Here is a 57671-nt window from a genome sequence, read left to right as displayed (position 1 = left end):
GTCGCACTCGTGGCGCATGAAGCGCAGCATCACCTGTTCGAGCTGCTCCGAGGGCATCTGCCCGTGGCCGACCTCGATGCGGGCCTCGGGCACCAGCTCCTGAATGCGCTCGGCGGCGCGGTCGAGGCCGCGGATCCGGTTGTGCACGTAGTAGGTCTGCCCCTCGCGGGCCAGCTCGCGGCGGATCGCCTGCTGCAGGCGCTTCGACGAATAGGGCATGACCTCGGTCACGATGGCGCGGCGGTCCGCCGGCGGCGTGGTCAGGCTGGAGATGTCGCGCAGGCCCAGCAGCGACATGTGCAGGGTCCGCGGAATCGGCGTGGCGCTGAGGGTGAGCACATCGGCGGTGGCCCGGAAGGAAAGCAGTTTTTGCTTGTGCTCCACGCCGAAGCGCTGCTCCTCGTCGACCACCACCAGGCCCAGATTGGCGAAGCGGATGTCCTTGGAAAGCAGCCGGTGCGTTCCAATGATCAGGTCGAGCCGCCCCGCCTCGAGCTCCTTCAGGATGGCGCTCTGCTCGGCGTCCGTCTTGAAGCGGCTCAGGCTCTCAATGCGAAAGGGATAGGAGCGGAAGCGGTCACGGAAGGTCTTCTCGTGCTGCTCCGCCAGCAGCGTGGTCGGCACCAGCACCGCCACCTGCCGGCCGCTCTCGACGCACTTGAAGGCGGCGCGGATCGCCACCTCGGTCTTGCCGAAACCCACATCGCCGCAGATCAGCCGGTCCATCGGCTTGGAGGATTGCATGTCGCGCTTGGTCGCGGCGATCGCGTTGATCTGGTCCGGGGTCTCCTCCCACTGGAAGGCCCCTTCGAACTCTCCCTGCCAGGGCGTGTCCGCGGGAAAGGCGATGCCGTGTGTGGCGGAGCGGACCGCCTGCACCCGCAGCATCTCGGCGGCGAGGTCGCGCACCGCCTCAGAGACGCGCTCCTTCTGCGCCTTCCATCGCTTGCCGCCCACCTGGCTCAGCGCCGGCCGCGACGCCCCCGCTCCCACGTACTTCTGCACCAGATCGACGCGCAGCGCCGGCACGTGGAGCCGGGTCCCCCCCTCGAACTGCAACGTGAGATACTCCATCTCGGGATGGACCGAAGCCTCGGTGCCGCCGCCGCGATTTGAATCATCGCCGCCGCGCTCCAGCGAGGCACGGGTCACCAACCCCTGGTATTGCGCGACACCGTGATCGCGGTGCGTGACGTAGTCCCCCTTCTCGAAGTGCAGGAAGAGGTCGCGGGCGCGCGGGCCCGCCGCGACCGCGCCCGCGCGGCGGCGCACGCCGAAGCGCCCCAGCAATTCGTGCTCGGGCACGAGCATCAGCGGCTTGTTCCCGGGTCGCTCCCAGCGGAATCCCCGATGCAGATGCTGGCGGACCACCTGCACGCCGGCGCCGGCGGCGTGGCGCTGCACCAGCTCCCGGGTGCGCAGCAGGTCACCATCCGTGGAGCAGAAGACGATCACCTCCGAATCGCGGGCGAATTCCGCCAACGACTGAAAGGCCTTCGCCATGTCGCTCTCGCTCAGGCTCAAGGAAGTCACCGGCACCTCCAGCGAGGCTGGCTCGTTGGTCTGCGAGAATTGGTTGAAGGCCAGCGTGACAGCGGCCCGCTCCATCAGCCCTTTCACGGTTTCGTTGGGCGCGATCACACCGGTCGAGTCGTCCAGGCGCTCCCAGTAGCCGCGCGACTGCTCCATGACCTCGCCCAGCTCGGCGAAGATGAAGATCGCGTCGCGCGGCAGCAGATCCGCGAACGAGGCATCCTCGTCGTTGGGGGCGAGCTGCTTCTCCTCGGCGCTGAGAATGTCGACCGACTCGATGCGCCGGTCGTTGGCCTGGGTCGCCGCGTCCATCTCATGCATCTGCTCGATGTCATCGCCAAAGAAATCCAGGCGCACCGGCCCGCCCGCCGCGGCGGGATAAAGGTCGAAGACTCCGCCGCGCTGGGAAAACTCGCCGGGATTCTCCACCGCCTCCATGCGCTGGTAGCCGCGCGAGGCAAGCCAAGCCGCGAGCTCCGCGGGCGGCAGGCGCTGGCCGGCGCGCAGCGTGCGGTAGAGCCCGGGCCGCTTGTCAGCGCGGGGAACGCGCTGCATCAGGGCGGCAATCGGCGCGACGACCAGGGCCACGGCGCCGCGCTCAATCGCGTCGGCCACCTTGAGTCGCTCGAGGAAGGCCTCGGCCGCCAACAGGCTCTCTCCCGCCGAGGCCTCCAGTGCCGGAAATCGCATCGCGTTGCAGCCCAGATCCTGCCACTCGGAAAGGGCCTCGTCGGCCTCGTCCAGATGTGCCGTCGCCAACAGCGTGACGCGACCGGTGCGGGCCGCCAGCGCCTGGGTGATGATGGAAGTGCTCGATCCTGTGGCGCCGCGGACGCTTGCGTGTCCCCCGGCGCGTACCTTCTCCTCGAGCGCCGAGAGCGCTGGGGAGGCGGAGATGTCGTCGCGCCACTGCATAGCCGGAACCGGCGCGAACTCGCCCGGTTCGCCGAATACAGTAGCTCAGCGCGGCGGTTGAAGCACGAAGGGCCGGATCTGCTCGAGGATCGAGGGCCCGACTCCGCGGACCCGGTCCAGTCCCTCGAGTGTCCGGAAGGGACCGCGGGCCTCGCGATCGGCGACGATGGTTCCTGCGAGCGAAGGCCCGATGCCGGGCAGAGCCGCAAGTTCATCCGGTCCGGCCCGGTCGAGATCGACGCGCCACTGAGGCAGCGTCGTATGGAGCGGCCCCTCCATCGGCGTCTTCATCTGCGTCTCACGCAGCCGGAAACCCGCCACCGCCATCGCCGCGCAGAGCGACAGCAGCGCCAATCCCTGGGCCGGCGATCGATCCAATGTCATTCGACCGCGGTCTCCCCGGAGCGCGTCTCATCGGCGGTCTCGTCGGTCGAGGGCTGCTTGGCCAGAGGCTTGCGCAACCGCTTGCGGATGGCGAGCAGCTTGGCAAAGACGCTCTTGGGTTTGCCATTTTCCGAGAGCAGCCCGGTCGCGTCGTTCTTGTGGTCGATCAGTCGCTCCCACACCACGGTCTCGATGAAGGGCTTTGACAGCGCGATGGTGACGAAGCGGCTGGCCCACACCGACTGCACCTGCTCGCTCCAGGGATTGCGCCACCACCCCGCCTTGGGATCGGTGGGACGGCTCGGCACGCCGAAGGCGCTGACCATGACCTTGCAGTCGAAGGTGAGGAAGCGATCGAGCGTGGCGGAGACCTGCATCAAGTCTCGGATCGGCGCCCCATCGGCGGCGCCGCCGAAGCACATCTGGATGCCCACCGCGTCGAAGTGGATCCCCTCCTGCGAAAGGCGCTCGAGGTACTGCCATGGAGTGATCGCCCCGGGCCGGCGCGAGACGTGGTCGCAGAAGGGCTCGGTCAGCTCGATGAGCGTGCGCGAACCGTGGCGACTGTGCCGCACCACCACGCTGGCCCGCCGCGTCAGGTCCATCATCTGCTCGTCGTTGAAGTTGAAATGCTGGTTGGCGTGCAGGCCGCTGCCCAAGTTCCACATGGTGACGATGCCCTGGTAGCGGTGCACCACCTGCTCCATGAACACATAGGCGCGGTCGACGCACGCGGAGAAATCCTTCCGGTAGGCCTCCATCCAGGAGGGCAGATTCCGCTCGTCGAAGGAGAGCAGCGGTCCCGCCACGATGGGGCGCTTGGTCTGCGAAGCGAAAGCCATCCAGCGGTCCATCTCCTCGAAGTGGAACTTTCCCTGCGCCGGCTCGATCAATTTCCATGGAGTGGGCACCAGCAGCACATCGAGCACCTTGGCCGAGCTCCCGCAGACCTCGACGTCGCTGCGCGGATCCACGCGCACGCCGATCACGGTGCTGGTCGAGGCGCGCTGTCCGAAGCGCCGTTTCACCAGCAGCTCCGCGTGCAGCAGCGCCAGTCTTTCGTTGGCGTCCAGAGCCACGATCAGCGAGTCCTTGGCGAAGGTCTCCGCGGCGGCGGGGTCCGCCTCGTTCATGGCCTGCACGAAGAGCGAGCGTGCCTTCTCCCAGCGCTTCAGGCTTTCCCCCGCGACCTCCGGGTCGAAGAGCTGCCACTCCTCGCTCTTGGAGATGTAGAGCTTGATGCGGTGACGGGCCAGTTCCAGCAGGAGCAGATAGGGCTCGTCGCGCTGCTTGAGCAGGCAGGTCTGCAGCATGAGTCGGCCCATCGCGCCTGCGTCCACTTCCAGACAGAGCGCCGTGGCGACGGGCTCGGCGGGATCGCACAGGACGCCCCCGCCCTTCCACTTCACATCGCCGGCCACCGGCAGGTCGTCGCGCCCGAGTAGGTGCGCGCCGACCAGGCGCCGCTCGTCGGACGAGTTCAATTCATGATGGACGTCGAAGCGCAGCATCGCCTCGAAAGTGTAACCAGAAATCGGCGGCGCTCGGCGTTTCGGGAGCTTTTGGCAAGGCGTTAGCATGAGGCGATGGAAGCGAAATCGTCCGCGCCGCGCCGCGAGCACGCCGCGCCGCCGCCCGGGAACCCCGACGCGCCGGTGACACAGACCCAACTTCCGCTGCGCGGCCGCCGCGCCGGAAAAGTGCGTGACCTCTACGAGCTTCCCGCCGCCGCGGGCGAACTCCCCCGCATCCTGGTGGTGGCCACCGATCGCATCAGCGCCTTTGACGTGGTGCTGCCGACGGCGATCCCCGGCAAAGGGAAGCTGCTCACCGAGATCAGCATGGAGTGGTTCCGCCGCATCCGCGCCTGGGGCATCGTCCCCGATCACGTGATCACCACGGATCCCGCCTCCATTACGGGGATTTCTGAAGTCGACCGGAACATGCTGCGCGGCCGCTGCATGATCTGCCGAAAGGTCCGCATCGTTCCGGTGGAATGCGTGGTCCGCGGCTGGCTCGCGGGCAGCGGCTTCGCGGAGTACCTCAGGAATGGCCGGGTCTGCGGCGTCCCGTTGCCGGCGGGGCTGGCCCAGTGGAGCCGCCTTCCCGAGCCGATCTTCACGCCGGCGAGCAAGGCCCAGAGCGGCCACGACGAGAACATCACCTTCGAGCAGGCCGCGGCGACGGTCGGCGGCGCGGTCATGGAACGGCTCCGCTCGGCGAGCCTGGCCATCTACCGCGCGGCCGCCGAACGCTGCGCCGAGCGCGGTCTCATTCTGGCGGACACGAAGTTCGAATTCGGTTTTGCGCTGGACGCCAAGGGCGAGGCCACCGACGAGCTCGTGCTCGCCGACGAAGTGCTCACGCCCGACTCGAGCCGCTACTGGATCGCTTCAAGCTTGGGCACCACCAAGGAGCCGGAGAGCCTGGACAAGCAGTTCGTTCGCAACTGGCTGCTCGCCGAGGAGGCCGCTGGCCGCTGGAACCGCACGCCGCCCGGGCCCGAGCTGCCGCACGATGTGGTCGAGAAGACCATCGCCCGCTATCAGCAGGCCGCGAAGATGCTTGGCGCCTGAAGGAATTCAGCGGTCGAGGCAGGCGTCCGCAACATTGCGGAGCAGCATGGCCACCGTCATGGGGCCGACGCCGCCGGGAACGGGGGTGAGGAAACCCGCGACCTGCGCGACACTTTCGTGGTCGACATCGCCCAGCGTGATCGTCCGACCATCCGGCCCCTTCACGCGGTGAATGCCCACGTCGATGACCACAGCGCCGGGCTTGATCCAGTCGCCCTTGACCAGACCGGCCACTCCCGCCGCGGCGACCACCACATCAGCGCCGCGGGTGAGGTTGTGCAGTTGGCTCGTAAATTTGTTCGAGCTCACCACGGTCGCATTGGCCCGCATCAGCAGCACGGCGACCGGCTTGCCCACGATGTTGCTGGCGCCGACCACCACGCAAAGTGCCCCTTGCAGGTTGATCTTCGAGCTCTCGATCAATTCCAGCACCGCCAGCGCCGTGCAAGGCACCAGGCTGCGCCGGCCATAGACCACGTTGCCGATGTTGGCGGGATTCACTCCCTCCACGTCCTTCTCCGGCGCAATCAGGGATTGGACGCGCTCCACGTCGATGCCGGGCGGCAGCGGCAGATGCAGCATGATCGCCTGCACCTGCTCCTCGGTGTTGAGCAGCAGCACGCGCCCGGCGATGTCGTCGTAGGTGCTCTCCGCAGGCAGTCGGTGCAGCACATAGTGGATGCCCGCCTCCTCGCAGGTGCGTGCCTGGCTCTGGGCGTAAAGCTCCGCGGCCTGATCGCAGCCGGCCAGCACGGCGTCCAGCCGCGCGGGCCGTCCCGCAGCGAGGACGCGGGAGCGCACATCCTCACGGACTTTCAGGCCGAGCGACTTTCCATCCAGCATGCGGCAGCTCATGCCGCAAGCATAATGCCGGGAGTGGCGGAGGTTTTCCGTGGTACCATTCCCTCCTCAAGGAGATCGCCATGTTCACCACCCTCGTCGCCCTCGTCCTCGCCGCTCCCGCAACGCTGACCATTGGATCCAAGGCTCCGCCGCTCGCGGTCGACGCCTGGGTCAAGGGCGAGCCCGTTAAGGAGCTCCAGACCGGAACTCCCTACGTCGTCGAATTCTGGGCGACCTGGTGCGGGCCCTGCATCGCGAGCATTCCCCATCTCACCCAGATGCAGAAGGACAATCCATCGGTCCAGTTCATCGCAGTCGCCGCAAGCGAGCGCAAGAGCGGCGCGACCGACGCCCGCCTGGAGAAGCTGAAGTCCTTCGTGGCCAACAAGGGCGATGCGATGGGCTACCGCATTGCCTTCGATGGTGACCGCGACATGGGCAAGTCCTGGCTGGACGCCGCCGGCGCCGAGGGCATCCCCACCGCCTTCATCGTGGGCAAGGATGGAACGATCGAATGGATCGGCCACCCGATGGAGATGGACAAGCCACTGACCGCTGTGGTCGCCGGCACCTGGGACCGGACCAAGGCCAAGCAGGCCGCCGAGGCGCAGGCCAAGAGCGAAGAGGATGGCCGCGAGCTCACCAAGATGTTGGGCGCTGCCAACAAGAGCGGTGACTACGCACCGGCGCTGGCGAAACTCGACGAGATGATCAAGCAAAATCCGAACTCCACCCGGTGGTCGATGGTGAAGTTCCAGATTCTCAGCGGCCCCGCCAATCAGCCCGGCGAGGCGATCGCCGTCGGCAAGCAGCTCCTGGGCAAGGACCTTGAAGCCGAGGAATTCAACCAGCTGGCCTGGGTCACCGCCACCGAAATGCCCGCGAAGAACCGCGACCTTGATTTCGCGCTGGCCGCGGCTGAGAAGGCCGTCTCCAAGTCCAAGTCATCGGATCCGGCGATTCTCGACACCCTCGCCCGCGTCTACTGGGAGCGCGGCGACAAGGCCAAGGCGCTCACCACGCAGCAGCAGGCCGTGGCCCTGGGAACCAAGAACGGCATCGAAGGCGACATGCTTGAAGAGATGAAGGAATCCCTGGACAAGTACCAGGGCAGCGGCGACACCAAGCACTAATTGGGACCCGCCGCTCTCGGGCGGCGTGACTCACACTTCCACTTCGCGCCCCAGCTCGGCCGAGCGATAGACCGCGTCGATGACGGCCTGCACGCAGCGGCCCTCCTCGGCAGTGGCGATGGGCTTCGTGCCACTCTCCAGGAGCGACCGGAACGCGGACGCCTGCAAATCCCACGCCTGCTTGAGCGGATCCTCGGCGAGAAAGTGCGGCTCAAGATCCGCGGGCATCGAGTGAGTCTCAGTCGCGAGGGTGAGCCTCTTGGCGTGAAGCCCGATGTGACAGCCCGCCTTCTGGCCGAAGAGGATGACGCCATCCGGAAGCGCTCCGTCGGGAATGTTCATGGCCCAGGTCGTGTTCAACTCGATGGTCAATCCTCCGGCGCAGCGCAGCAGCGCCGTGGCGTGGTCCTCGACATCACAGACGCCGTCGAACCTGGGCGGGCCCGCCCACATGGACACGTGCGCGTAGTTCTTCATCTGGCGGCCGAAATTTGAATAAATCGCCCCGCTCACCCGCTCCACCTTGGGATAACCCGCCAGCCACAGCGACGCGTCGATGATGTGCACGCCCAGATCAATCAACGGCCCTCCGCCCGAACGCTTCTTGTCGGTGAACCAGCCTCCAAGCCCGGGCACGCCGCGGCGTCGGTAGGTGCTCGCCTTGATGTGATAGAGGGAGCCGAACGTTCCCGACTCGACCAGTTTCTTGGCGGTTGACACCGTCGGAAGCTGGCGGCAGACAAACCCCATCTGCAGCTGTTTCCCGGTTTCCCGGCACGCCTTCAATATGGCGTCGCATTCGGCGGCGGAAAGGGCCATGGGCTTTTCAAGCAGGACATGCTTGCCCGCCTTCAGGCTTTGCACCGCAAGCGGCATGTGCATGTTGTTGGGCACCGCGACCACGACGCCGGCGATGTCCGCCCTTGCCAGCAGCGCCTCGACATTCGGCATCGTCTCCGCCGAAGGGGCATCGCCGGAGAGCAACTTGGCGGCTTCGGGTTTCACATCCCAGATGGCGGCAACTTCAAGTCCCGCACGAGCGGCATGCCGTGCATGCACCGTGCCGATCGCTCCGCATCCGATGATTCCGATTTTTGTTCCCGTGGATTTCATGCCGTGAAGGTATCGCAAAGCCACGCCGCGCCGCGGACGCCGCTGGCGTCGCCGAAGCGGGCCGGCAGGATCGGCGTGCTCCAGGCATCGGCGAAGATGTGCGGGCGGATGGCCGCGGGAAGCCGCCCGGGAAGCCCCGCGACCAGGCTGGCCCCACCGCCCAGGACGATGGCGTCCGGGTCCAGCACATTGATGATTCCCGCGAAGGCCCGGCCCATCCGGTGGATCCAGCGGTCGATGGTTGCGGTCGCGCCGGGATCGCCCTCTTCGGCGAGCGCGGCGATGCGGGTCAGCGGGATGCGCTTCGATTTGGCGCCAAGCGCGTGATCCATTTCTACCGCGCTGCCGGAAAGAAACTGCTCGAGGCATCCGGTGCGACCGCACCAGCAGGCGGGCCGAGAGCGCTCTTCGTCATCGGGGTTGGGGAGCGCCGTGTGCCCCCACTCGCCGGCGATTCCGTTGGCGCCGCCGAGCACCTTTCCATGGACCACGATGCCGCCGCCGCACCCCGTGCCCAGGATGACGCCGAAGACCACTGAAGCTCCTTTGGCCGCGCCGTCGATCGCCTCGGAGAGTGCGAAGCAGTTGGCGTCGTTGGCGGTGCGCACCCGCAGCCCGAGCCGCCGCTCCAGATCCGCGCGCAGCGGCTTGCCGTTGAGGCAGGTGCTGTTGGCGTTGCGGTGCAGGCCGGTGGTTGGATTTTCCGAGCCCGGAGTTCCGATGCCGACCCCCGCGACCGCACCGGCGACGGGTCGCGCCCGCGAGACCAGCTCCACAATCGCCTTGAGCGTCGCCTCGTAGTCACCCGAAGGAGTGGCCACGCGCTCATTCCAGATCACGGAGCCGCTGGAGTCGACCACCGCTGCTTCAATCTTTGTTCCGCCGAGATCGACGCCGATGCGGTTCAATGTCATGCCTCAGGAGCGCCGCGCGATCGAGATCTTGGCGACATCCGCCATCATCAGGGCCGCAAGACGGCCGACCCCCTGCGCGTCGGATTCCCCGGGAATTCCCTCGCAGACATGGAAGGTGCCGACCCTTCGGCGCCGGGCGATGTGGCGCAGCATCTCCCGCGCCTCCTCGACGGCCAGGCCCGCCGGAGTCGCAGCGCTGGCGGGAACACCGGTGATCGCATCCAAGTCCATCTCCAGCGCCAGCGGGCGCTTCTTGACGAACTTCACCGCCTCCTCGCTCGCTCCCAGATGGGGCGCGACCACGAAATTCTTGCGGAAGTGCCCGCGCGTGCGAATCGTCTCCAGGGTGACAGCGCGCAGCGCGGGCTCCTCCTGGAGGCGCTCCCACATCTCGTTGTTGATGAAGGGCTCCTGCAGGCCGAGCACGAAGTAGCGCTCGAGGAACTTGTCCCGCAGCGCCGCCGAGAAGGAGTTGCCGCTGTGCCGCCCTTCGTCGCTGCGCAAGTCGGCGTGGGCGTCGATGTTGATGCACCCCGCCGGCTCCCCCGCGGCCTGCGACAATCCCTTGATCAGTCCGTAGGCATTCTCATGCCCGCCGCCGACGGCGATGAGCAGTTTGCCGGACTTGAGAATGTCCGTGGACGCCTCGGCGACGCGCTCGTCGACCTTCGCCACGTGGGCCCGCAACGCATGAAGGTCGGCTTCCGCGCCGGGATCCAACTTGGCCGCCTCGCGCATCAGGTCGTCGACGATCAATTCGCCCAGGAGAAGAATCGAGTCGCCGCGCAGCGTGGCGTTGTCCTGCATGGCCAGGAATTGCCGCCGGGCGGCGCTCCACAGCGAGGCGGATCCGATCTTTCCGAAGTTGGCGCGGACGCCGATATCCGAGGGAATCCCCAGCACGGCCACCGGCGCCGACGAGCGGGCCAGTGCTTCGCGCCAGGGCTCCGCATCGCCGCAAAGATCCACGGTTTCGGCCAGTTTCTTCTCGCCCGCACGCCGTCGAACCAGCTCAACGGCGTCACTGCGAGTGAGTTTGCGGATCAGCTCCGGCATGGCGGGATGCTACCTGCGGGAAGGCGGGGCAGCGCCTATCCTCCGCATCGCATGAAAGAGCCCGACTTCAACGATCCCGCGACCAAAAAGGCCATGGAGCAGATCCGCTCCATTCTGGGGTTCATCGGGGACGATCCCAACCGCGAGGGGCTGATCGACACGCCTCGCCGCGTCATCAGCGCGATGCACGAACATTTCTGCGGGTATGCGATGGATCCCTCCGAGCCGCTTTCACGCACCTTCACCGAGATCGAGGGCTACGACCAGATGGTCCTGCTCAGCGGCCTGGAGATCCAAAGCCATTGCGAGCATCACATGGTTCCCTTCGTGGGCAAGGCGCACGTCGCCTACATTCCCGACGGGCGCGTGGTGGGTCTGAGCAAGCTGGCCAAGGTGGTCGAGATCTTCTCCAAGCGCCTGCAGGTGCAGGAGAAGCTCACCGCGCAGATCGCGGGCGCCATCCAGGAGCACCTCAAGCCGCGCGGCGTCGCCGTGGTCGTGCAGGCACGGCATTACTGCATGTGTTATCGGGGCGTGCACCAGCCGCACGCATGGACTACAACGAGCAAGCTGACCGGGGTTTTCCTGAACAATTTGGCAACCCGCGAGGAGTTCCTGAGATTGATTTCCATCACGCAGACTCCGACGATCTAACGCTCGCCAGGAATTACGCTTAGGCGCAATAATGGTGAATTGATGTATTGGAAATTCAGTGAGCTCATTTCCGCAATGAAGGTCGATAGCGGCCGTTCCGGGGCACGCCTGAATTTCACTTTTTGAGCGGCTCGACTTTCCCCGCATGCCCAAACATAAATCGACCAACCTTTTCATTGTCGGCTGCGCGAGCGTGATCAGCCGGGTCAGTGGCCTGCTCACGACGATTGTCACGGCGTGGTACCTCTCGCCCGCGGAATACGGCCTGTACGCAATCGTGCTCGGCATCACGACATTCACCACGATCTTCCGCGGCGGCGGTACCTCCACCCTATTTCCCACCATGAAGCCGGAGGAGTGGAGAACCGTCGGTGGAGGACTTTTCTTATACTCGATGATCTTCGGCCTGCTCGGAGCTGTGCTGACCCTTGGAGCCGCATTGCCCACGGAGTTTCTGTATCCGCCCGAGGCGATCCGCGGACTGGGATGGCTCCTGGCCATTACGTCGATCCAGTTCATCGTCTTCACGGCCTCGAATTTCCCGCGCATGATGATGGCCTCGAAGCTGATGTTCTCGCAGGTTGCGGCCATGGACATCACGGCATCGCTGGTGAAATTCGGCGTCGCCTTCTACTGCGCGTCGCACGGCTTCGGAGCGATGAGCTTCGTGATCTCGGTGTTGGCGAACAGCCTCACGGTCCTGATCTGGGCCACGCTCAAGAGCGGAATCACCTGGCAAAACCTGACCGTGGCGCCGGACTGGATCCCCCGGACCCTGTCCTTGATCAAGATCCCCTTCTTGATCGCCATCGTCAACTCGCTGGGCAGCCAGCCGGACTTCTTGATCGCTAGCTTCTTCATCCCGATCTCCTCTCTTGGCATCTATTCTTTCGCGAGCCAGATGGCCATCCAGCCCGTCCTGCTTGTCTCGGGGACGCTTCAGAACGTGCTCTCCCCCTACGCGGCGCAAATCCGCGGTCACGACGATTCGGAGAACGAGCACATTCGCCAAACCTTCCTGACCGGGATTGTTTTCGTGCCCATCTTCGTGATGGCGGTCGCCGCCATGTACCCCAGCATGGTGCACTTGCTGTTCCTTGAGAAGTGGGACGCAAGCATCATGCCCGTCACCTTCGCCAGCATCTTGCTGATCTTTCCCACGGTTCAAATCCTGCTGGAGGCGCCGATCATGGGCGCCCGGCGCTGGTGGCTGACGCTGCGGCTCTTCGGCGGACGGGCGCTGGCGAAGATCACCGGCGCCCTGCTCGCGGTGGGGGCCATCTTCGCGTTCGACATCCCGGACGTGCACAAGTCCACTGCAGTGATCATCGGCGTGGGACTGGCCGCGACCATGGTCTCGCTCCTGCAGATCTACCAGGTCACCAAGCAGGTCAAACTGCCGGCAAAAACCTTTCGCTACGAGATCTACTCGACACCGATGTACGCGATCCTCGCGGCGATTGCCACATCGGGCCTGGCGGAAAGCGTCGTGGGACTCCTGCACATTGCCAGCATCACATCGCGGCTGGAATCGCTGCTGGAATTCCTGTTCTGCCTGGCCGCCTATTCGACCATCAACCTGGTCCTGCTCCGCTTCGGCTACATCGAGAATCTGCACAACATCCTCATCCTGGTCCCGAGCGGAATTCGCTCCAGACTGTATCGGCTGATGCTGCTCGAGGAGCCGAATAGGGCGCAGGCCAGCCCCTCGCCACAGCACTAGACGCCTCTGCAGTCCGCGCCGCGCGGCCCCCGGGTTTGGGCGCCTCGCTCGGCCGGAACAGGCAAATAATTTTTCGCTCGAAGGGAGGTATTTCGGGCAATCGCTTTACTCGCCAAACGCTGGATTGCCTATATTCTGGAATTTTCTCGGCGCTGATTTCACGATGAAGAGCAAGTCAACCAACATATTCCTCGTCGGACTTTCCAGCATCTATAGCCGGGGCAGCGGATTGCTCACGCAAATCGTGGTGGCTTGGTACCTGGCGCCCCACGACTACGGCCTCTACGCGATCGCATTGGGCATCATGACCTTCACCACCATCATGCGCGGTGGCGGCACCGGCACGATGTTCCAGACCATGACGCCGAGCGAATTCGGCACCATCGGCGGCGGGCTCTTCAACATCACGCTCACCTGCGGCGTCCTGGGGACGGTCCTGACGCTCTCCTCCGTGCTCCCGGCGCAGTACCTCTACCCCCCGGACTCAACAGGGGGGCTGGGGTGGATCCTCTTCGCCTGCGCCCTTCAATTCCTCACGTTCAACATCTCCACCTATCCCCGCGCCATCATGGCCTCGAAGCTGTTCTTCAAGCAGATCGCGCTTATGGACACGGTGGCGGCGACCCTCAAGTTTCTTACCGCCTTCTACTGCGCCTCCCACGGCTACGGTGGCATGAGCTTCGTGGTGGCCCTGATCGTCAACAACCTCGTCGTCATCCTGTGGAGCCTGCTGCAATGCGGCGTCCAAAGGAGCTACTTCGTCGCCGCACCGAACTGGCTTCCGGACACCATCGCCGCCATTCGGATCCCCTTCTGCATCGCGATCATCACCTCGCTGGGCAGCCAGCTCGACCTGTTCATCGCCAGCTTTTTCATTCCGGTCGCCTCGCTGGGCATCTACTTCTTCGCCAACCAGATGGCGATCCAGCCGATCCAGCTCCTTTCGTCGACGCTGCAGAGCGTGCTCGCCCCCTACGCGGCGCGGATCCGCGGCGACGCCGATTCCGAGAACGAGAACGTCCGGCAGACCTTCATGACCGGAATCGTCTTCGTGCCCATCTTCGTGATGTCGGTCGCCGCGGTCTATCCCAGCATGGTGCACCTGATGTTCAAGGAGCGCTGGGATGCCAGCATCCAGCCGGTGGTCTTCGCCAGCGTCCTGCTGATCTATCCCACGGTCCAGACGCTTCTGGAGGCGCCGATCATGGGCACGCGGCGCTGGCGGTTGACGCTCAAGCTCTTCTTCGGGCGCGCCCTGGGCAAGTGCGTCGGCGCCCTGGTCGCCGTCGGTTGCATTTACGCCTTCACCATCCCTGTGGAGCATGTCGCCACCACCCTGGTCATCGGCGTGGGCGTGGCCAGCACGGCGATGGCCCTCTTCCAGATCCAGCAGGTTTCCCGCGAGGTGCACCTCCCGTCGACCACGTTCCGCTACGAGATCTACTCGACGCCGCTCTACGCCATCCTGGCGGCGGTGGCGACTTCGGGCCTGGCCAAAAGCGTTGTGGAGCTCCTTGAGATTTCGAGCACCTCGATTCGAGTCGAGGCGTTCATCGAGTTCGCCTTCTGCCTGTTGACCTACACCGCGGTGAGCTTCGTCCTGCTGCGCTTCGGCTACATCGATGCCCTCCATCACCTCCTGCTGCTCTTTCCACGAAACGTCCGCACGCTGCTTTACCGAATCCTGGTGCTCGAGGAGAAGAGGTAACGGCGCCCGACCGGGACGCGCCTTTGAACGCTACGTCACATCGCAGTGCAGGCCGCTGGGCACGGCGACATCGGCGCCGCCCTCCAGCGAGGCCACCGGATAGGCCGCGCTGTCCACGGCGAAGAGGCCCGCGGGACGAAGGTTGCCGCTGCGGCCCGTGCCGCCGAAGGGCAGCTTGCTGCTGGCCCCGGCCGTGCCCGAGTTCCAGTTCACGCAGCCCGCCTTGATCCCCTGCAGACCTTCGCGCCAGAGGGATTCCTTTTTGGTGAAGATCGCCGCCGCCAGCCCGAACTCCGTCGCGTTGGCCTGGGCAATGGCGTCCTCGAATTCATCGACCACGCTCACCTGCACCAGCGGCGCGAAGGTCTCCGCGTCCGTGGCGCGCTCGAAGCGCGGAACCTCGATCAGGCTTGGCGTGACGAAGAATCCCTTGCGCTCCATGCGGACGCCTTCCAGCAGGACGCGCCCGCCGCGGGCGCGGAGGTCCGATTGCCGGCTTAGGAAAGCCTCCGCCGCGCGCTGATCCACCAGAGGCCCCATGAAATTGGGCTCCGGCGCGTCGCCCGGCGCGATGACCATCGTGCTGGCGACCTTGGTGAAGGCGGTCACGAAGCGGTCGGCGCAGGAGCGGTGCACGATCATGCGACGAGTGCACGTGCAGCGCTGGCCGGTCGTGGCGTATCCGCTGCGCACGCACTCGATCACCGCGGTGCGCAGGTCGGCGTCCTCCCAGATGATGGCGGGATTGCTGCCGCCCATCTCAAGGGCCACGATCCGCCCCGGCCGGTCCAGGTTCGCCTCGAGCACGCTGCGGCCGGCGGGCCAGGATCCGGTCAACATGATGCCGTCGACTCCTTCGTGCCGCGTCAGTTGCTTCGCGGTCTCCACGCCGCCCTGGAGGACATTGAAGACGCCGTTGGGAAAGCCCGCCTCCTTGGCGAGCGCGGCGATCCACTGCCCGGTCGCCGGAGTCTTCTCGCTCGGCTTGAAGATGATGGTGTTGCCCATCAGCAGCGAGGGAACCCAGTGGCCATTGGGAAGGTGCGCAGGAAAATTGAATGGGCCAAGGATGGCGACCGCGCCGAAAGGCTGAAAGCGGCAGAACCCTCTGCGGCCGCCGCCTGCGTCGACCTCGAAGTCGGCGACCCGCGAGATCGTCGCGGGCTGCAGCGTGATGTCGATCTTGTCCGAAAGCAGCTTGACCTCGGCGCGGCTCTCGGCAAGGGTCTTGCCCATCTCCAGCGTGATGGTCCGCGCCAGCGCCTCGGCGTTGGCTTTCACCGCGGTCGAGAAGGCCCGCAGTTGCTGGGCCCGCTCCGCAAGCGGCTTCCGTCTCCAGCTTGGAAAGGCCGAACGCGCCGCGCTGACCGCGGCGTCAACGTGCTCCGGTTTCGCCGCGCCCGACCAGGCCGTCGCATCGGGATCGGCGGGATTTCGGCTTTGAATCGAGTCGCCCGGAATCGCCCGCCACTGGCCGTCGATGAAATCCGACGGGTTGCGCAGGATCCATTCGCTCGAGAGGGTCATGTCACTTGGCCCGCGATGTCTTGCGGCGCTTCACGGTTGTTGTCCTGGCGGAGGACTTCTTCGCCACGCCTGCCTTGGGCGATCGCTCGGCGTGCAGCGAGACGCCCACCTTCGCGCCTTCGCGCGCATGGATTGCCTCGGCGGCTTCCCTTGAAATCTCCACCCCGCCATTGCGGATCTGGCAGAGCGTGCGCACCGCGCGGAAGCCATGCTCCTTGCTGCTGTGGCTGACGAAGGCCAGCACTCCCGCCTCGCGCTTGGACAGGGCGGTCAACTTGAGCTCCTTGGTCTGCCGCACCATGGGAATGGAGTCGCGGTCGGCCTCCAGGTAGGGCCCGCCGTCGAAGGGATCCACATGCGTGGTGACCTGAAAACCCTGGCGGTCGAGCATCGCTTTGGCCGCCAGCGTCTCCTCGCCCACCTTGCCGATCAGCGCCCGCGCGTCGGGCGGCAGAATGCTGGCGAAGATCTCGCCGCGCGGCCAGAGGTTGGTCATGAACTCCTTGGAGTGCTGGCAGAAAAGATCCGCCTCCTGGTAGGAGAGGTTGATGAAGCGCCGGCCGAGGTACTCCCAGAGCAGCGTGCGGCTGTCCGGCGTCACCGGCCCCATCATCTCGGCGAGGATGCGCGGTGCGAACCACTTCTTGTGCAGACCGATGAAGTGGAAGCGGATCAGCGAGAGCAGCGAGCCAAGCTTCTCGGCGTGCCCGCGGTAGCCCGGGGCGAGGATCAGTCCGCCGACCTCGCTCGGGCCGCTCTCGTCGGTGCCGAACTCGAGCGTGACATGGCTCTGCCCCTGCTGCAGGTCGTTGGAGTAGAAGTGCCGCTTGCGGACCTCAAGGAAGACATGCGGCCAGCCCTTCCAGCTGATGCAGGCGATCACGGCGCTGGTGCCGATCACGTTGCCGGTTTCGGCGTCCTCCAGCACGAACATGAACTGCCGGTGGCGCGTGTCCGTCTGCCGGTCCGCGAAGCTCAGGCGGCTGCGGCTGATCTTGGTCGCGATGATGTCGCGGTCTGCCGGCAGGTTCAGGAAATGGACCATCTTCGCCAGCTTGAGCAGCGTCGGAAGATCCTCGAGGGTCGCCTGGCGAATGACGAACATCTACGTGGTCCGCTCCAGCGACTTTTCCAGGATCTCGAAGACGGGACCGAACTCCGCGGGCTCCATCACGCCGATCGGCGGAAGAAAACGCAGATGGAAGGGCCCGTGGCCGCAGAGGAAGGCGATCACGCCATCCTCGAAGAGATTCTGCAGCAGCTTGGTGATCTTCTCCTTGTCCCCGCCGAAGGGCGTCAAGCGCATCATGCCGCCCGCGCCGCCGACATGGCTGCGGCTCTCGAGGCCATGCGATTTCTTCACCGGCGGAAAGAACTCGCCGCGGCGCTTCACCAGATCATCGGCCTTGGCCCGGAACGCGGCGTGCAGCTTGGCGATCCGACCCTCCGGTCCGTAGAAGCCGCCATCCCGAAGGCGCGTCAACATGGAAAGCCCCGCATGGAACGATGTGGCGCTGGCGCTGAAGGTTCCGCTGAGAAGCCCCGGTTTGGGATTCATGTCGGAGGTGTAGAGGCAGGCGCAGGCCTGGCTGATCTTGCCGATGGTGGCCACGTCGATGAGCTCGCCCAATCCCAGGGCTTCAAAGGCAAACATGCTTTGCGTGCGCCCGAAGGTTTGCACCTCGTCATCCCACACCGGCACGCCCGCCGCCTTGCAGGCCTTCATCAGCGTGGTGAAGAACTCGCGCGGCGCGACGTTGAATCCGCCCTCGCCCTGGATCAATTCAAAGACGAAGCAGGAGTGCTGACCCGGATAGCGGCGAAGGCACTCCTCCAGTTTCGCCAGCGACGCCTCGGTGCTGGTCGCACCGAGGTCGGGATCGTAGAACGGGATGTAGTCCACGAGAATGTTTTGCGCCAGCCCCTGCCGGTAGGCGGGCTCGTCGCCGATCTGGCTCATCGCCACGCTGCGACCCATGAAACAGTCGTTGAATGCGATGACCCGCGGCGCGCCCTGGCGCTTCTGCTGGCAGATCTTCAGTGCCGCCTCGTTGGCCATGCAGCCGGAGTTGGTGACGAAACAATACTGCAGGGCGCTGGCTCGCCCCGCTTCCTTGGTCAGGAATTCCGCGAACGCCACGCTATCGGCGTTGAATTGCAGGTTTCCCTCAAGCACCACGTCGGCCATTGCGGCTTCCAGACAGGCGCGGGTCACCCCGGGATCGGAGTGGCCGAACATGTTCACTCCGATGCCGTTGATCATGTCCCACTTCACGCTGCCATCGAGCAGCTCCACCAGCGCGCCGCGCCCGCGGCCGCTGCCGATGTAGGGGTAGTAGCCGCCGCGGGCCCGCACCAGTTTGGCCCGCTCCAGCCAGCCGTTGAGCGTCTCGCGCCCCGCCTGGGTGGCGGGCTTGGCGCCGGTCAGATCCTGCGACGACAACTTCAGTTGATTCACGATCTGGTCGATCGCGCCGCGCACGGCCGGATGCTGCGCCAGCGCGGGCAGAACGCCGCCGGGCGCCGGCTCCTGGGTCTTGGTGGCGACGGTGGCGGGAGTCATGCGCCTATAGATGCTACCGACTGAATTCCCCGCGACCGGATTCCCGCCGCGACCGTCTGGCCGCATGGGAACCGACACAAAATGCTCCGCCTTCAGGATCGGCTCGCCCTTCCATCGATAGGCCATCAGCCGCCCGCCGCGCGCCACGGAATAATCCACGCACGCCACGTTTGGCGCCAGCGGCTGGGCCGGGGCCGTGCCCGGAATCCAGTAGTGGCCAACGATGACCGGCGGCTCCTTGGCGCCGTAATGGAAGGCGTCACGGATGATTTCCTGCGGCAACGGATCGACCGGAACTCCGCTGCGCAGCGGGAAAGCGAGATCGGCGTAGGTCCTGGCCCCGCCCTCTCCGAACCAGCGCGTCCGCATGACTTTGCGGGCGAAACCCTCGGGATCCGCAAGGGTGACCCCGGCGGGAAGGTCGACCTCCGGACCCTTGAGGATGCATTCCATGGCGGTCTCCTGTGGCGAGCCGCGCGCATGCACGGCGCGGATCACCTCGTCGGTCGTGGTCCAGTCATTTCCGAAGGCCTCGCGAAGCACCCGCATTCCCCGCGCGTCCCAGCAAGCGTGGACGCAGCGCAACTCGCCCAGATCCAGCCACCACGGAAGCGTGCGGAACCAGTTCAGCCATTCGACGAACTCCGCCGGCGGAATCTGCGCCAGCGTCTGGCTGTGGATCCGCCGGTTCTTCTCGGTGTGGGCGCGGCACCAGTTCTGTGAATCGTCCTGCGTTTGCTGCGGCGTGCGCGGCGTCGCCCAGGCCAGCGCGTTCAATTCATGGTTGCCGATGACGGCCTTCGCGGTGCCGGCCTCCACCATGGAGCGCACGATCTCCAGCGTCCGGCGGATGCCCGGCCCGCGGTCGATCCAATCCCCGAGAAACACGGCCACGCGATCGGAGTGACGGTAGACGCCGGATTTTCTTTCATAGCCCAGGTGATCAAGCAGCGCCTCAAGCTCCTCCGCATGCCCGTGGACATCGCCGATCACGTCGTACATGGGCTACTCCCATTCGATCGTGGCGGGAGGTTTGGTGCTGATGTCGTAGACCACGCGATTGACGCCGCGCACCTCGTTCACGATCCGGCTGGAGACGCGGGCCAGCACGTCCCAGGGAAGCCGGCAGAAGTCCGCAGTCATGAAGTCGCTCGACTCCACGGCGCGGAGGCCGACCACCGAGTCGTAGGTGCGGCCGTCGCCCATCACGCCAACGCTGCGCACCGGCAGCAGCACCGCGAAGACCTGGCTGGTGGTGCGGTAGAGGTTGGCGGCGTGAATCTCCTCCAGCAAAATGAAGTCGCACTCGCGCAGCAGCGCCAGCCGCTCCTCGGTGACATCGCCGATGATCCGCACGGCCAGCCCGGGCCCAGGGAAGGGATGGCGCCAGACCAGCGCCGAGGGCAGACCGATCACCTCGCCCAGGCTGCGCACTTCGTCCTTGAAGAGGTCCTTGAGCGGCTCGACCAGCTCGAAACCCAGGTCCTCCGGCAGTCCGCCGACGTTGTGGTGCATCTTGATGTTGGCGGCGGTGCCCGCGTGGCTCTGGCCGCTCTCGATCCGATCGGGATAGAGCGTGCCCTGGGCGAGGAACTTTACCCCGCCGCGCACTTCCTTGGCGGCGCGCTGGAAGACCTCGATGAAGCGGTGGCCGATGCGCCGTCGCTTCTCCTGCGGATCCTCGATGCCGGCCAGATCGCCCAGGAATTCCTTGCGCGCGTCGACCACCTTCAACTCCACGTCGAAGTGGTGGCGGAAGGCGCTCTCGACCAGGTCGCGCTCGTTCTTGCGCAGCAGCCCGTTGTCCACGAAGATGCAGGTCATCTGACCCGGCACGGCGCGGGCGATCAGGGCCGCGGCCACGGCGCTGTCCACGCCGCCGGAGAGCCCGCAGATGACGCGGTCCTTGCCGACCTGACGACGCACCCGCGACACCTCCTCCTCGAGGAAGTCGGCCATCGCCCAACTGCCGGTGCAGCCGCAGGCGTTCTGCAGGAAGTTCCGCAGCAGGTCGACGCCGCAGGGCGTGTGGGTCACCTCGGGATGGAATTGCACACCCCAGAAATTGTGTTTGCGGTGCTTCACCGCCGCCGCAGGGCAGGTGGGCGTGCTGGCCAGGACTTCGAATTCCTCGGTCAACCCGGTGACCTGGTCGCCGTGGCTCATCCACACCGTCGCCGGCGAGGAAATGCCATGCAGCAACCCGTTGGAATTCTTGACGTGCAGCTTGGTCCGGCCGAATTCGCGCGCCGGAGCGCTGCCCACCTTGCTGCCGAGCAACTGGCAGCCCAGCTGCATGCCGTAGCAAATGCCCAGCACGGGCACGCCCAGCTCGAACAACTTCGCGTCGCAGCGCGGGGCGCCGGCCTCGGTCACGCTGGAGGGTCCGCCGCTGAGGATGATCCCCTTGGGATGGTGCGCCCTCAGTTTCTCCAGCGGTTCGTTCGGGGCGACCAGCAGGCTGAAGGCCCCCGCCTCGCGGACGCGCCGCGCGATCAACTGCGCGTACTGGCTTCCGAAATCCAGGACCAGAATGGTGTCTTTGTCTTGCAGCGTCTTTTCAGAACTCATGGAGGATTCCGTTGAGCGGCTCATGGTACAACTCTCGATATGAATCGTCACTTCGGCCCTCTCTTCGCGGCGGCCAGCCTTCTGCTCCTGGCCTCCTGCAGCTCGGTCGATTCCGGCCCCCCGCTGCAGAGCCCCGACCCGGACGTGCGCATGAACGCGGTGCTGCAGGCCGGCGCCAGCGGCGACGAATCCAAGGTTCCGCAGATCGTGCCCGCGCTGCAGAGCGAGGATCCGCTGGTGCGCTGGGCGGCCCAGCAGTCGCTGCAGAAGTTGACCGGCACCACGCTGGGATACCTCTGGAGCGATAGTCCGAGTAAAAGAGCCGATGCGATTGAAAAGTGGGTTGAATGGTGTAAAAGTAAAAATTTCTCACCCCCGGCGGCTTCCTAACCGAAAATATGGGGGTAATGTGTCTCCTCCAAACCCCGCCCAGTCGTTCGCTCATGGATGAACCGCACCTTCAAACCTGTATTTTGAGCCGCCCGGAATTGATGGCGCCGGTCCGCGCGATGCTCTGCGAGCTCGCTTCCCGCGCCGGCCTGGACGAGCCCGCGTGCGGGCACATCGCGCTGGCCATCGACGAGGCGCTCACCAACATCATCCGGCACGGATACAAGAACGATCCGGACAGCCGCATCTGGATTTCCGCCTGGGAACTCAAGAGTCCCAAGGGCCTGCGCATTCAGATCGACGACCTCGCCCCCCAGGTCGATCCCTCGCAACTCAAGGGCCGCAAGCTCGAGGACGTTCGTCCCGGCGGGCTCGGCGTGCATCTCATCCACTCGCTCATGGACGTGGTCCAATTTTCCCAGCGCCCCGGCGGCGGCATGCGCCTGGTGACTGAAAAGTACCTCGATCAGGCGGCGGCGAAATCCGGCGCGTCCACTTGTCGGAGCCAATCCGGGCACGGCGAGCGGGCCGCGGGCTAGCAGGTCGGCAGGAGTTCGACTAGCATCCATCGCATGTCAGGGGCAACCATCCTCGTCGTCGAGATCGAGACTCTGCCGGACGGGTTCGCGCTGCGCCCCAAGGGGGACGTGGACATGGCCCGGTCGCCGGCGCTGCGGGCCAAATTGACCGAATCGCTCAAGAGCAAGCCCGGCCGCCTGGTCGTGGACCTCTCCGACGTCCCCTACATGGACTCCAGCGGACTGGCCACGCTGATCGAGGCCCTGCAGACCACCCGCAAGAACCAGATCAAGTTCATCATCTGCAACCTCTCCCCGAGGGTGCGGAGCATTCTTGAAATCGCCCGCCTGACCACGGTGTTCACTGTGGTCGAGAATCGCGAACAAGCTTTGCAGGCGTAGCCCGTGGCACGGATTTCGACCGCCGCCGTGCAGCTTCTGGACCGCTGGATCGCCACGCTCCTGACCATTTTCGAGGCGGTCGGCGGGCTCACCCTGCTGGCGTCGCAGATCCTGCGCTGGCTCAAGCGCTCCCTGCTCCTGCGACAGATCCGCTTTGGATTCCCCGCCGCGGTCTCTCAGATGAACCGCGTGGGCGTGCGCAGCATCGGCATCGTCACGCTTGTCTCCGGCTGCATCGGCCTCATCCTCGCGGTGCAGACCTCGCCCAGCCTGCGGGATTTCGGCCAGACCGACAAAGTCGCCAATCTCATCGCGGTCGCGGTCTTCCGCGAACTCGGACCGCTGATCGCCGCCATCGTGCTCACCGGGTTCGCCGGGGCCAGCATCGCCGCGGAACTGGGAACCATGGTCGTCGGCGAGGAAATCGAGGCGCTGGAGGCGATGGCGCTGGACCCCATCCGCTTCCTGGTCGTGCCGCGCGTGGTTGCCACCACCATCAGCCTGATCCTGCTGGCGGTGCTCTCCGACCTCACCAGCGTCATCATGGGCTGCGTGGCCGGAGTGTTTTTCCTGGACATTCCCTACGAACTCTACAAACAGAACACGATCGACCAGCTCAAGCTTTCGGATTTCACCACCGGCCTGCTCAAGGCCGCGGTCTTCGGACTCATCCTGGGCCTGATCGCCTGCCAGAACGGGCTTCGCGTCACCGGCGGCGCCGCCGGCGTGGGCAAGGCCACCACCGCCACCGTGGTGCAGACCGTGGTCGCGGTGGTCCTGGCGGATCTGGTCTTCAGCGTCATCTTCGCGGTGCTGGGCTGGAATTGACCGGATCAATTCCGCAGACGAATGCCTCCAAGCTCCAGGCGAGTGACCGCGGCCATCACTTCCGCAACCCCCAGGTTGGTCGACTGCGAAAGCTGGTCGTAGTCGAGTGAGCGCATCGACTTCGCCGCTTCCAAAACTTTTTCCATTGCGGGGGTGAGCTTGAGGACTCCGGCCGCGGGCCGCGAGGCAAAGAGGCCATCGCCCATCGCGGCCGCCCGCTCCGAAAGCACGCCCGCGACCAGCATCGAGCTTGAGCGCAATTGCTGCGAAACATCGGCGACGCTGGTGACCAGGGCCGCCCACCCCTCTCGAATGGCGCGGTGGCATCCTTCGCTTGAGGGCGAATCGACGCGACCCGGAACTGCCATCACCTCGCGTCCATGGCTCTCCGCCGCCAGCCGCCCCGTGATCAGCGCGCCGGAATTCACTCGGGCCTCGATCAGCAGCGTGCCCAGACTCAGCGCGCTGATGATGCGATTGCGCCGGGGAAAGAGCCCCGCTTCGCTGGGGTGGTAGGTGGGAAATTCGCTGCAGAGCGCGCCGCCTGCGGCCACCACGGCGTCGAAGAGGGAGGCGTGCTCCGGCGGATAAGCGCGGCCGACGCCCCCCGCGAGCACGACCACTGTCCGGCCCTGTCGCCGCAGCGCCGCCCGATGCGCCGCGGCGTCGATTCCGCGGGCGCCGCCTGAGACGATCGTGAACCCCTGCTCCGCGAGCCAGCCGGCGAACCGGTCGGCCTGCTCCATTCCATAGGCGCTGCAGATGCGGCTGCCGACGACGGCCACGGAAAAACGGTCCGCCTCCTGGAAGGTGCCTCGCACCCAAAGCGCCAGCGGCTCGGGAGTCGCGGTCCGCAGCAGCTCGGGCCAATCCAGATCTCCGGGCAGGATGCCGCACACCGATTCTCGCTCCATCTCCTCAAATTCGCGCTGCACATCGATTGAGTCCATGCTGCGACGGACTTCCTCCGCGTCGCGACCCAGCACCTCGGACAATTCCTTCACCGAAGCCGCAAGCACTCCACTGGCGCCGGCAAAGGCCTCGAGCAGAAGGCGGCCTTCATTGGGACCAATCCCCCGGGTCAACGCGAGCTTCCAGTGGTCCGGGGGAATGTCCTTGGGTTCGCGGGGCATCCCGCCACGCTACCGATCACGCAAGGCTGATTGGAAAATAGTGCCGATTTTCCCCGAAACGCTCAGTCGGCGGATCGCGGCCAGAATTCGTCGCCGCCGCCGGAGGAGTCGATCGCCTGCGCGCCGGAAACAGAATCTCCGCTTTCGCCGCTGGACACCACGAAGTAGGGCTCCTCCTCAGTCGCCCAGCTCCATTGCTCGATCGGTTCCTCGACGGAGGCATCGATCATCGATTCAGTCGGCAAATCCGCATCCGCCAGCGCGAGCGCATCTCCGTTCCAGTCGCCCGCAAACTCGGCCCCCGGCGGTTCGATCGAATCCGGCGACAAGCCAAGCGCCGCCCTCGGATCGGCTGCGGCCCCCGATCGCGATTCGGCCAGCTCGAGCCATTGCTGCTCCATCGGCGTCGCCACGAACTTGTTCGACGGCGTGAGGGGAATGCCCGTGGTCAGTCCGATGAAGACGATCAACGCCCCGCCGCCCATCAGCCACAAGCGGCGCTGCCCGGAGGCCAGGCGCGTGAGCAGCGTGTCGGGAATCAAGTTGGGTTCGAACGCCTCCGGTGGAACCGTGGCTTCGATCCAATCACTGACGGTGTGCTCCATGCTGGTCGCCATCAGCACCGGGGCCTCGCCTTCGGGCATCAGGTTCAACTGGCTCGCGGCCAGCCGGGTCAGCAGAGAGGGATTCTTCGACTTCAGCTCGGCCAGGAACTGCTTGTAGGAGTCGATCCGCTTGAGATTGACCTTCTCCTCCTGCTCAAGCCGGGCCAGCTGCTCCTTCAGGACCGCCACGTCATGCTGTGCCGGCAGCAAGGCGCTGACCACCATGATGGCCAGGCCGGCGATGGTGAAGAGCCATCCGGGATCGAATCGAAAGAGCGGCCGCAGCGGGGACATGACCCGCTCTATCGGCAATTCCGTGGAGATTTCCTTGGAAATCGGCGACGGAATTGCGGCGCCGCGCCGGGGCACGCCGCCATGCGCTTCAACCGCCTGCCATCGAATCCGCGAGGCTTTTTATGCCAAGTCCGGGAAAATCTTGCGGACCGTGCCGACCAGGTCCTTCACATGGGAGATGCTCTCATCCATCAGTTTGCGCTCGTCGCCGACCAGGTCCACTTGAACGATCTTCTCCACACCCTTGGTGCCGAGCACGCAGGGCACGCCGACGAAGTAGCCCTTGCCCTTTTGTCCCTTGGCCACGCCGTACTCCTCTTCGCAGTAGGCGGCGCAGGGCAGAATCCGCTTCTTGTCCTTCACGATGGCTTCCACCATCTGGATGGTCCCGGAGGCCGGCGCGTAGTAGGCGCTGGTGCCCATCAACTGCACGATCTCGCCGCCGCCGACCTTGGCCCGCTGCATGCACTTGTTCACCACTTCGTCGGAGAGCAGCATGTTGATCGGAATGCCGTGCACGCTGGTGAAGCGCGGCAGCGGAACCATGTCGTCGCCGTGGCCGCCCAGCAGCAGCGCCTGAATGTCCTCGATGCTGCAGCCAAGCTCCATCGCCAGGAAGGCGCGGAAGCGGGCCACGTCCAGGCACCCGGCCTGCCCGATGATTCGGTTGGTTGGGAATCCGGTGGTCTTCCATGCGGTGTAGACCATGGCGTCCAGCGGATTGCTGACGACGATGACGACCGCGTCGGGCGCGTTCTTGGCGACCTGTTCGGAGACGCTGCGGACGATCTTCACATTGGTGGTGATCAAATCGTCGCGACTCATGCCGGGCTTGCGCGGCAGGCCGGCGGTGATCACCACCACGTCGCTGCCGGCGATGTCCTTGTAGTCGCTCGAGCCGGTCACCTTGCTGTCGAACTCCTCGATCGGGGCGCACTGCATCAGGTCCAGGGCCTTGCCCTTGGCGACGCCCTCCTTCTCCGGAATGTCCAGCAGCACGATGTCGCCGAGCTCCTTGGCGGCGGCCCAGTGGGCGCAAGTGGCTCCGACATTTCCAGCACCAATGATCGTGATTTTTGCTCGTCGCATGGTTGGTTCCTTTGTAGTGCCGCGGCTGCGGGGCCGAGAAGCATACCGGGTTCCCCGTGATCGAAAAGGCTTTGGTCCCAAGGGCGTTGGCGGGCACGACTCGCGGCGGCCGAAAAAGACAACGACCGTCCCGGATCTCGGGGCGGCCGCCGCCAATGCGCCAGAATGGACTCGAACCATCGACCTCGCCCTTATCAGGGGCGTGCTCTAGCCAGCTGAGCTACTGGCGCAAGGCGTGGAAGTATAACCAAATTGGCTCGTTCCGGCTCCGTTGCATTCCATAGGCAGCGCAGGCGAAATGCGGCGCCGATCCGCGGATCGGGCGGCGTCGCGGCCTGCATGGACGAAAGATCAACCCTCGGGCGTCGCGCTCATGCGCACGGCGTTGCCGGCCGGATCGACCTTCACCGCCGAGCCCTCGCTCTTGATGTGACGGCTTGGATACCAGCCCCACTGGGGGCAATCCTCGGGCCCGAAAAATTCGAACTCCTGGCTGCGCATGACTTGCTGATTGAGGTCGGTGCGCGCCTGGTCCACCTCGGCGACCTCCTTGGGATGGTTCAGAGCCGGTGCGTCGGCGAGATGCTGGTTCATTCTGCGCTGGACCAGAAGTCGCTGGGCGCGCAATTGACCGGGGGTCAGTTTGCCGCCATGAGCTTTGACCACCAATTGTCCGAGCTCGCCGGTCGCCTCGACCACGGCCTCCTTCTGGCTTGCGTCCTCGGCAGCGAGGAGTTGGCCCGAGAGTCCCAGGACAGCTCCCAGCATTGCGAGCGAATCCAGGGCGTGTCCCAAACATCGCTGATTGTGCGTCAAAGTCTTCATCAGGCACCTCGGTTTGAATGCGTCAGGGCGTGCCCGGCGGCACCCATGGATTCATCGTGACGATGGCACCGCGACTTGCCGCAAAAATGCGATTTCATGTCCGGAGGTTCCGCCTGTGCGGGCGTCACCAGGCCTGGAAGGAGCCGACCACGGATTCGAGCATGTCCCGCAGGCTGGCGACCCCCGCCGCTCGCTCGCCGTCGCGGACCACCACCAGGGTGCCGCCCCTTTCCTGCAGCGCCCGGATCGCCTCGGAGACCTTCGCGCTGCGCGGAAGTTCGATCGCGGTGCGCATCAATTCATGCGGCGATTTCTCCGGCGTCACCAGAACATCCATCGCGGAAATGACCCCGACGCAGCGGTTGCTCCGGTCCACCAGCGGGTAGGTCGAGTGCTTGGAGTTGCGCAGCAGCGCCCGGGTCTCCGCCGGCGTGGCGGCTTCGTGCAGCACCGCGGCCTCCTTCCACGGCGTCATGACGTCGGACAGCGTCAGGCCGCCCAGTTGCATGACCCGGTCCGCCATGGCGACCTGCCGTTCGCCGATGGCATCCGAACTTTCGCGAAAGAGCTCCAGAAACCTCTGTCGTGCATCGAGCGTGACGCTGCCGCCGAGGCCGGCACGGTGCACGATCAGCGATCCCAGCCAGGTGATCAGCGGTACCAGGCCGATCACGGAGAACAGGACGCGGAAGACGCGAAGAAATCCGACGCAGGAGTAGGTCCAGCGGTCCGTGTGCACGCGAAACAATTCTTTGGGCAGCGTTTCACCGAACACAAAGATCAGCGGCAGGAGGATGCACGCGTTGATGGCGATGCCGGCCAGCGGCGAGATGCCCATGACTTCGAGCATGTGCGCGATGGCCATCGACCCGAGGTCGTGGGCGCAGGCGTTGCCGATCAGCAGCGTCGCCAGCAGCCGGTTTGGAAAGCGGATCTCCTCAAGCAGCCGCATGGCCGCGAGGCGAGCGCGCCCGACCTCAAGCGCCAGGCGGACGCGATTGAGGGTGTAGATGCCGGTCTCGATGCCGGCGAACATCGCCGACAGCCCCAGCGCCGCCAGCAGCAGGCCCGCGTCCAGAATCCACAAGGAACCGTTCATGGAGCGGGCTCCGGGCGGCGATCCGGCGCGCGCCGAACCCAGACCCACAGCACCCGATTCTTCTCCATGCTCTCAACGACGATCTCGAGTCCGTCAAACATGAGCACGTCGTTGGCCTTCGGCAGCCGGTTCAGATGTTCCATGATGAAGCCGCCCAGCGTGGTGGATTCCGACTCCGGCTTGGGCAGGTGAAAGCGGTCCGCGGCGTGGGCTAGGTCCGTGTCGCCGGGCATGCGCCACCAGCCCGGGCCGACCTGCGTGGCCGCCGGCTCGCCGGCCCACTCGCTGGACACCTCCCCCGAAATCTCCCCCACCGCGTCGCGCAGGCTCACCACTCCGGCGGTGCCGCCGAATTCGTCCACGACCACGGCGGTGCGCTCACCCTCGCGCTGAAACCATTCCAGCAGCTGACCGACCGTGGCCAGCTCGGGAACGAAGCCGATCCGACGGATGTGCGCACTCAGCGGCGTCTGTTCGCCGCGGGGATCGAGCAGGTAGCTCCGGGCGTCCACGAAGCCCGCGATGTGATCGAGATCGGGATCAACGGCGATGAGCCGGCTGCGCCGCGACGCCTTCACGGCCTGGAACACCTCGCGGTAGCCGGCGTCGATGCGGATCGACGAGACGAAGACCCGCGCCGTCATGAGATCGCGGACCCGGCGCTCCTGCAACCGGATCACCCGCTTCAGGGTTCCAGCTTCCTCGCTGCGCAGCACGCCGGACTTCGAGCCCTGCCCCACCAGCTCCTGCACGTCGGCCATGGAGACCCCGCTCTCTGGTGCCACTCCGGCCAGCCGGGAAAGCGGCGCCACCACGCCGCGGTCGAGAATGCGGCGGATCGGGCCGACCACCTGGTGCACCAGCAGCAGCGGCGGTGCCACCACTCCGGCCAGCGTCAGGCGCGCCACATTGCCCACCAGCTTGGGCAGGGTCTCGCCGGCGATGACCAGCACCACCAGCGAGAGCAGCGCGAAGGCCAGCTCGGAGAGCGGCTTCATCTCGAGCATCAGGATGATGCCGCTGGAAACCACGAAGAAGAGCGTGTTCGCCCCCATGTTGACGAAGAGGACCGTCACCAAAAGCCCGCGCGGCTCGCGCAGCAACTCATCCACGCGCCGCGCGGTCGCCGGTCGCTCGCGACGGAGGCGCTCACGGTCCGACTGGCGCAAGCCGAAGAGCACCGTTTCCGAGCAGGAGGCGAACGCGCTGGTGGCGACCAGGGGAATCAGCGCCAGCAGCAGCATGACTTCAATCGGGCCGATGGTCATGGAAGGCACTCGTCGCCCGCCCGGCGCAGAGCACGGAGTCGGTTCAGCGCGTCGCAGGCCGCGGTCCAGGACGCAGCGTCCGGCCGCGCGATCAGGGCGGCCATGGCCGTGTCTGTCTCAGTTTCAACATGTGCCAGATCGCGGCGCACTTCCTCGGCAATCTTTCGCCGCTCTGCGCCGTCGCGCCCGGCCGCGTCGACCGACTCGCGCAGCTCCATGATCCGCATCAGGAACGCCGGGTCCTGCCGCGGCTCCGTCGGCCGCGGATTCGGGGCGAGCAGCTCAAGGATCGCCCTTCCCCGCGACAGGGAATCCAGCAGGTCGCCCGCTGCCGCGTTGATCCGCGAGGCCTCCTCGACCGCGGAGCGCCGCCGCACCGCGTCGGGCTGCCGGTCGGGATGCGCGGCAATGGAGCATCGGCGCTGGGCGGCGCGGATCTCCTCCACGGAAAGCCGCCATGACCTGGGCAGTCCCAGCAGAGCGAACGGATCCTCCACTCAATCGCCCCCGGCCACGCGCTCGACTTCTTCGTAGCTGGTCACGCCCTGCGCCACCAGCTGAAAACCGAAGTTCTGCAGCGTGATGTAGTGTCCCTGCGCCAGCACCGTCCGAAGGTCCGCGATCGTCGGGCGCTTCAGCACCACGTCGCGGATGCCCTCGGAAAATTCCAGCAGCTCCAGGAGGGCGCGGCGGCCGCGGTAGCCGGTCCCCAGGCAGGCGCCGCATCCCACCGGCGAGAAGATGCTCGGCATGCCCTCGCCCGCACGCCCCATCTTCAGCAACTGCGAAGGCGTAGGTCGAACCGCCTTGCGGCATTTCAGGCAGAGCGAGCGGCAGAGCCGCTGGGCGACGATCAGGTTGATGGCATTGGCGACCAGGTAGGACTCCACGCCCAGATCCAACAGTCGGAAGATGGCCCCCATCGAATCGCGCGAATGCACGGTGGAGTAGACCAGGTGGCCGGTCATCGCCGCCTGCATCGCCACCTGCGCCGTCTCAATGTCGCGGATCTCGCCGACGAAGATCACGTCGGGATCCTGGCGCAGCACGCTGCGCAGGATGTTGGCGAAGGTGTTCCCCTGCTTGTGGTCGATGGGGATCTGCGTGCATCCCTCCAGGTAGTACTCGACGGGATCCTCGATGGTGATGGCGTTGCGGGTCTCCACGTCGATCTCGCGCAGGCAGGAGTAGAGCGTGGTGGTCTTGCCGCTGCCGGTCGGGCCACAGGCCAGCACCATGCCCGAGTCGCGGTTGGCCATGGTGCGAAGTTTTTCATACATCCAGGGCAGGACGCCCAGTTCGTGCAGCCGGGTGGGGCTGTTGGCGGTGTCCAGCACGCGCAGCACCAGCTTTTGTCCGTGGATCGCCGGGGTCAGGCTCACGCGGAAATCCACGCGTCGTCCCTTGGTCATCGTGCTGAAGTGGCCGTCCTGCACCTGCGACTTCTGGCTGGTGTCGATTTGACAGAGGATCTTCACCATGCCCAGCAGCCGGCGCAACAGGTCCAGCGGAATCTCGGCGGCCAGCACCATGAGTCCATCCACGCGCAAGCGGATGGTGGCGCGGTCCATGCGCGGCTCGACGTGCACGTCGCTGGCGCGGCTGCGGAAGGCCGTCAGCAGCACGAGGCGAAAGACGCGGATGCTTTCGCTGGCGTCGTCGTCGTCCTCGCCGCCCATCCCGGCCGCCTGGTGCACGATCTGTCCGCGCATGTCCACCAGCGAGATGTCGGAGGCCTCGAAGGGCTTCTCCATCGCCTCGTCGCAGATTTTCCGCAGCCGCGATTCCGGGTCGTTGCCGAGCGATCCCGCGCCGACCACCGCGTTGAGGTCGATGTCGATGGTGTTGGCAATGGGCGCAGGCGCGGCGGGCTTCCCTTGGTTGAGGCCGGGCAGCGCCACCTTCTGCTTGGGCCGGTCGCGCCGCACGCCCGCCTCCCGCTCCAGCGGAATGGACGGCAGCGACTCAAGTCCCGCTGGCCCCGGTCCCGCCTCGGGCTGGGAAGTGGTTTCGTCCTCGGTTTCCGGCTCCTGCGGCCCCGCCTTGAGCAGCGATTCATCCGGGGAGACGAAGCGAATCTCCAGCTTGCCGATCCGGATCACATCCAGGTTCCGCAGTCGGCGCGTTGCGATCTTGCCCCCGTTGACCCGGGTTCCGTTGCGGCTCTCCAAGTCGCGGACCTGCCAGACGCCCTCCACGCACTCGATCACGCAATGCTTGCGGGAGAGCGCCGAATCATCGACGGCGACCACATTGTCGGCAAGCCTGCCAAAAGTGACGCTCGAACCGTCGAGTTCGATGCGCCTGGGCTTTGGACCGCCTTTGACCTCGAGAAAGGGCACACGTGAATAATAGTGGAACCACACTCAAGCCACACTCGGCGCATGCAAGGCAAGGAACGGCAGGAATTTGCACGCGACGGAACGCCGGACCGTACACCGAAACGAAGTGTCATCACCATCGCGGGCGTGACGGTGCCGTCCAAAAAGAAAAGCGTCCGCCCCACACTGGGGCGGACGCATTTGTTCAATTGGAAAGACTTGGCTTAGTCGCGGGAACCGCGGCCGTAGCCGCCGCCACCACCACTGCCGCCACGGCCGCCGCGGAAACCTCCGCCGCCACCGCCGCCGCCGCTGTAGCCGCCACCGCCGCCGCCACGCTCAGTGCGCGGAGGACGAGGCTGGGCCTCATTGACGACAATCGCGCGGCCATCGACCTGCGATCCGTTGATGGCGGCAATGGCCGCCTCACCGGCGGCCTTGTCCGTCATGGTCACGAAACCAAAGCCGCGTGAGCGACCGGTTTCCCGATCGGTCCCGATGTACACTTCCTGCACCTCGCCGTGGGCTTCGAAAGCAGCTCGCAAAATCTCATCCGTGGTACGAAAATTTAAGTTACCGACATAGATCCGAAACATGTTCAACCGTCCTAAGTAAACGACCGTCGCGGCCGATAGCGTGAGTCAAGAACGGAACTGAACACCAGTCTCGAACCTGATCCAAAGTTAGTGGCATCAGCATAGCAGAAAATCAAGGCTTTCCCCCCTTTATTTTATTTTATTCGAGTCCCGCTCGGATCAGGGGGCTTTTTCGCCCTTGGGCGGGTTTGGATCCCTTGGCAGCGGCGGCACTTGCGGCGCATTTCCGGGGAAACTGCCCGGAGTTCCGGTCCCTCCGGGGCGAGCCGCGGGACGAGGCGGCCGGACATTTCCGCTTGGGAAACTTCCTGCAGCACCCATGGGCGGCTTGCCCTCCGGCGCGCCGCGAAAACCAGGTCCGCCCGAGGAACCGCTGACGCGACGCGGATTGCGGCTGGACGACGGCCGGCTTCCGCCGCTTCCACCCAGGCGCGGCGTGGCCGTGGTGCGCGGGCCCCCCATCGGCCTCGAACCGTCTCCGCGAAATTTCGGCCCAAACGGCCCCTGGCGAACCGGCTTCTCCTTCGCTTCGGGCGACAGCTTCTTTCCCTTCTTGAGGGCTTCGTTGATGAAAATCGGGCGCCCGAGAATTTTTCGGTCGGTCAGGGTCTCGATGGCCAGCTGCCCCTTCAATTTGTCCTTAAAGAGCACAATGGCGAAACCCCGGCTCTTGCCCTCCGCGTCGACGGCGATCGTGATCTCATCCAAGTCGCCGAATGGCTCGAACATGGGACGGAGATCCTCGACCGTGACCTTGTAGTCCAGATTGCCGACATAGATTTTGAACATCGCCATGGCAAGCCCTCGATCGAACAACGCTCTACGACTCCGTTTCACCGCATCCCGAGCGTCGCAACGACTGCAAATACTATAAACCATCCCGCTGAAACTGGAGCGGATTTCACGGCGGAATTCGAATTTTCCGGCACCCACCGCTCCAAAAATAAAGAGAGCCCTGACGGTTTGACCCGTCAGGGCTCGTAAAGTCGGCGATCACCTACTTTCCCGCAGAGCAGTATCATTGGCCGCAGGGTCTTCACTTCTGAGTTCGGGATGGGATCAGGTGTTACCCCCTACGTAAGGTCACCGACAAATTCATTCGAGGGCTTTCACCCGCGAATGAAGGACAATGGTTTGACACAGACTTTTGTTGAAGCACCGGCTGGGATCGAATCCCAACGAGATGTCTTTGATGCATAGGATCCGGTTGCAACGAGATCTTTCGATCTCGAAACAACGACGGGATCCGGTCGACATGGCCAAACGATCGACCGTTCGTACCGCTTCGCTGAACGGATTTCTCCGATTACACGTGCGGCCGATCAACCTTGTGGTCTACAAGGGGTCTTTCGTCTTGCGACATGGAATGTTTATCTTGAGGGGGGCTTCTCGCTTAGATGCTTTCAGCGATTATCCCTGCCGCACTTAGCTACCCAGCGATGGACCGAGTGGTCCAGCTGGCACACCAGGGGTACGTCCTTCCCAATCCTCTCGTACTAGGGAAGTCTCCTCTCAACATTCCTGCGCCTACAGCAGATAGGGACCGACCTGGCTCACGCCGGTCTGAACCCAGCTCGCGTTCCGCTTTAATGGGCGAACAGCCCAACCCTTGGGACCGCCTTCAGCCCCAGGATGCGAAGAGCCGACATCGAGGTGCCAAACCGCTCCGCCGCTATGGACGCTCGGGAGCGATCAGCCTGTTATCCCCGGGGTACCTTTTATCCGTTGAGCGACGACCCTTCCACACGGAATCGCCGGATCACTAAGGCCCACTTTCGTGAGTGCTTGCGCTGTTTCGCTCGCACTAAAGCTGGCTTGTGCCTTTGCACTCTAGGCGCGGTTGCCAACCGCGCTGAGCCAACCTTTGCACTCCTCCGTTACACTTTTGGAGGAGACCGCCCCAGTCAAACTGCCCGGCATGCAGTGTTCCCCGCCCGGATTCACGGGAGTCGGGGTTAGGCCACGAATTCATTCAGAGTGGTATTTCACTAATGCCTCAGCCGAACCCGAGAGTTTGGCTTCAAAGGCTCCCACCTATTCTACGCAGAACAAATCCATGACCACTGCAAGCGTACAGTAAAGGTCCACGGGGTCTTTCCGTCTTGCTGCAGGTAGGCGGCATCTTCACCGCCACTACTATTTCACCGAGTCGGTCGTGGAGACAGTGCTCCAGTGATTACGCTATTCATGCGCGTCGGAACTTACCCGACAAGGAACTTCGCTACCTTAGGACCGTCATAGTTACGGCCGCCGTTTACCGGCGCTTCAGTCGCTAGCTTCGCATTGCTGCTAACCAGCTCCTTTGACGTTCCGGCACCGGGCAAGCGTCACACTGTATACGTCCTCTTGCGAGTTCGCACAGTGCTGTGTTTTTGATAAACAGTTCCCAGAGCCTTTTCTCTGCGCCCTCTCTTGCGAGGAGGGCCCCCTTATCGCGAACTTACGGGGTCAATTTGCCTAGTTCCTTCACGACCGTTTTCTCGAGCGCCTGAGGCTATTCGCCACGCCCACCTGTGTCAGTTTTGGTACGACTCATACGCTTGTAGCTGTGCGTTTTTTCTTGGAACCTGTCCACCCCACATTGGCCACAAGGGCCTGCACACTTCACAGTGCCGTGCGAGCTTTCAGATCCGTCACGTCAGCTTCGAACCTCACGTACAAGGGCAGGAATATTGACCTGCTGTCCATCGACTACGCTTTTCAGCCTTGCCTTAGGTGTCGCCTAACCCTGGGCGGAATTACCTACCCCAGGAAACCTTGGGCTTTCGGCGAGGGAGATTCTCACTCCCTTTATCGTTACTCAATCTGGCATATTCACTTGCTATTGCTCCAGCGTCCCTCGCGGAACACCTTCACAGCTAAATAGCGACGCTCCCCTACCCGACAATAAATTGTCGCCACGGATTCGGTACAAATCTTGATTCCCGATAATTATCGGCGCCAGATTCCTCGACTAGTAAGCTGTTACGCACTTTTTAAATGGTGGCTGCTTCTAAGCCAACATCCTAGCTGTCACAGCAATCTGACTACCTTAAGAACTTAGATTTGATTAGGGACCTTATCCGATGGTCTGGGTTGTTTCCCTTTTGACCGCGAACATTATCGCTCGCGGACTTACTCCCGAGGCAAAAGCTCATGGTATTCGGAGTTTGATTGGACCGGGTAGCCGGGTAGGCCCCCAAAGTCCATTCAGTAGCTCTACCCCCATGAGGTGGCCCTCGAGGCTAGTCCCAAAACTATTTCGGGGAGAACGAGATATCTCCGGTTATGATTGCACTGTAAGCCCTCCCCACAGGTCATGCCAGAACTTTTCAACGTTCACGGCTTCGGTCCTCCAGCGGGTTTTACCCCACCTTCAACCTGCCCATGGGTAGATCAACCGGTTTCGCGCCTATCTCCTACGACTAATCGCCCTTGTCAGACTCGGTTTCCCTTCGGCTCCGCTGCGTAACAGCTTAGCCTTGCCGTAAAAAATAACTCGCCAGATCATTATGCAAAAGGCACGCCACAATCCTTGCGGACCGTGACCGCTGTGTAAGCACATGGTTTCAGGTACTTTTAACTCCCCTTATCGGGGTACTTTTCATCGTTCAGTCGCCTTACTGGTTCACTATCGGTCGTTAAGGAGTACTCAGGCTTGGAGGGTGGTCCCCCCATGTTCAAGCCAGGTTTCTCGAGCCTGACTCTACTTGAAGCCATTTCCCAGGTACGTGCCTACAGGGCTGTCACCTTCTGTGGCTGATCTTTCCAGATCACTCAACACGATACTGGTTCGTCCACTTTCGCTCGGCGCTACTTGCGGAGTCGCGGTTGCTTTCCTTTCCTCCAGCTACTGAGATGTTTCAGTTCGCTGGGTTCGCTTTACTGTCCCTATACATTCAGGACAGAATGGCCTTGCGGCCGGGTTGCCCCATTCGGAGATCCTAGGATCAAAGCTCGGTTACCAGCTCCTCTAGGCTTATCGCAGGTTCCAACGTCCTTCATCGCCTCTTAACGCCAAGACATCCACCATGTGCCCTTTCACGCTTGGCCATGTCGACCGGAGACCGTCGGTTGAATTGCTTCTCGCGACTGTTTTCTGGTCGACCACCATGCCGGCCCCTTTTGCTTGTTGGACCGGCAACCCGCATCTTTGAATGAACAAGTTCATTCATCAACGCGAGCAGCATCTCAGACATTCTCGAATTCTCGGTGCTTGCAACTAATCAATGCGTCTTCGACTTTGAAAAACTCAAGCAAAAGACGCAAGATTGTGTCTATCTGTATTCGTCGTGACCTCAGTGGCCCTCGAAGACCAGCGGCACAAGCCGCGTCACGCGAACACTCAAACCATTGTCTCATTCACTTATAAAACAGCCGATTTTCATCGCTTCCACGAGGGCCGGAGCCTTTGGGGAAGACCGACGATTGTAGTGATGTTTCAAAGGCTGTCAACCCACCCAAAGGCGGGGAAAAGCAGGGAGAACCGGGCTATTACTCGCCGCCGGCCTGGCCTGAGGATTTGGCCACGGGCTTGGCGGTTTTGCCGTCTTCCACCAGCCCCTTGAGCGTGAGTTGGTCGGCGTCCAGCTTTTCGCGGGTCGGATAGCGGATCTCGAATTGGCCGGAACCATCGCGCCGGCTGAGCACGACTGCAGGAAGCGTAGGCCGCTGCTTTTCGGGGGAGGCGTTGGGATCGTCGACGATGTCCACGATGAACCAGCCCGAGTCGATCTCCCTGCCCGGGCCGTCGCTGGAATCGCCATCCGACCGGTCCTTGACGTGGAAGATGAGAGGCTGGCCAGGCTCGAAGGATTGCTTGGGATCCATCGACTGCCAGAGCCCGTTCTTGAGCACATACACGCTGAACGAGGCGATCTGCCGCACACTTGGCGCGCTGGGCTCGCCGATGACTCCCCCGTCCGCGAAATACATGGCCTTCATCGGCACGCGCACCGGGGCGGACCATTCGCTGAATTTCGTCGGGATCGTCACGTTGTCGGAGAGTTTCTTCTGCTGCTCCACCAGCTGTCGCTTCTTGCCGAAGAAGGGGTTGTAGATTTCAACGCGGCATCGGTAGCGATAGGTTTTGCCCAGCGTCGCGGTCAGGTCGTGCGTCCAGACATCGATGAAATCGAGATCCGCCTGTGTCGCAGGCCTCTCAACCGGCTTTTCGGCGCCGGACTCGACCGGTTTCGTGCTGTCGATGCCCAGTTCCGTTTCCAGTCGCTTGACCTTCTTGCGGAGGTTTCTGGTTTTCTCGGTCAAGACCTTTCGCTTGCTCTTGTCCTTGCCCGCGCCTCCGGCGTCACCGGTCGGCGGTCCGGCGGCGCCGGCGCCGCCCTTGAGGCCGCCGCCCGCTCCGCCTCCACCGCCCCCGCCTGAATCGCCGCCTGCACTCTGCTTCTCTTTCTTCTTGGTTTCGGCTTCCTTGCGGGCAATGTCGTCGTCCCACTCGCCACCCGCCGCCTGCAGATCCTTCTCGAGCGTGATGAGCTCCTCCTTCAACTTCTCGAGCTCCTGCACCTTTTTCTTGTCGGCGGTGGGAGCCGGAGTCGGACCGCTCGTGGGCTTCTGCTGGGCATCGCTCTTGCTGCTGTTGTGCAGTGTGGGATAGAAATCGGGCTGGCGGATCTCGTTTTCGATGGACTTCTCGCCGCGCATGCTGAGAAAGATGGCATTGGGACTCAGATCCTTCTGATCACGGAAGGTTTGCCGTCCGAACATGGTCGGGACGACAACCGGGCTCGCCCAGGATCCGTCCAACTTCTGCTCCTGCCGCTCGAACACGACATCGATGAAATAGACGGCGTTGTTGCGCCAAGTCGGGGGCGCGGCGAGGCGTGGCGGGCTGGCGGATTTGTCCTCCCTCGCCAGTTCGCTTCGGATGGCCTTCAGGTCCACGCGCGCCGTGGGCCGCGTCCAGATCACGTCCAGGCTTCCGGGGTCGGGCTGCGAGGCGAGGAATTTCTTGAGCGGCTCGTTCTTGGAGACCGCGTCGGGCTCGAGTGCGTCGCCATACCAGGCGATGGGATTGAGCATGGTCGCCGCGCCGAACTGCGGCTCGAAATACCAGTTGTCCCCGAGGCGCTCCTCGGGCGTCATGGCCGCAGCCAAGCTTGGGGCGTTCTTGCGAAGCTTGGGGACGGGCGAAACGCCCAACTGCAACTGTGCCGCGTAGGATTTTTTCGCGGTGCCGGCCTCGAAGGCGTCGAACTGCAGACCGATCTCCGATGATTTTTGCTTCTTGTCGAGGCTCTCGGCCTGCTTGGAGAGAAGTTGGTTGACCTGGACCGGAGTCACGGCGGCGTTTGGACCCATCTTGACCGCGCTGGGGTCCATGAAATCCCAAACCAAGTAGGAGCACATCAAAACCGTCACCAGCAGCGCGGCGGCTTTTTCAAAGTGCTTTTCGACGAAGGAAATGCCTTTCATGATTTCGGTGCCTCGGCCGGGGGTTTGCCATCCGTGGCCGCGGGTTCGGTGGCGTCCGTCGCGGGCTTCTCGATGCCGCGCGTCCCCAGCACCTTCTTCACGCCGGCGGGCATGGACACCGTGGTCCAGTCCCGGAGCCAGACCGTCTGCAGGGTCATCGAGACTTCACTGCAGGGCTCGGTGCCGTAAATGTAGCCCAGGCGCGCCGCTTCAAATGTGTTCGCCGGGACGAGCTTCAATTGCGTCACGGTCATGAAATTTTCCCTCGCGAAGGCGTCCAGGACCTTGGGCAGGTCCGTGGTCGCCACGATGAGTCTCAGGCGCACATTCCGAATGTCGTAGAGCTGGCAGGTCTTGAGCCCCGTGAAGGAGATCTTGTAATCGCGGGTGATTTCCGTCGCCGGAGCGATGGGCTCACCCGCGGCATCGACGGTCGCCGCGCCCTCGGCGGGAGCCGCGGCCTCGCCGCCCGCGGCGTTGGCGGCGCCGGCGATCGCGATGGGGTCGATTCGAATGCTGATGATCCGCTTCACGGGCGCGGAAATCACGCCATCTTTCACGCCGGCGTTGGCTCGGGCGACCGCGCGGAAGATGTCGTCCATCACCCAGAGGTCCCACTGCCACATGAAGCAGGCGTCGACTGAAATTGCTCCCTTTGAGGGCGGCAGCCGGACTGCACCGGGATCGAGATACACCGAAGTCTCGCGGGCCCGCTCGCCCAGCACGGCGATTCGCGCCTTGAGCAACTCCGCGTTCAGGTCCGCAAGCTCCTTGGCATCAGTCACCTCGGCGCGGTTCTTCTTCTTGAGGGTCGTCTGGATGAAGGCCGACTCGCGGCGCTGCACTGCTTCGAGCACATCCGCGGAGGCGGGCGGCTGCCCCGTCCGGTACTCCTTCAACAGGGTCTGGTAGGCCGGTCCAATGGCCGGGAAAAAGATCTCGTCGATCAGCTGCTCGTCCTTGGGATCGGGCTTGGGGAAGACGACCCGGTCGGTCTTGACGATGTCGCGATTCTTCCGGTTGTATTCCAGGGCCTCGAGGTAGACCCCCTTCACCTCGCCCTCAAGCGATTCATTCCGCGCCTTCAGGGCCTCGATCAGGGTCGGATTCAAGCTGACGGTCTCCGTCCGCGGCTCCCCCACCGGGCTGCGCACAGTGACAGAGGCTTTTTCCAGGGCGAGAAGTTTCTCGAATTCCTTGCCGCGCTTCGACATGGTCTCCTGAATGGAATCCTTGATGCCGGCGCGGAACCACCAGGCCCCCACCGGTACCACGATGATCAGCAGCGCGGAGGCAATCAGAACGCCGCGGCGCTTGGCCATGGCGACCACCTTGGAGAAGTCGATGTTCTTCAGCGCCGCGAGGTCCATCTTGGGCATATTCATGGGGCGGGCTGTCCTTCAGGCTTCTTTGCGGGAACCTCGGATCCGTCGCCTTTCTTGGCGGCGCCATCCTTGATCTCAACCGTGAAGACGATGGATCCGTGGTAAACGGTCATGCCAGGGCCGTACACCGAGGGTTCGTTGGGAATCGGCGCCAGCTTGTCCAAGTCGGCGTTGCTGGCCGATGCGGTTTCCAAGGGTTCATTGGTGGCAGCTTCGGGGTCGGCCTCGGGGGTGGTTGTCGGATCCGCCGATGGAGCCTTCGGACTTCCCATCATGCCGGCGCCGCCGCCCTTGGTCTTGAGGTTGCCGCTGCTGGTCGTCACCGTGTCGCCGAGGTTCTTGCGCCGCCCGGTCGCGCCGGAACCGCTGGAGGATGAGCCCTGGCTCGAGGTGGTGCCCGACGCTGAAGTGGTTGTGCCCGTCGAAGCGTCGCCGACGACATCGGTGTCGGGTGCATCCGTGCCGTGATTGTCCTTTGCATCGGGGGCCTTGTCGCCGCCGGCCATCTTGACGGAGGTCAACTCTCCCTTGATCGCGATGGAATCCGGAATGATGACGTAGGGAACCTTGTCGCCCCGGTCCGAATTGTCCCGGAGCCATTTCTGAACGGAGTCCTTGAGGAAGGTCTTCTTCCCGTCGTTGGCAAACTCGATGTCCATCGTGACCTGGATGGACCGCTTGTTGCCGGCCTCGTCGAACTTGTACTCGCCGGAGAGATGCTCAAGCACGATGCGCTTGCGCTCGCTCGCGGGGATCGCTGCGATCTTGGCGGCGTCGGTCAGAGTCACCTCGTCGGTGGGGTTCGCAGAGAGGGTGGCCTCCACCGCGTCGTTGACGATGCAGGGCCAGATCTTCCGGTCGTTGAGGAGCCGCTCCATGTTCAGCGCGGTCGAACCGACTTCGCCGGCGGAGTTTGCCGCCTTCAATTGGTTCTGCAGCTGCTCACCTTTCTGGATGACCAGAGACACCTTAGAGACATCTCCGGAGTCCAGGAACTGCCGGTCAAGGGTCGGCGCCACGTACATCGCCGCCGAACCGATCACTGCAATGCTGACCGCGGCGATGAACCACTTGCTCTTGGCCGCCCAGACCTTCTCCCGCAGCCCGCGGATCGGGGCCAGGTTGACGCTGATGCGGCTCAGGCCGATGCCCTGGAGCGCGAGCCCGTAGGCGGTGACGAAATTCACTGAATTGGCCGCAAAATCGGCGGCTTCGCGGCCCTCGACGCGGATGCGCTTGAATTCATCCATGCGCTTGATGTCCACGTTGAGCTGCTGGCCGAGGAACTTGCGCAATCCCGGGATGCGGAAGGTGCTGCCCACCGCCAGCACCGTCTCGAGCGGGCTCTCGCGGTGGTTCATCTGGTAGTGGCCGATCGATCGCTGCACTTCCTGCACCAGGTCTCCGAAAACCGGTCGCATGGCCTGCATCATTTGGCGGGCGTACTTGCTGGTGGCGCTCTCCGCCTTCAGCCGGTCGGCCTTGCCGTAGGAGATCTGGAAGGCGCTCTGCAGCGCGTCGGTGAAATGGGTTCCGCCCAGGGGGAAGGTCCGGATCCAGCAGCGACTGCTGTCGGCGACCACCACATCGCTGGATTGGGTGCCGATGTCCAGCACCACCACCGGCTTGTGCTCCGCGGGCAGGGCAAGGTCGTAGGAAACGGCGTTGAAAACCGCCAGCGGCCCGAGCGTGACAATCTCGGGGCGGATGCCGAACTCGGCATAGAGCGTGAGCCGCTCCTCGATGCGCTGCTTGGTGATGGCGAAAATGCCCACTTCCACCTCAGGATTGTCCGGGGTGATGAAGGTCTGGTAGTCCCACTCCACATCCTCGATCGGGAAGGGAATCTGCTGCACCGCCTCGAACTTCACGATGTTCGGGATCATCTTCGGCTCCACCGGCGGCAGCTTGGCGAAGCGCGCCAGCGCCGAATGCCCGGGCACGGAGATGACGATGGTCTGATCCTCGAGGTCCTTGGCCGCGACCAGCTGGCTCAGGGTGAGCCGGGTCATCTCGGCGATGTCCAAGTCGGGCGTGGTCAGCGGCTTGTTGTGCGGAATGCACGCGAAGTCGGTGATGGCGGCCTCGTCGCCGTTGCGCTCCAGGCGAACGGCCTTGATGGCGTGCGCGCCGATTTCGATGCCCCAGGCGGATTTATTCTTGGCCATGCGGTTGCGATTTCCTGGTTGGGTTCGAAGTCCGTTTCAAGATCGAAGTCGTGTGGGGTGTGGTGAGGGAAGGGTCGGGCGAGGGGCTTCTCAATCGAGGCGGGTGAGGACGGGGAATATACCTCTTGAGCAGACCTCTTGGACAGCGGGTGTGAGCTTGCGGAAACTTTACGCACCCCCGGGACGAACTGTTGCCTGAAGTTGCCCCCAAAGTGGCCGAATAGCGGATACGCTTCGGATGCATCCCGGAATCACCATGTCCAACCCGCCCATCGAGCCCTCCCAACCGCCCGCCACCCAGTCCGCCGCCTCGAGCCGCGTGGACGATCTGCTCGAGCAGGAAATGGCCCAGGCGCTGGCCGGACTCAGCGAAAGCGACCTGCTGGGAATCTCCAGCGAGAAGAAATCCCTGCCCAAGGTGAAGGGCGATGGCCACACCCGAACCGGAACCATCATCCGGGTCCAGGGCGGCGACGTGATGGTCGAGTTCGGTCCCAAGAGCCAGGGCGTCTGTCCGCTGAGCCAGTTCGAGACCCCACCGGAAGCCGGGACCGTGATGGATTTTTCGGTGGAGCGCCTCGACGCCTTCGAGGGCCTGCTGATCCTGTCGCGCATCGGCATGCGGGCCAAGCCCCAGTGGGACAACCTGCAGGTGGGACAGATCGTGGACGCGCGCTGCGTCGGCATGAACCAGGGCGGCCTGGACATGGAGGTCGCCCATCACCGCGCGTTCATGCCCGCGGGCCAGGTCGACCTGCGGACCGTGCCTGACATCAGCATCTTCCTCGGTGAGAAGCTGCAATGCATGATCATCGAGCTGCGCAAGGAGCGCGGCCGCATGGTGCTCAGCCGCAAGGCGGCCCTCTCGGTCACACGGCGCAAGGAACAGCAGAAAACGCTGGAGGAAATCGAGCCCGGGCAGATCCGCGAGGCGACCATCTCCAGCCTGCAGCCCTTCGGTGCCTTCGCCGACATCGGCGGCGTCGACGGACTCATCCACATCAGCGACCTTGCCCACGAGCGCCTGAAGAACGCCTCCGACGCGGTGAAGGTGGGCGATGTGGTGCGGGTGAAGGTGATGCGCGTCGACCGCGCCCAGAAGCCGCCGCGGATCTCGCTGAGCCGCAAGGAAGTGATGGACGATCCCGTGGTGGGCAAGTTCGAGACGCTCCAGGCGGGCGAGACCGTCTCCGGACGGGTGACCAAACTTGCCGAATTCGGTGCCTTCGTGGAGCTTTCCCCCGGCGTCGAGGGTCTGGTCCACATCAGCGAAATCAGCCACGACCGGATCTTCTCCGCGGACAAGGTGCTCAAGGTGGACCAGGTGGTCACCGCGAAGATCCTCTCGATCGACGCTCCGCGGCGGCGCGTGAGCCTGTCGATCAAGGCCCTGCTGGACCGACCCGCCCCCGCTCCCGGTGCCCATCAAGATCGGCAGCCCGCCAAGCCCACCCGCGAAGATGACCCCGCAATGCGGAAGCTGCGCTTGAAGTTCGGCTCGACCAGCGCGCTCAAGGGCGGCTTGTCCTAGAGATCGGGTTCGCCGCGCTCCTCGCGACGCTGCGAGGGCCGCCTGGGTTTCGCCAGCATCTCCTCCAATTGCAAAAGTGTCTTTTGCTGAATCGGCCGGCCGTGGCGCAGATCGAGCCCGGGATGCGTCAGCTGCTTCGGCGGACATCGCGTCAGCGTGAGCGGAGCGAATTCGAACGCGGAGTGAACCTGATCGAGCATGCCGACGCGCGACGCGAGCGAGCGCACTTCCGGTTCGGGGAAGCCGCCGCGCACCAGCGCGTCCGCGATGCGATGGATCGGCGCCTCGCCGACGAAGCGCAGATGAACCTGCGGATCGGCGTCGAAGTGCCCGTCGCATGCACGACCGATGAGCGCCACGCGGGCGCCGGGAAAATCCCGTTCAAGCCGTCGGATCAGGTCAATGATGGCCACCATCCGCTGATAGCGCCGATCCTCGTAGCCCTGGTCGCCCAGGCTTTCCCGCGCCAGGCCCTCGGCGTGGAGCCGAACCCGATCGACCGAGGGCGGCGTGACGCTGCGCGAGAGACCCATTCGATCGATCGCCTGCGCGATGGCGTCTTTCACGGGGATATTTTGATCCTGCGCCATCATGCCTGCGGCGCGGCGGGCAATCTCATCCTGCAGGTCGCTCACGCGCGCCCCCGGTCTCGCGGACTCACGGACGTTGATCTTGGCGCGATCCCGCCACCGTGCCCGGCTCCCACAGATCGTCGAAGGGCTGGTCGTCGCAGGTCTTTCGAAGCGCCAGATAGGCGGCCGTGGCGACCGCCCAGAACGCGGCGAAGCAGGCTCCCGCGGCGAGGGCCTTGATCACGGTGATCCACATTCCCACGAAGCCGGAGGCGATCGCGCCCGTGAAACCGAACGTCCGGATCGGCGCCACATCGTCGGGCTGCAGCAGCCGCACCGCGGCGAGGCCTGAGAGCGGGCCGTCGCCCGCCGTGATGCCGACGAAATTGGAGGCCAGCGTGAGCGTGGCCATGGCGAAGAGATCGGAGACGAAGATCACCAGCGAGATCCCCAATGCCGCCATGAGAAGGTAGAGCAATCCCTGCAGCGGGCGGCGCAGTACATAGGCCACGGTGCGCTGGGCGGCCTCGAGTCCGTCGCAGCCCTCGCACGCCGAAGCCGCCACCGCCAGCGGCATGCAGAAGCCCCAGGGAATCAGGGCGATGGCGGCGAAGAACGCCAGCACGATCACCAGCCCGTAGGCCAGACCCGCGGCAATGTCCAGCAGCGGAACCCGGCTCAACCATCCGAGCAGGGCCGCGACGGGAAGAAGGACGGCCAGGGTCAGCAGCGGCCAGAGCGGCACCAGGGAGTGATTGACCCAGCGCGGCTTGATAAAGGCGAAGGCGTCGGCCGCCGAGAGCTTGGTCTTGCCGGCAAGATCGACGGCGGCCATGCGGCAGAGGGCGGCGCCGCCGGCGCCAATCGCGATCAGGAACGCGATGCCAAAGATGAAGCAAAACCAGCGGTCCTCGCGCCAGCACGCCAGCGGCAGCTCGATGAAGAGATTGGCAAAGGCGGTCACCGCGATCGCGGGGCTCACCGTTAGTACTCCCAGCGCAAGCCCGTCCACGCAGCGGCCAACGGCGGTAGCGAAGGAATCAAAGGTGCCCTTGAGCCGGTAGGAATCGATCCGCTCGAGGGCGCGGCGAATTCCATCGGCTTCCGTTTCGGATGCCGAAGCAAGGCGATTCTGCAGCAACCCGTAGACGGTTTCGATGTCAACTCTTCCGCGACCCTCGATGTCGGCGGGACGCTGCTCCGGGGTCAAGTAGTCAAGGGCCGCGCGGCGGGCGACATCGGAGGCCACGGCGGAATTGATCGAGCTCCGCGCGGGAGCCAGCAGGCCCGTGGGCTGGATCACCGGCCCGCGCAGTGCGTCGTAGAAGCGCCCCGTCACCGCCAGCGCCAGAAGAATGAAGGTGGCGGCCAGCAGCCGCGAAGGCTGGAACGCGCCGGTGGCCGCGGAAAGCACCCTTGGAAACACCAGCGCCGATCGAAAGTCAATCTGATCCACCACCACGCGGTCTGCCATTTTGATTCTCCTGTTGCTCGAAGGACCTTCGGCGGCGGATGCTAACCCATCCCGGCGCGGGAGGTTTCTCCTTTGGCCGGGCGCGGTTAGCCTCTGCCGCATGAACGTCTCCACTCCCGGACAACTCGACAGCGTGCTCGCCCGAACCGACGCCAACCAGCCCGCGGGACTCGCGCGGCTCACCGATTTCCTGAGGATTCCCAGTGTGAGCACCGATCCGGCCTTCGCCAAGGAAGTCCGCCGCGCCGGCCAGTGGGCCTCCGACATGCTCAAGGAATGCGGCTTCGAATCGCGCCTTGTCGACACGCACGGACATCCGATGGTGCTGGCCAAGCACCCCGGACCCAAGGGTGTGACGGCGCCGCGCGTCCTCTTCTACGGCCATTACGACGTGCAACCCGCCGATCCGATTGAGCTCTGGAAGAGCCCGCCCTTCGAGCCCGCGATCGTGGAGGGCCCGACGGGCAAGCGCATCGTCGCCCGCGGCGCGGTGGACGACAAGGGACAGGTGATGACCTTCCTGGAAGCGCTTCGCGCCTGGCACACCTGCGCCGGCGGCCCGCCCTGCCCGGTCACGGTGATTCTGGAAGGCGAGGAGGAATCCGGCAGCGAAAGCCTGGAGCCTTTCATGACGAAGTACGCCAAGGAACTCGACGCGGACATCGCCATCGTCAGCGACACCGGCATGTGGGACATCGACACGCCGGCGATCACCACCATGTTGCGCGGTCTGGTCTACATCGAAGCCCGCTTGAAGGGGCCATCGCACGATCTGCACTCGGGCCTCTACGGCGGCTCGCTTTCCAATCCGATCAACGCGCTGGCGCGGATGATCGCCAGCCTGCACCACGATGACGGACGCATCGCCATCGAAGGCTTCTACGACCTGGTGAAGCCGCTGCCCGACCGCATCAAAGCCCAGTGGGCAAAGCTGGGATTCAACGAAAGCGAATTCCTCGCCGCCGCCGGCGTGAGCAAGGGGTTCGGCGAGCCGGGCTTCTCCGCGATGGAGCGGACCTGGTGCCGCCCGACCTGCGACTGCAACGGCATCAAGGGCGGTTACCAGGGCGAGGGCGCCAAGACCGTGATCGCCTGCGAGGCGAGCGCCAAGATTTCCTGCCGTCTCGTGGCGGACATGGATCCCGAGGTCGCCTTCAAGAAACTTTCGTCGCATCTGCAGGCGCGGGTGCCCGCGGGGTACACGCTGGAGATCAAGGCCTTCGGCAAGAATCCGCCGATCCGGGTCAAGGATGAGAGCCCCTACCTCTCCGCCGCGGAGCGCGGCTTGAAGAAGGTGTACGGAAAAAATCCGGTGTGCATCGGCAGCGGCGGCAGCATTCCGGCCGTCGGCTCGATCCAGCGGATTCTCGGAGTGGAAAGCCTGCTGGTCGGATTCGGTCTTGACGACGACCGCGTCCACAGCCCCAACGAAAAGTTCGAGCTCTCCTGCTTCCGGCGCGGCGCGCTGAGCCACGCCGCGATTCTGGCGGAGCTCGCCGGGCTCCGGCCGTAAATCACCGATGGGTTTCCTCCGTTCCAATCGCCTGAGGCGGATCGCGATGGCGCTGGCCCTGTGCGCCGCGGCGCTTCCCGCGCAGGCCGACGAAGTGGAGATCCACGTCGAGCGCTTCGGCGCCTGCAACGCCTACCGACCGGGGGACATGACGGGTCTGCGACTGCGGCTCCGCAGCGACCTGCCCGACCCGACCTCGGCGATCGTGCAATGGGAGGTCGAGAACGCCGACGGCGATGTCGCCTCATATTGGCGCGAAGTCACGCTGCCGCCGGCGCAAAATGTTTCGCGCTGGCTCTATGCCAAGCTCCCTCCTTCGTCAGCCGCCGCGCTGGCGGGACACATTTACTCGGTGCGCGTCTTCGAGGCGGACCAGGGCCGCCGCGTCCGACCGCTGGGGGCGATTCGATTCACTCCCGCGCAGGCCGAGGAGGCCTCGCTTCCCATCGAGGCCAATCAGGATGTGATCGCGATCGTGGGTGACGGCCGCATGGGGCTGGATGACTTGGCCGCAGTTCCGCCCTCCTTTGGCTTCGTGCCCAGCATGAACTCGCTGACGCTGGCGGCTCGCGGCGTCTCGCCTGCGGATTTCCCCGACCGGTGGGAGGGATTGTGGAGTTTCAACGAGGTGATCTGGTCGCAGGCGTCGCCGCAACTGCTTGCCGGCGACCGCGCCGCGGCGCTGCGCGAATGGATTTCACGCGGCGGATCGCTTGTCATCACGTTGCCTTCCAGCGGCAACCCCTGGTCGATCGGCGGCGGCGCGGCGCACTTCCTCACCGACCTGCTTCCGGCCAAGGGCATGGTCCAGGTCGACGGCGTCCCGGTCGAGTCCTTGCTGCCGGCGCTCTCCCGCGCCACAGAATTGCGCCGCGAAAATATGCGGGTGCCGATCTACGTCTTCGATCCGAAGTCGCTCAGCGCGCCCTGGAAGCCGCTGGTGGGTCTGCCTGATCTGAGTGCCTTCCCCGGCGCCGGGGAAATCCTGAAATGGAACGGCCGCGGCAGCATCGTGGCTCGGCGCTCCTTCGGCCACGGCAGCATCACGCTGATCGGCGTCGACATCGACTCGCTGCACCGCGGCGGCTTTGCCGCTGAATCCCTGCCCCAGGTGGACATCTTCTGGAACCGCATCCTGGGCCGCCGCGCCGACGCCATGAGCGTGAACGATTTTCAGCGCCTCCAGGAGCACAAGCCGCCGAGGCTTGCGATCGCGCGGCAATACGACGAGTACGACTGCGGCCAGGGCGAACTGGTTTCAGGCCAGATCGGTTTGCAGGGGCGCGCCGCCGGCGGCGTGCTGGCGACGCTCGGGCTCTTCATTTTCTACTGGCTGCTGGCCTGTCCCGTCGCCTGGCTGGCGCTGCGCAAGAAAAAACTGGAAAGGCTCTCGTGGATGGTCTTCGCGGGCGTTTCGCTGATCGCCTCCGCCGTCGCCTATGGAATCGGCGGGATGCTTGGCACCGCAGCGACCGAGCTTCGACACATGACGGTGCTCGACGCCATCGGCGACGCCTCTCCCGCGGCCGCCGGCGGAGCGACACCGGTCCGCGCCTCGGTGTGGCTCAGCGCGCTGCTTCCTGGATTCGGCCAGTCCGAGGTGGCCATGGCGCCGGAGGCCGGCCCGCGAAATGTTCTGGCCACGTGGTCGCCGCCGCCCTCGGGGAGCGGCCTTCGCTTCCCCGACACCGCGCGCTTCGACCAACCCGTTGATGATCCGGCGCGGATCGCCCTGCCCTCCCGCGCCACCACGAGCGACTTCGAGGCGCGATGGATGGGGTCGCTGCCCGCGACATGGGGATCGCTTCCCGCGCCGGTCGAAGGGAAACCGGTCACGGCGACCGCGACCACTTCCAGTCGCAACCTGATTTCACTGAGCGGATCGCTCACGCACCGATTGCCCGCGGCGCTGAAGAACGTGACGCTGATCCACGTCTCGCCCTTCCGCTTCGCCACGCCGAAATGGAACGGCGACGCCAAGCTCAGCCTGAAGCCCAGCGCCCCGCTTCCCAACGCGGGCCGCTGGATGATGCCGCCCGGAGATTGGAATCCGGGCCAGGAGATCGACCTCGCCAAGGTGCTCTATCAGAACGGACCGGTCGATCCCGGGAAATTGGATTCCGACTCCCTCACGAAAGCGCTGCTCGAACGCTATCAGCGGCCGCTGCTGAAGAACTCGCAACGCAATCTTCCGATCCGCAGCGGCGACGTGTTCGGCGCCGAACGCTGGCAAAGCGACATGACCATGCTCTCGCTCTACCAGATGCTCGAGCCGCCCGCCTACCAGATGAATCCCCCCGACGCGCCGACGCCCGTCCGCGTCACCCGCGACCTCGGCCGCTCGATCGACCTTTCGCGCTGGCTGACCCAGCCCTGCCTGATCGTCATGGGAACGCTGGAGAACGTCGCCAGTCCGGTGCCCTTCACCCTCAAGGGCGCGGCGCCGGAGAGCCGCGGCGACGTGCTGGTGCGCATCGTCATCCCGCTGCCGGAGGATCCCGCCCTCTTCGCCTTCCCCCTTCCCGTACCCTGAGAACACTGTGGCGATGATCGAGACTGTCAACCTGACGAAGAAGTACGGCGAGCTGGTCGCGCTGGACAACCTCAACCTCTCCATCGCGGCGGGCGAGTGCTTCGGCTTCATCGGGCCCAACGGCGCCGGCAAGACCACCACGATCAAGATCCTGGCCACCCTGCTCAAGCCCACCTGGGGCGAGGCCCGCGTCGACGGCAAGACCATCGGCTACCAGAACAACCTGATCCGCCCGCTGATCGGCTACGTGCCCGACTTCATGGGCGCCTACGAGGAGATGACCGTCTGCGAGTACCTGGAATTCTTCGCCTCCTGCTACGGCATCCACGGCAAGGAGCGCTTCAAGGCGGTCCACGACGTCCTGGAGCTGACCGACCTCAAGTCCAAGTCGATCACCGAGGTCAACGGCCTGAGCCGCGGCATGCAGCAGCGGCTGAGCGTGGCCCGCGTGCTGCTGCACAACCCCAAGGTGCTGCTGATGGACGAGCCGAATTCGGGGCTGGACCCACGGGCCCGCATCGAAATGCGCGAGCTGCTGAAGGAGCTGCTCCGCATGGGCAAGACCATCCTGATCTCCAGCCACATCCTGCCCGAGCTCGCCGAACTCTGCACCAGCGTCGGCATCATCGAGCGCGGCAAGCTGGTCTACGCCGGCAGCATGAAGGATGTCATGTCGCGGGCGCACCGGGGAACGCTGGTCAAGATCGCGGTGGACGAGCGCCCCGAGGCCGCCGCCGAATTGCTGCGCAAGGTGAAGGGCGTGAGCATGGTCGAGCTGAAGCAGAGCGAGGGGCGAACGCGCATCGAGGTGACGCTCGACTCGGAGGCGGGGCTTCCGGTGAGCGACCTGCCCAACCGCCTCGTTGCCGCGGGCTTTCGGATAAATTCCCTGCAGCAGGCGGAGGCCGATCTCGAAACGGCCTTCCTCCGCCTCACCAAGGGGCTGGTGGCGTAAAGTGGGGATCCTGACATGACCGACGTGCTCCTCATCGCAGATCGACGGCGCAAAGGCGTGCCCGAAGCCATCGAGGATGTGCGCCGCATCATCACGCCGCACGGCCGCATCGTGGAGGAACTCGAGGCGGACCTGCGGCCGATTCCACTGCGGACACTTTTCGATCTTGTCGTTGTGCTCGGCGGCGATGGAACGCTGATCGCCCAGTGCCGGCGCCTGCTGGACCGCGGCGTGCCGATGGTGGGATTGAATTTCGGGCGCCTGGGTTTTCTCGCGGAGTTCGATCTGGACTCGCTGCGCCGCCACGCCACCACGATCTTCGGGCACGATCCGATCGTGCGCAACCGGATGGTGCTCGACGCCATCGTCCGCAATTCGCGGGGCGACCTGGTGCACGAGGGGCTCGCCATCAACGAGGCCGCGATCACCGCGGGCACTCCCTTCCGGATGATTGAGCTGCGCCTCTCCTTCGGGCAGGAGCAGGGACCGAGTCTTCTGGGCGACGGCGTGATCGTGGCCACGCCCATCGGCAGCACCGCCTACAACGTCAGCGCCGGTGGGCCGATCGTGCAGCCCGACCTCGAGGCGATCATCGTCACGCCGATCTGCGCCCACAGCCTGGCCTTCCGGCCGATCGTGACCGCGAGCCATCTGGAGATCATGATCGAGGTCGTCCGCGCCAACGAGGGTTCGGCCCTGGTGCTCGATGGACAGGCCATTGTTCCACTGAGCGCCGGCGACCGCGTGCTGGTGGGTCGCCACCACACCGCGGCGAAATTCATCGGCAATCCTGATCGGACCTATTGGGACACGCTCGCCGACACCATGCGCTGGGCGGCGGCGCCGAGCTACCGGCGCCCGAATTCGCCCTGACTTGGTCTTGATTTCGTCGGGGTTACAAAACAAAATCACCGCCGCACAAGTCCCCCGCTTTTTCTACACTCGCTCATTCCATGATCGACATCAAAGCGCTGCGTGAAGACCCTGATCGATTTCGCAAGGCCGTGCGCCTCAAGGGCGCCGACGCGGATGTGGACGGGCTGCTGAAGATCGACGCCGAGCGCCGCGACCTGATCGGCAAGCTCGAGGCGATGCGCGCCGAGCAGAACAAGTTCAGCAAGGATGCGGGACCGGAACTTGGAAAACTGAAGGGCCAACTCAAGTCAGCGGCGGCCGGTGCCGATCGCGAGACAATTGAAACCCGCCTGAAGGAACTGGAGCGCCGCCCCGCCGAGCTCAAGCAGGAGGCCGCCGAGATCGACCGCCGGCTCATGGAGACCGAGCCGAAGTGGCGCGAGCTGCTGCTGCGCGTGCCGCAGCCCCCCGCGGCGGATGTGCCGGTGGGCGCCGGCGCCGAGGACAACAAGGAGATCCGCCGCTGGAACGCGCCGGGCTTCGATCCCGCCAAGAGCTTCGAAAGCCAGCGCGGCTTCAAGCCCAAATCGCATCTTGAACTCGTGCGCGACCTTGGCCTGGTCGACTTCGAGCGCGGCGTCAAAACCGCAGGCACCCGCCACTATGTGCTCACCGGCCTGGGCATGAAGCTGCACCTGGCGGTGCTGCGCTTCGCCTTCGATTTCATCACCGAGCACCGCGGCTTCACCGCCATGGGCGTGCCGGTGATCGTGAAGGAAGAGTGCATGCTGGGCACCGGCTTCTTCCCCTTCGGCCGCGAGCAGGCCTACCACATCGAGGAGTCGCGGCGCGGAGCCGGACATGATCTGTATCTCACCGGCACCGGCGAGGTCGGCCTGATGGGCTTCCACGCGGACGAGATTATTCCGATCGAGCGGTTGCCCCTGAAGTACACCACTCAAAGCACCTGCTTCCGTCGCGAGGCCGGCAGCGCGGGCAAGGACACCGCGGGCCTCTACCGCATCCACCAGTTCGACAAGGTCGAGCAGGTGGTGATCTGCCGAGCCGACGACGCCGAGAGCCGCGGCTGGCACAAGCACATGCTGGAAACCGTGGAGATGATTCTGCAGAAGCTCGCGCTGCCCTACCGACTCCTGCAATGCTGCACCGGCGACCTGGGCATGAAAAACGAGGACATGATCGACGTGGAATGCTGGATGCCCGGCCGCGGCAACGCCGGCCCCGATGGCGTGCCGACCGGCGAATGGGGCGAGACCCATTCGGCGAGCCGACTGGGCGACTACCAGTGCCGCCGGCTCAATCTTCGTTACCGCGATTCCGACGGCAAGATCCACTTTGCCTGGGCGCTCAACAACACGGTGATCGCGAGCCCGCGCGTGCTGATTCCCATTCTCGAGCTCAACCAGAACAAGGATGGTTCGGTCACGGTGCCCGAGGCGCTGCGCAGCCACATGGGCGGCCTCGAGCGGATCACGCCGCGCTGAAAATCAAACAACGAACGGCACTGGACGGGTGCGCTTCGTGCCGAAATTTCGAGTGACACTCAGCGTCCGCGTGCGCCGCCGAAGCCCGATCGCTTCTGACCACCGCCGCTGATGGGTCCCGACCGCTTGCCGGCGCCTTTCTTGGAGCCCTTGCTATTTCCAAAGGTCGCGTTCTTGCCGTGGAAATTGAATCCGCCCGGCGTGCCGTGGGCAAACGGTGAAGGTTTGCCCGCGTTCTCCGGTCCGGCGCCGAAGACGCCGCCCGAATTCAGATCATTCTTTTTGTCGCCGCTTTGTGGGTTGTTCTGCTGCATGGAATGTGTCCGTTGAAAGTCTTGGGAATCGTGAAGGCCGTCAGTGTAGTCGAGTGCAAAGCATTCGCGATTTCTTAACAATTCAATAGCGCAGATTATGAGGAACCATCACAAACAGGGGGCATGTTATCGATATCAGGATTCCCTTTCCTGAGTTCCCTTTCCTTTCCCCCCTTTCTGGAGTTCACCCCATGAAGTCACTCAAGCCACTGATGATCGCCACTGGCGCGATCGCCCTCACGTCAGCCGCCTCAGCGGCACTGGTCTCTGGCGATATTGCAATCGTTCAGTTCCAGGTTTCGGGCGTCGGCAGCGACTCGATCTCGTTCGCGACCCTGGTCGATCTGAGCCCGGGCACCGTCCTTTACTTCTCCGACAACGGCTACACCAATCCGACCGGTTTCCGTGGAGTGACTGCCGCCGACAATGACGGCAACGAAAACCTGATGAAGTTCACCGTGGGCGCGGGCGGCCTCCTCGCGGGCAATGTTGTCAGTTCCAAGTCGGCTGCGTACGCCAGCAACTGGACCCTGTCCGGAACCATCTACACCACCGGCAGCGGCGCCTACCAGCAACTCTCGCTCAGTTCCACGGGCGAGCAGGTCACCGTGTTCACCAGCACAAATGTGCAGCCGATGCTGAGCGGCTTCAGCAGCCTTTACAACTTCGACAACACCGGCGCGTACGAGGCGGCCACGACTTCATCCACCGGCGAGCTGGCACCCGGGCTCGTTCAGGGAACATCCGCGTTCCTGACCTCCACCCAGAGCGCTCTTTCCAAGTTCAACTTCGCCGCCTTCAGCGGCGCGGCTGACCGTGCGACATGGCTCGCCCGCTTCGGCAATACGGCGAACTGGACCTTCTCGGCTTCCACGGCCGACACAACGGACGGGACCTTCCTGATTCCAACTCCGGGCGCTGCAGCATTGCTGGGTCTCGCAGGCTTGGCCGCTCGTCGTCGACGCTGAAAACCGATCCAAACATTTGTTCTGTTGTTCCCGCCGCCCTTGTTCAGGGCGGCGGTTTTTTTGCTGTTTTTGGCTCAATGCACCAGTTCAATTCGCGATTGGCTTTGTAATTTGTCAACAAAACAAAAATAGCGTTCTTCATGCAACTCCAATGATCAACTGACCGAATTCAAAGTGACCCTCACTTGATTCCGGATCTCCTCGTGAGCCACAATTCATTGAAAGGTCGCCAGGCCATGCACTCTCTGATTCCATTTGTTGCAGGTTCCGCAATCATTCTTGCCTCTCAAGCCCTTGCCGGCATGATGGGTGGTGTCATCAGCGCCACTGCATTGGAGGGAACTGCAATCACCGGGTTGTTGCCAACCGGCACCACCGACACATTGTTTACATTCACCGCCACCGTCACCGACAGCGTGGAGTATCAATTCAGAATCCCTCCACCGCACGCGTTTGGGATCGACGTTGACATTTCTGATTTGGCCATCCGTATTAATTTTTATTCAAGCAGTGCAGCTGTAGGTTGGATGAACATCGGCCCACCGGTCAACCCACCAAATTACTTCTATGGGTATGTCTTTCGAGATGTCAACCACCTTATCCCTGCCTTCACAGGGTTCTCCATCGGCGCAATGAGCCCCGGTGTGCCATACACCGGCAATTCCAACTCCAACTTTGGTTTGCCTTGGATGGGCCAACTCTATGTGCTGGATGAAGACACTCTGGTGCTGAATCTGGCCGGACTCGCGGGCCCGGACAACACATTCATCGAGTTCAATGTGGCCACGGTGCCGGCTCCCGGCGCGGCGATGTTGCTGGGTGTGGCCGGCGTGATTGCCCGTCGGCGACGCTGAAAGCGACAATCAATTTTGAATTGAACGATCGCGACGGTGAACACACCGTCGCTCTTTTTAGCGCCCGCTGCCCTTGAAGCTGCCGCTCTTTTTGAATCCCGATTTTTTGAAACCGGATTTCTTGAAACCGCCGCTCTTGAAGCCCCCGCTTTTAAATCCGCCGCTCTTGAATCCACCGCCGGTTGGAGCGCCTCCTCGAGAGTCGCCACCGGAGGTTGAGTTGCCGCGGAAGCCGCCGCCGGATGGAGCGCCCTTGCGGAATCCCCCTCCGGACGAAGCGCCGCCGAACCCACGGGACTTGCTTTGCTTGAATCCGCCGCGTTTGCCGAACCCCACATGCCCGCCTTCGCGTGATCCCCCGTGGGATCCGCCCTGAGTTCGTGTCTGGGACCCACCTTGAAAACCATTCGGACGCTCGCGGGTGTCGCCCTGGTGAACATGGCCGCCGCCTTCGTCGCCGCGGTCGGACTCCACCTCGACTCGGGTCTCGAGCGGATGGGGCTTGCGCGGGGAGTACATCTTCTTGCCGAAGTCCTTCTTCTCGCCGAAGGTCTTCTTCTCGAAGGGCCGCTTCTCGAATGGCTTCTTCTCAAAGGTCTTCTTCTCGAAGGCCCGCTCGGCGAATGATTTCTTGTCGGCCGGCTTGTGCTCCGTCCGCGGCGTGCGCGGATAGTCGCGGCGCACCGATACATCCTCCGGAAGATCCTCGCGAATCGCCGGCTCCTCGGGCACATGCTCCACCTTCGGGCGCTCGGTCCGTGGATGTTCACGCTTGGGATGAGTTTCGCGCGCCCCGCCGTCTCGGCTCTCGCCTCGAATTCGTCGTCGTCCGCCATCGCGAGTCGCGCCGCGATCTCCGCGGCCACCGCGCTCACGGCGTCCGCCGCGCTCGCCGCCACGATCTGAAACTTCCTCGACCATCGCTCCCGGTGCCGGCTTCATGTCGGGCAGCTCCGCAGGCAGCTTGCCGCGCGGAATCGGCTTCTTGATCAGCCGCTCGACGCTCCGGAGCAGATTGCGCTCCGAGTCATCGCAAAAGGCAATGGCAATGCCCGTCGCTCCAGCCCGCGCCGTGCGTCCGATGCGGTGCACATAGGCCTCGGCGTCGATCGGCAGGTCGTAGTTGATCACGTGCGTGATGTCGTCCACGTCCAGGCCGCGGGCCGCGACATCGGTGGCCACCAGGACGCGGGCGCGCCCGGAACGGAATCCGTCCAAAGCGCGGGTGCGCTGGCTCTGCGGCTTGTTGCCGTGGATGGTCTCGGCGCGCTCGCCGCAGGCGCGAAGCCGTTTGGTGACCTTGTCGGAGTTGTGCTTGGTCTTGATGAACACCAGCACCTTCTTCGCCTCGGGATCCTTCAGGATGTGCCCCAATAGTTGAAACTTGCGGTCGCGCGACACCGCGTAAACCAGCTGCTCGATCTTGGGGGCGGCGCTGGCCACGGTGTGCACGGCAACGCGGACCGGATTGTGCAGCAGCGACGCGGCGAGTCCGGCGATCTCAGGCGGCATCGTCGCCGAGAAAAGCAGCGTCTGCCGCTTGGGGGCGAGCTTCTTGGCGATCTCGCGGATCGGGTCAATGAAGCCCATGTCCAGCATGCGGTCGGCCTCGTCCAGGACGAAGGTGTGAATTGAAGACAGCGAGATGATGCCCTGGTCGATCAGGTCGATGAGACGGCCCGGCGTGGCGACGAGGATGTCCACGCCGCGCTCCAGCGCCCGCTCCTGGTGGTACTGGCTCACGCCGCCGAAGACCACCGTGTGGCGCAGCCCGGTGCCGCGGCCATAGGTGGCGAAGCTCTCGGCGATCTGCGCCGCCAGTTCGCGCGTGGGCGAGAGAATGAGCGCGCGGGGCTCGAACATCTTCTTGGAGAGCTTCTCGTTCTGCAGCTTCTGAATGATGGGCAGCGCGAAGGCCGCGGTCTTGCCGGTGCCGGTCTGGGCGATGCCCAGCACGTCCTTGCCGGCGAGCGCCGGCGGAATGGCCTGGGCCTGAATTTCAGTGGGAGTGGTGTAGCCCTCCTCGACAAGCATGCGGAGGGTCGAATC

At 64.4% G+C, this 57671-nt stretch carries 46 protein-coding genes, 1 tRNA gene and 2 rRNA genes (1 of these 49 only partly in view); 18 read left to right on the top strand and 31 right to left on the bottom strand.

Annotation, left to right across the window (positions count from 1 at the left end; genetic code table 11):
* The 3 genes in view from mfd to K8R92_02145 are tightly spaced (at most 53 nt apart) and all read right to left on the bottom strand, a layout consistent with a single transcriptional unit that may run on beyond the window.
* Window positions 1–2448, bottom strand: partial view of a transcription-repair coupling factor gene (gene mfd, locus K8R92_02155; GenBank protein MCE9618693.1) — the 5' portion only. It extends 861 nt beyond the left edge of the window; only the first 2448 of its 3309 coding nucleotides appear in the window; it begins with the start codon at window positions 2446–2448; its stop codon lies beyond the left edge, outside the window.
* Between the two features lie 45 nt (window positions 2449–2493).
* A complete protein-coding gene (locus K8R92_02150) occupies window positions 2494–2775 on the bottom strand; it encodes a helix-hairpin-helix domain-containing protein (protein ID MCE9618692.1) in 282 nt (93 codons plus the stop codon).
* Window positions 2776–2828: 53 nt separating this feature from the next.
* Window positions 2829–4343, bottom strand: a complete 1515-nt coding sequence (locus K8R92_02145) for a hypothetical protein (protein MCE9618691.1) — start codon at window positions 4341–4343, stop codon at window positions 2829–2831.
* Between the two features lie 75 nt (window positions 4344–4418).
* On the opposite strand from K8R92_02145, the gene K8R92_02140 reads away from it, so the two are divergent.
* A complete protein-coding gene (locus K8R92_02140; protein ID MCE9618690.1) occupies window positions 4419–5408 on the top strand; it encodes a phosphoribosylaminoimidazolesuccinocarboxamide synthase in 990 nt (329 codons plus the stop codon).
* A gap of 6 nt (window positions 5409–5414) precedes the next feature.
* On the opposite strand, the gene K8R92_02135 is transcribed toward K8R92_02140, so the two are convergent.
* A complete protein-coding gene (locus tag K8R92_02135) occupies window positions 5415–6263 on the bottom strand; it encodes a bifunctional 5,10-methylenetetrahydrofolate dehydrogenase/5,10-methenyltetrahydrofolate cyclohydrolase (GenBank protein ID MCE9618689.1) in 849 nt (282 codons plus the stop codon).
* Window positions 6264–6331: 68 nt separating this feature from the next.
* On the opposite strand from K8R92_02135, the gene K8R92_02130 reads away from it, so the two are divergent.
* Window positions 6332–7384 (top strand): redoxin family protein, encoded by a 1053-nt coding sequence (locus K8R92_02130; GenBank protein MCE9618688.1) that lies wholly within the window; start codon window positions 6332–6334, stop codon window positions 7382–7384.
* A 30-nt stretch (window positions 7385–7414) separates the two neighbouring features.
* On the opposite strand, the gene K8R92_02125 is transcribed toward K8R92_02130, so the two are convergent.
* Genes K8R92_02125 through K8R92_02115 form a run of 3 tightly spaced genes read right to left on the bottom strand, consistent with a single transcriptional unit; the run spans window position 7415 to window position 10467 of the window.
* Window positions 7415–8497 carry a Gfo/Idh/MocA family oxidoreductase gene (locus K8R92_02125; GenBank protein ID MCE9618687.1) on the bottom strand — a complete coding sequence of 361 codons (1083 nt, stop codon included), beginning with the start codon at window positions 8495–8497 and terminating at the stop codon, window positions 7415–7417.
* A complete protein-coding gene (locus K8R92_02120) occupies window positions 8494–9411 on the bottom strand; it encodes an ROK family protein (GenBank protein MCE9618686.1) in 918 nt (305 codons plus the stop codon). Before K8R92_02120 ends, K8R92_02125 begins: the two co-directional genes overlap by 4 nt.
* A gap of 3 nt (window positions 9412–9414) precedes the next feature.
* Window positions 9415–10467: a formimidoylglutamase gene (locus K8R92_02115; GenBank protein MCE9618685.1), complete on the bottom strand. Its 1053-nt coding sequence runs from the start codon at window positions 10465–10467 to the stop codon at window positions 9415–9417.
* A 93-nt stretch (window positions 10468–10560) separates the two neighbouring features.
* Here K8R92_02115 and folE point away from each other — a divergent pair, with 93 nt between their 5' ends.
* The 3 genes from folE (at window position 10561) to K8R92_02100 (ending at window position 14552) form a co-directional block, all read left to right on the top strand.
* On the top strand, window positions 10561–11121 hold the full coding sequence (gene folE, locus K8R92_02110) for a GTP cyclohydrolase I FolE (GenBank protein ID MCE9618684.1): 561 nt from the start codon (window positions 10561–10563) through the stop codon (window positions 11119–11121).
* Between the two features lie 145 nt (window positions 11122–11266).
* Window positions 11267–12844, top strand: a complete 1578-nt coding sequence (locus K8R92_02105; GenBank protein ID MCE9618683.1) for an oligosaccharide flippase family protein — start codon at window positions 11267–11269, stop codon at window positions 12842–12844.
* Window positions 12845–13007: 163 nt separating this feature from the next.
* Window positions 13008–14552, top strand: coding sequence for an oligosaccharide flippase family protein (locus K8R92_02100; GenBank protein ID MCE9618682.1), 1545 nt, complete (start codon window positions 13008–13010; stop codon window positions 14550–14552).
* Between the two features lie 30 nt (window positions 14553–14582).
* On the opposite strand, the gene K8R92_02095 is transcribed toward K8R92_02100, so the two are convergent.
* From K8R92_02095 to guaA, 4 genes are read right to left on the bottom strand one after another with little or no spacing between them, the layout of a single operon-like run.
* Window positions 14583–16079 (bottom strand): aldehyde dehydrogenase family protein, encoded by a 1497-nt coding sequence (locus K8R92_02095; protein MCE9618681.1) that lies wholly within the window; start codon window positions 16077–16079, stop codon window positions 14583–14585.
* A 1-nt stretch (window position 16080) separates the two neighbouring features.
* Window positions 16081–17184 (bottom strand): arginine N-succinyltransferase, encoded by a 1104-nt coding sequence (locus K8R92_02090; GenBank protein MCE9618680.1) that lies wholly within the window; start codon window positions 17182–17184, stop codon window positions 16081–16083.
* The gene (locus tag K8R92_02085) at window positions 17185–19644 is read right to left on the bottom strand and encodes an aminotransferase class III-fold pyridoxal phosphate-dependent enzyme (protein MCE9618679.1); all 2460 of its coding nucleotides are present in this window, start codon (window positions 19642–19644) and stop codon (window positions 17185–17187) included.
* 3 nt (window positions 19645–19647) lie between these two features.
* Entirely contained in the window at window positions 19648–21213 is a 1566-nt protein-coding gene (gene guaA / locus K8R92_02080; protein MCE9618678.1) for a glutamine-hydrolyzing GMP synthase, read from the bottom strand.
* Between the two features lie 39 nt (window positions 21214–21252).
* Here guaA and K8R92_02075 point away from each other — a divergent pair, with 39 nt between their 5' ends.
* From K8R92_02075 to K8R92_02060, 4 genes are all read left to right on the top strand, one after another.
* Window positions 21253–21603: a HEAT repeat domain-containing protein gene (locus K8R92_02075; GenBank protein MCE9618677.1), complete on the top strand. Its 351-nt coding sequence runs from the start codon at window positions 21253–21255 to the stop codon at window positions 21601–21603.
* Window positions 21604–21704: 101 nt separating this feature from the next.
* Window positions 21705–22142 (top strand): ATP-binding protein, encoded by a 438-nt coding sequence (locus tag K8R92_02070; GenBank protein ID MCE9618676.1) that lies wholly within the window; start codon window positions 21705–21707, stop codon window positions 22140–22142.
* Between the two features lie 33 nt (window positions 22143–22175).
* Complete coding sequence (locus tag K8R92_02065) at window positions 22176–22523, top strand: STAS domain-containing protein (protein ID MCE9618675.1); 348 nt, start codon at window positions 22176–22178, stop codon at window positions 22521–22523.
* A gap of 3 nt (window positions 22524–22526) precedes the next feature.
* Window positions 22527–23351, top strand: coding sequence for an ABC transporter permease (locus tag K8R92_02060; GenBank protein ID MCE9618674.1), 825 nt, complete (start codon window positions 22527–22529; stop codon window positions 23349–23351).
* A 5-nt stretch (window positions 23352–23356) separates the two neighbouring features.
* Here the strand turns inward: K8R92_02060 and dprA are convergent, their stop codons facing one another.
* The 9 genes from dprA to tadA form a co-directional block, all read right to left on the bottom strand.
* On the bottom strand, window positions 23357–24484 hold the full coding sequence (gene dprA / locus K8R92_02055) for a DNA-processing protein DprA (protein ID MCE9618673.1): 1128 nt from the start codon (window positions 24482–24484) through the stop codon (window positions 23357–23359).
* 62 nt (window positions 24485–24546) lie between these two features.
* Window positions 24547–25383 carry a septum formation initiator family protein gene (locus tag K8R92_02050; protein ID MCE9618672.1) on the bottom strand — a complete coding sequence of 279 codons (837 nt, stop codon included), beginning with the start codon at window positions 25381–25383 and terminating at the stop codon, window positions 24547–24549.
* A 120-nt stretch (window positions 25384–25503) separates the two neighbouring features.
* Window positions 25504–26472 (bottom strand): malate dehydrogenase, encoded by a 969-nt coding sequence (gene mdh / locus K8R92_02045; GenBank protein MCE9618671.1) that lies wholly within the window; start codon window positions 26470–26472, stop codon window positions 25504–25506.
* A 156-nt stretch (window positions 26473–26628) separates the two neighbouring features.
* A tRNA-Ile gene (locus K8R92_02040) sits at window positions 26629–26702 on the bottom strand.
* 121 nt (window positions 26703–26823) lie between these two features.
* The gene (locus K8R92_02035; GenBank protein MCE9618670.1) at window positions 26824–27297 is read right to left on the bottom strand and encodes a hypothetical protein; all 474 of its coding nucleotides are present in this window, start codon (window positions 27295–27297) and stop codon (window positions 26824–26826) included.
* Between the two features lie 124 nt (window positions 27298–27421).
* Complete coding sequence (locus K8R92_02030) at window positions 27422–28396, bottom strand: CNNM domain-containing protein (GenBank protein MCE9618669.1); 975 nt, start codon at window positions 28394–28396, stop codon at window positions 27422–27424.
* Window positions 28393–29664 carry a hemolysin family protein gene (locus K8R92_02025; GenBank protein ID MCE9618668.1) on the bottom strand — a complete coding sequence of 424 codons (1272 nt, stop codon included), beginning with the start codon at window positions 29662–29664 and terminating at the stop codon, window positions 28393–28395. The genes K8R92_02030 and K8R92_02025 overlap by 4 nt, the downstream gene beginning before the upstream one ends.
* The gene (locus tag K8R92_02020; protein MCE9618667.1) at window positions 29661–30161 is read right to left on the bottom strand and encodes a hypothetical protein; all 501 of its coding nucleotides are present in this window, start codon (window positions 30159–30161) and stop codon (window positions 29661–29663) included. The genes K8R92_02025 and K8R92_02020 overlap by 4 nt, the downstream gene beginning before the upstream one ends.
* On the bottom strand, window positions 30162–32006 hold the full coding sequence (gene tadA, locus K8R92_02015; GenBank protein ID MCE9618666.1) for a Flp pilus assembly complex ATPase component TadA: 1845 nt from the start codon (window positions 32004–32006) through the stop codon (window positions 30162–30164).
* Between the two features lie 42 nt (window positions 32007–32048).
* On the opposite strand from tadA, the gene K8R92_02010 reads away from it, so the two are divergent.
* Entirely contained in the window at window positions 32049–32213 is a 165-nt protein-coding gene (locus K8R92_02010; protein ID MCE9618665.1) for a hypothetical protein, read from the top strand.
* Here the strand turns inward: K8R92_02010 and K8R92_02005 are convergent.
* The 7 genes from K8R92_02005 to pilM all read right to left on the bottom strand — a co-directional run bounded on the left by K8R92_02005 (window position 32210) and on the right by pilM (window position 42548).
* Window positions 32210–32581 (bottom strand): RNA-binding protein, encoded by a 372-nt coding sequence (locus K8R92_02005; GenBank protein ID MCE9618664.1) that lies wholly within the window; start codon window positions 32579–32581, stop codon window positions 32210–32212. The two genes, K8R92_02010 and K8R92_02005, sit on opposite strands and share 4 nt — an antisense overlap.
* Window positions 32582–32740: 159 nt before the next feature.
* Window positions 32741–33376, bottom strand: a complete 636-nt coding sequence (locus tag K8R92_02000) for a hypothetical protein (protein ID MCE9618663.1) — start codon at window positions 33374–33376, stop codon at window positions 32741–32743.
* 189 nt (window positions 33377–33565) lie between these two features.
* A 5S ribosomal RNA gene (rrf, locus tag K8R92_01995) occupies window positions 33566–33672 on the bottom strand.
* 164 nt (window positions 33673–33836) lie between these two features.
* Window positions 33837–36613: ribosomal RNA gene (locus tag K8R92_01990) — 23S ribosomal RNA — on the bottom strand.
* Between the two features lie 441 nt (window positions 36614–37054).
* Window positions 37055–38995, bottom strand: coding sequence for a hypothetical protein (locus K8R92_01985; GenBank protein MCE9618662.1), 1941 nt, complete (start codon window positions 38993–38995; stop codon window positions 37055–37057).
* Window positions 38992–40380, bottom strand: a complete 1389-nt coding sequence (locus K8R92_01980) for a hypothetical protein (protein ID MCE9618661.1) — start codon at window positions 40378–40380, stop codon at window positions 38992–38994. Before K8R92_01980 ends, K8R92_01985 begins: the two co-directional genes overlap by 4 nt.
* On the bottom strand, window positions 40377–42548 hold the full coding sequence (gene pilM / locus K8R92_01975) for a type IV pilus assembly protein PilM (protein MCE9618660.1): 2172 nt from the start codon (window positions 42546–42548) through the stop codon (window positions 40377–40379). Before pilM ends, K8R92_01980 begins: the two co-directional genes overlap by 4 nt.
* A 256-nt stretch (window positions 42549–42804) precedes the next feature.
* Between pilM and K8R92_01970 the strand changes: the two genes are divergently transcribed.
* On the top strand, window positions 42805–44079 hold the full coding sequence (locus tag K8R92_01970; GenBank protein ID MCE9618659.1) for a S1 RNA-binding domain-containing protein: 1275 nt from the start codon (window positions 42805–42807) through the stop codon (window positions 44077–44079).
* Here K8R92_01970 and K8R92_01965 read toward each other — a convergent pair.
* Window positions 44076–44714, bottom strand: coding sequence for a hypothetical protein (locus K8R92_01965; protein ID MCE9618658.1), 639 nt, complete (start codon window positions 44712–44714; stop codon window positions 44076–44078). The two genes, K8R92_01970 and K8R92_01965, sit on opposite strands and share 4 nt — an antisense overlap.
* A gap of 22 nt (window positions 44715–44736) precedes the next feature.
* A complete protein-coding gene (locus K8R92_01960; GenBank protein MCE9618657.1) occupies window positions 44737–46125 on the bottom strand; it encodes a hypothetical protein in 1389 nt (462 codons plus the stop codon).
* A gap of 100 nt (window positions 46126–46225) precedes the next feature.
* On the opposite strand from K8R92_01960, the gene K8R92_01955 reads away from it, so the two are divergent.
* The 5 genes from K8R92_01955 (at window position 46226) to serS (ending at window position 53486) form a co-directional block, all read left to right on the top strand.
* Window positions 46226–47638 carry a dipeptidase gene (locus K8R92_01955; GenBank protein ID MCE9618656.1) on the top strand — a complete coding sequence of 471 codons (1413 nt, stop codon included), beginning with the start codon at window positions 46226–46228 and terminating at the stop codon, window positions 47636–47638.
* Window positions 47639–47684: 46 nt separating this feature from the next.
* Window positions 47685–50171 (top strand): hypothetical protein, encoded by a 2487-nt coding sequence (locus tag K8R92_01950; protein ID MCE9618655.1) that lies wholly within the window; start codon window positions 47685–47687, stop codon window positions 50169–50171.
* Between the two features lie 13 nt (window positions 50172–50184).
* On the top strand, window positions 50185–51126 hold the full coding sequence (locus tag K8R92_01945; GenBank protein ID MCE9618654.1) for an ABC transporter ATP-binding protein: 942 nt from the start codon (window positions 50185–50187) through the stop codon (window positions 51124–51126).
* Between the two features lie 15 nt (window positions 51127–51141).
* Window positions 51142–51999 (top strand): NAD(+)/NADH kinase, encoded by an 858-nt coding sequence (locus K8R92_01940; protein ID MCE9618653.1) that lies wholly within the window; start codon window positions 51142–51144, stop codon window positions 51997–51999.
* Between the two features lie 80 nt (window positions 52000–52079).
* Window positions 52080–53486, top strand: coding sequence for a serine--tRNA ligase (gene serS / locus K8R92_01935; protein MCE9618652.1), 1407 nt, complete (start codon window positions 52080–52082; stop codon window positions 53484–53486).
* Window positions 53487–53545: 59 nt separating this feature from the next.
* Here serS and K8R92_01930 read toward each other — a convergent pair whose 3' ends face one another.
* The gene (locus tag K8R92_01930; protein ID MCE9618651.1) at window positions 53546–53800 is read right to left on the bottom strand and encodes a hypothetical protein; all 255 of its coding nucleotides are present in this window, start codon (window positions 53798–53800) and stop codon (window positions 53546–53548) included.
* Window positions 53801–53991: 191 nt separating this feature from the next.
* On the opposite strand from K8R92_01930, the gene K8R92_01925 reads away from it, so the two are divergent.
* Window positions 53992–54768, top strand: coding sequence for a hypothetical protein (locus K8R92_01925; GenBank protein MCE9618650.1), 777 nt, complete (start codon window positions 53992–53994; stop codon window positions 54766–54768).
* Window positions 54769–54971: 203 nt separating this feature from the next.
* Window positions 54972–55622, top strand: a complete 651-nt coding sequence (locus tag K8R92_01920; protein MCE9618649.1) for a hypothetical protein — start codon at window positions 54972–54974, stop codon at window positions 55620–55622.
* Between the two features lie 57 nt (window positions 55623–55679).
* Here K8R92_01920 and K8R92_01915 read toward each other — a convergent pair whose 3' ends face one another.
* On the bottom strand, window positions 55680–57656 hold the full coding sequence (locus tag K8R92_01915) for a DEAD/DEAH box helicase (protein ID MCE9618648.1): 1977 nt from the start codon (window positions 57654–57656) through the stop codon (window positions 55680–55682).
* Between the last annotated feature and the right edge of the window lie 15 nt (window positions 57657–57671).

It is taken from the genome of Planctomycetota bacterium (assembly GCA_021414025.1).
Taxonomy (GTDB): domain Bacteria; phylum Planctomycetota; class Phycisphaerae; order Phycisphaerales; family SM1A02; genus SYAC01.
The sequence above is the reverse complement of the archived record's forward strand: the minus strand, read 5'-3'. Positions and strand labels throughout refer to the sequence as shown.

Excerpts from the sequence above, each read along its gene's own strand:
- K8R92_02150 (MCE9618692.1), bottom strand. The coding sequence starts at position 2,775 with ATGGCGGTGGCGGGTTTCCGGCTGCGTGAGACGCAGATGAAGACGCCG.
- K8R92_02145 (MCE9618691.1), bottom strand. The coding sequence starts at position 4,343 with ATGCTGCGCTTCGACGTCCATCATGAATTGAACTCGTCCGACGAGCGG.
- K8R92_02140 (MCE9618690.1), top strand. The coding sequence starts at position 4,419 with ATGGAAGCGAAATCGTCCGCGCCGCGCCGCGAGCACGCCGCGCCGCCG.
- K8R92_02135 (MCE9618689.1), bottom strand. The coding sequence starts at position 6,263 with ATGAGCTGCCGCATGCTGGATGGAAAGTCGCTCGGCCTGAAAGTCCGT.
- K8R92_02130 (MCE9618688.1), top strand. The coding sequence starts at position 6,332 with ATGTTCACCACCCTCGTCGCCCTCGTCCTCGCCGCTCCCGCAACGCTG.
- K8R92_02125 (MCE9618687.1), bottom strand. The coding sequence starts at position 8,497 with ATGAAATCCACGGGAACAAAAATCGGAATCATCGGATGCGGAGCGATC.
- K8R92_02120 (MCE9618686.1), bottom strand. The coding sequence starts at position 9,411 with ATGACATTGAACCGCATCGGCGTCGATCTCGGCGGAACAAAGATTGAA.
- K8R92_02115 (MCE9618685.1), bottom strand. The coding sequence starts at position 10,467 with ATGCCGGAGCTGATCCGCAAACTCACTCGCAGTGACGCCGTTGAGCTG.
- folE (MCE9618684.1), top strand. The coding sequence starts at position 10,561 with ATGGAGCAGATCCGCTCCATTCTGGGGTTCATCGGGGACGATCCCAAC.
- K8R92_02105 (MCE9618683.1), top strand. The coding sequence starts at position 11,267 with ATGCCCAAACATAAATCGACCAACCTTTTCATTGTCGGCTGCGCGAGC.
- K8R92_02100 (MCE9618682.1), top strand. The coding sequence starts at position 13,008 with ATGAAGAGCAAGTCAACCAACATATTCCTCGTCGGACTTTCCAGCATC.
- K8R92_02095 (MCE9618681.1), bottom strand. The coding sequence starts at position 16,079 with ATGACCCTCTCGAGCGAATGGATCCTGCGCAACCCGTCGGATTTCATC.
- K8R92_02090 (MCE9618680.1), bottom strand. The coding sequence starts at position 17,184 with ATGTTCGTCATTCGCCAGGCGACCCTCGAGGATCTTCCGACGCTGCTC.
- K8R92_02085 (MCE9618679.1), bottom strand. The coding sequence starts at position 19,644 with ATGTACGACGTGATCGGCGATGTCCACGGGCATGCGGAGGAGCTTGAG.
- guaA (MCE9618678.1), bottom strand. The coding sequence starts at position 21,213 with ATGAGTTCTGAAAAGACGCTGCAAGACAAAGACACCATTCTGGTCCTG.
- K8R92_02075 (MCE9618677.1), top strand. The coding sequence starts at position 21,253 with ATGAATCGTCACTTCGGCCCTCTCTTCGCGGCGGCCAGCCTTCTGCTC.
- K8R92_02070 (MCE9618676.1), top strand. The coding sequence starts at position 21,705 with ATGGCGCCGGTCCGCGCGATGCTCTGCGAGCTCGCTTCCCGCGCCGGC.
- K8R92_02065 (MCE9618675.1), top strand. The coding sequence starts at position 22,176 with ATGTCAGGGGCAACCATCCTCGTCGTCGAGATCGAGACTCTGCCGGAC.
- dprA (MCE9618673.1), bottom strand. The coding sequence starts at position 24,484 with ATGCCCCGCGAACCCAAGGACATTCCCCCGGACCACTGGAAGCTCGCG.
- K8R92_02050 (MCE9618672.1), bottom strand. The coding sequence starts at position 25,383 with ATGTCCCCGCTGCGGCCGCTCTTTCGATTCGATCCCGGATGGCTCTTC.
- mdh (MCE9618671.1), bottom strand. The coding sequence starts at position 26,472 with ATGCGACGAGCAAAAATCACGATCATTGGTGCTGGAAATGTCGGAGCC.
- K8R92_02035 (MCE9618670.1), bottom strand. The coding sequence starts at position 27,297 with ATGAAGACTTTGACGCACAATCAGCGATGTTTGGGACACGCCCTGGAT.
- K8R92_02030 (MCE9618669.1), bottom strand. The coding sequence starts at position 28,396 with ATGAACGGTTCCTTGTGGATTCTGGACGCGGGCCTGCTGCTGGCGGCG.
- K8R92_02025 (MCE9618668.1), bottom strand. The coding sequence starts at position 29,664 with ATGACCATCGGCCCGATTGAAGTCATGCTGCTGCTGGCGCTGATTCCC.
- K8R92_02010 (MCE9618665.1), top strand. The coding sequence starts at position 32,049 with ATGCAAGGCAAGGAACGGCAGGAATTTGCACGCGACGGAACGCCGGAC.
- K8R92_02005 (MCE9618664.1), bottom strand. The coding sequence starts at position 32,581 with ATGTTTCGGATCTATGTCGGTAACTTAAATTTTCGTACCACGGATGAG.
- K8R92_02000 (MCE9618663.1), bottom strand. The coding sequence starts at position 33,376 with ATGGCGATGTTCAAAATCTATGTCGGCAATCTGGACTACAAGGTCACG.
- K8R92_01985 (MCE9618662.1), bottom strand. The coding sequence starts at position 38,995 with ATGAAAGGCATTTCCTTCGTCGAAAAGCACTTTGAAAAAGCCGCCGCG.
- K8R92_01980 (MCE9618661.1), bottom strand. The coding sequence starts at position 40,380 with ATGAATATGCCCAAGATGGACCTCGCGGCGCTGAAGAACATCGACTTC.
- pilM (MCE9618660.1), bottom strand. The coding sequence starts at position 42,548 with ATGGCCAAGAATAAATCCGCCTGGGGCATCGAAATCGGCGCGCACGCC.
- K8R92_01970 (MCE9618659.1), top strand. The coding sequence starts at position 42,805 with ATGTCCAACCCGCCCATCGAGCCCTCCCAACCGCCCGCCACCCAGTCC.
- K8R92_01960 (MCE9618657.1), bottom strand. The coding sequence starts at position 46,125 with ATGGCAGACCGCGTGGTGGTGGATCAGATTGACTTTCGATCGGCGCTG.
- K8R92_01955 (MCE9618656.1), top strand. The coding sequence starts at position 46,226 with ATGAACGTCTCCACTCCCGGACAACTCGACAGCGTGCTCGCCCGAACC.
- K8R92_01950 (MCE9618655.1), top strand. The coding sequence starts at position 47,685 with ATGGCGCTGGCCCTGTGCGCCGCGGCGCTTCCCGCGCAGGCCGACGAA.
- K8R92_01945 (MCE9618654.1), top strand. The coding sequence starts at position 50,185 with ATGATCGAGACTGTCAACCTGACGAAGAAGTACGGCGAGCTGGTCGCG.
- K8R92_01940 (MCE9618653.1), top strand. The coding sequence starts at position 51,142 with ATGACCGACGTGCTCCTCATCGCAGATCGACGGCGCAAAGGCGTGCCC.
- serS (MCE9618652.1), top strand. The coding sequence starts at position 52,080 with ATGATCGACATCAAAGCGCTGCGTGAAGACCCTGATCGATTTCGCAAG.
- K8R92_01930 (MCE9618651.1), bottom strand. The coding sequence starts at position 53,800 with ATGCAGCAGAACAACCCACAAAGCGGCGACAAAAAGAATGATCTGAAT.
- K8R92_01925 (MCE9618650.1), top strand. The coding sequence starts at position 53,992 with ATGAAGTCACTCAAGCCACTGATGATCGCCACTGGCGCGATCGCCCTC.
- K8R92_01915 (MCE9618648.1), bottom strand. The coding sequence starts at position 57,656 with ATGCTTGTCGAGGAGGGCTACACCACTCCCACTGAAATTCAGGCCCAG.